This window comes from Streptomyces sp. NPDC014991 (assembly GCF_043080665.1).
Lineage (GTDB): Bacteria > Actinomycetota > Actinomycetes > Streptomycetales > Streptomycetaceae > Streptomyces.
Map to the genome: position 1 here is coordinate 56676 of NZ_JBIBVY010000023.1, position 56503 is coordinate 113178.

The following is a 56503-nucleotide window of genomic DNA, read 5'->3' on the forward strand; positions in this document are numbered from 1 at the left end:
TGCTCGTCGGTGAGGACGTCGCCCCTGACGGCGGCGAACATGCCGGCGGTGGGGTCGGTGACGACCGTGCGGTTGTCGCCCTTGTGGGCCAGGGTGATGCGGCCCAGCTCGTCCAGGGAGAAGATCTCGGGGCCGGCGATGATGCGAATGCTGTTCAGCGGGGCGCCTGCGGCAACCTGTGCCACCGCGTCGGCCACGTCCTTGGCGGCGATCGGCTGGATCGGCGTGGCGGGCAACCGGACGGTGTCGACGTCAGCGGTCCAGGACATGACGGCGTCCATGAACTCCATGAACTGTGTCGCCCGGACGATCGAGTAGGGGACCGGCCCGGCCGCGAGGATCTGCTCCTGGAGCACCTTGGCCTTGTAGTAGTCCAGCTCCGGCACCTGGTCCGCCCCGACGATCGAGAGGATGACGAAGTGACCGACGCCGCCCTTGTGGGCCGCAGCCAGGAGCTTGTCCATCGAGGTCTGGAAGAAGGCCGGGGAGGCTTCGTCGAACGTCGGGGAGTTCGTCAGGTTGACGACGACGTCGGCTCCCGCCACCGCCTCCTCCAGTCCCTGGCCGCTGATGACGTCGACCCCGGTGGACTTCGAGTGGGGTACCGCCTTGTGCCCGGCGGCGTTCAGATCAGTGACGACCTGCGATCCGATCAGCCCGGTACCGCCGATGACTGCGATCTTCATAGGGTGCCTTTCCTCGAAATTATGTGGGCAAATATGGCATACAGGCACCGTGGGAGTGCGGCAACATGCACCTCAATCGACTGAGGAGGGCGCGGCGTCAGATACCGTCGACGAAGGTGACCGTCTCGTCGAGCGGGGCCCGGCCTGTACGGCCGTCACGTGCCGTGGCGTCCTCGATCCCGATCGACATGCCCCAGAAGAGGAGTCCGCGCGAGCGATGCCGAGTGTGCCGTAGCGCTGCTCACCGAAGGCGGCTCGGCGCCACGCGCCGCAACCGGAAGCGCTGACCGGTCGAGTTGGGCCACGCCCGTCGGCCACCTGCGGGAAGGGGCGCCGGCGAGCCGGGGGTGGGGCCGCGACCGGGCCCACAGCGGCCCTGGCACGACCGCTGCGTGGTTGTGGCACATCCCCGTCAACCGGCTCACCGACGTGAACGAAGAACGCGTCCGGGGACGCGAAGGCATCCCTTCCGGCTGGCAGTTCGCCACCAAGGCCGCACGAAGACTTCCCGATCACGTCGTCGACCACTACGTCCGCATGCTCGCCCACCAGCCCGCCGCTCTGCGGGGCAGCTTCGGGTGGTACCGGGCGACGCCACAGCCAGCGTGGTCCCGGCGGCACCGGCTTCAGCGGAAGGCGGCGCAGGCGGCATGAAGCCCACCATCGTGCTGGTACACGGTGCCTTCGCCGACGGGTCCAGCTGGAACGGGGTGATCACGCGCCTGCAGCAGGCGGGGTATCCCGTCATCGCTCCGGCGAACCCGCCCCTACGGCGGCGCCGTGATCAGCGAAGCTGCCGTTGGTGACGCCCATGTCAAGGCGTTGGTCCACGACCAGTTCGCCGCCGACGTGCCCAGGTCGGTGACCGACCTGATGGCCGCCACCCAGCGTCCCGTGGCCGCCTCGGCCCTGGAGGAGAAGGCCACCAGGGCCGCCTGGAAGACCATCCCCTCCTGGACTCTGATCACGACCGAGGACCGCAACATCCCGCCGGCCTCACAGCGCTTCATGGCCCAGCGCGCCCATGCGCACACGCCGTCGCGGTGTCCCAGCCGGGCGCGGTCACCCGCCTGATCGAGCAGGCCTCCCAGGCCACCGGCACCACGACGACCGCGGCCGATCCTTGCGGCGCGACCCTCGCGAACACCGGCTCAGGGCGACAGACCACCCGCGCCGTTACCCTCGGCAGCGTAGCCGCTCTGTCGGTGGCCGCAGGTTCGGTCGTCGTCCTCCTGGGTCGCCGGTGGCGATCGGAGAACAGCGGTCGCTGAGGCTTGTCCCCGTCGAAGGACGATGACGCCGACTACTTCGGCCACGCCGCTGTTCGGGGACGGCCCGGCCCCGTCCGTCGACCGCGTCGTCCCCTTCGTGGCCACGGCCAGGCTTTTGCCGGCAGACACAGGGAGCAGCGAGCGGCTATCGGACGCCGGGCAGCGACCTCACCGAGGCCATCAGCGCCAGCCGCTGCACCGCCCCGCGCGCCGGGGAACCGAACGATAACGCGTCCGACAGTGGGCCCCGCAGCACCCCGAGAGACCCACACCTGCTCGTCCTCGACGTCCAGGTTCTACTTGTTGAGGAATTCCAACAGGTCCCGGTTGAACTTCTCCTTGTCGCCCGGCACCATCGCGATGCCGTGGGAGCTGCCCTCGTACACCTTCAGCTCGGCGTTCGGGATGATCTGGGCGGACTTGCGGCCGGTGGCGTCGATGGGCACGACTTGGTCGTCGTCGCCGTGCACCACGAGGGTGGGGATGTCGAATTTCTTCAGGTCTTCGGTGAAGTCGGTGTAACCGAAGGCGTCCACGCATCGCACGCCGCCTTCGATGGTCTGCGCCATCGCCATGTACCAGAAGGCGTCCTTGTTGCCCTGGGTGACTCTGTTGCCGGGGCGGTTGGCGGAGAAGAAGCCCTCCGCAGTGTCCTTCCAGAACTGGGAGTGCTCAGTGAGGACGCCGTTCTTGAGTGCGTCGAACACCTCCTCCGGAACACCCTCGGGATTTTTGTCAGATTTGATCATCACCGGCGGGATGGCGGACAGCAGTACCGCCGAGCGCAGCCGCCCGGTGCCGTGTCGGCCGATGTAGCGCGCGAGTTCGCCGCCACCCATGGAGTGCGCGACCAGGGTGACGTTTCGCAGGTCGAGGTGGGTGAGCAGGTCGTTGAGGTCGTCGGCGAAGGTGTCGAAGTCGTAGCCGTCCCAGACGGGCGTGGAGTGTCCGTGGCCGCGGCGGTCGTGCGCGATTCCGCGGTATCCGGCGTCGACAACGGCCTTGAGCTGGTCCTGCCAGGCGTCGCCGTTGAGCGGCCAGCCGTGGATGAATACCACGGGGCGCCCCTGGCCCCAGTCCTTGTAGAAGATCTCGACGCCGTCGCGGGTGGTGCAGATGGGCATGAGGCCTCCGTCGGTGCAGCTCCGGCCGGTATCTGGGCAGGCCGGGCGGAAGAGAGAGGGATGCTCGGGCATCCGCTTGCCAGCCGAACGCATGCCCGCACCGGGCGCAAGCGTCGACTGCCAGATGGCCTACGTGAGGGGGTGGTGCTGGCTGATCGGTCTCCGGCGCTGCCGCCGTCACCCCCCGCGCCGAAACCGCCCGCCCGTGACTGACGTGCGGCCTTCACCCAGTCAGTACGGCGGCGTATTCGTATACCGGACATCATCGACATGACGGCCCCCAGCACGGCACCCGCCGCGTCAGGGGCATCGCGAGTGAAACGGCCCATCGCCGAACACGACCGCCGGACTACCGGGCTCTGCCCGGCTTCTCCTCGATCCAGGTGATGGCGAAGTTCACGACTTCGCCGGCTTCGAACAAGTAGCTCTCAGCGGCGTCGATCATGCCCGTGCTGCCGATTCCAGCGGCCAGCATGTCCTGGGCGATGGCCTGGAAGGGGTCCTGTCCGTCAGGCACTACTGAGGAATAGTCGAACTTCCGCGTTCCGCCGCACCTGTACCTCGCGGACCTGCCTTGATCTCGGTGCGCAGCCCTTCGGTCGGCCTGCGTTCCACCACCGCACCGCATCGCGGGCGCAGTGGCGACGACGGCGGCGTAGGGGGTCGAGACCGCGTCGGGGATGATCGCGGCCTGGTCGAAGGAGAGGCTGTCGGGGAGGGGGATGAGCGTGTCCTCGCGGGCGGTCACGTACTCGGCCCAGCCGCCGTCGTAGTCGATGCCGGCGGTGAGCATCTGGGTGCAGGGGCGGTGGCGCACGCAGCCGGCGCACTGGCCGCAGGTCCTGCCGGCCTCCGGGGTGACGCGGGTGCCGACGGGCAGACCGCGTTTGAGGCCGGATCCCAGCGTGTGGATCACACCGGAGACCTCGTGGCCGACGGTGACCGTGTCGGAGGTGGCGAACAGCGGGACGAGGGAGCCGTCGATGAGGTGGACGTCCGACAGGCAGACGCCGGCGGCCTTGACCTCGATGAGGACCCCGCCAGGGCCCGGCACGGGAATGGGGACCTCTTCCACGGCGCACGGCGAACTTCTTGCTGCCCAGGTGGAAGCGGCCGGCGAGCATGGTGAGGGTCTGGAGCTGGGAGCGGGTGGCCACGTCGTGCCTCGGGTCACCCGGACGACCGGACCGAAGGAGACGCACCACTGCTTCGGCGAGGTGCCATCGCTGAACGCTGATGAGCAACTGGGAAGCCATTCCCGGGTGTTCGCCCATTTCGCTCACACCGTTCCGGCCCGGTCTCCAGCTTTCGATCACAGGGCATGCAGGCATCCGGATCGGGCCCCATGCTGGAGATGAGGGGGGTGTGACAACGGAGGAAGAAGTGGTGGAGATGCGGACCGTTGTCGATCTCACTCGCTGCCAGGGCTACGCACAGTGCGTGTTCCTCGCCCCTGAGGTGTTCGAGCTGCATGGGGAGGAGGGGCTGCTGTACGCCACGGCCGTCCCCGACGACCAGGCGGAGCGTGCACGCCAGGCCGCGGCGGCGTGCCCGGTGCAGGCGATCCTCCTCGGGGAAGAGGTGAGCATCGGTGCCCACTGACCTGAAGGACGGCCGCATCGTCATCGTCGGCGCGTCACTGGCCGGGCTGCGGGCAGCGGAGGCGCTGCGCGTAGAGGGTTTCACCGGCTCACTGACCGTGGTCGGGGACGAGCCGCATCCGCCCTACGACCGGCCGCCGCTGTCCAAGCAGGTGCTGCTGGGCCAGGCGACGGCGGACACCCTGGAGCTGCCGATGCGCTGGGACCCGGACGCCGAGTGGCGGCTGGGCGTACGCGCCACCGGCGTCGACCTGCTCGCGAGACGCGTGATGCTCGACGACGGAGAGTCCCTGCCGTACGACCGGCTGCTGATCGCCACCGGAACCCGGGCGCGGCCCTGGCCCAACCCGGAGGAAGGCGCCTTGGACGGGGTGTTCACCCTGCGCACGCGCCAGAACGGCGCGGGACTGGCCGAGCGGCTCGCCGCCCGGCCGGAGCGGGTGCTGGTGATCGGCGGCGGCTTCACCGGCTCGGAGATCGCCTCGGCCTGCCGGGAACTGGGCCTTGAGGTGACTGTCGCCGAACGCGGCCCCGCCCCCCTGGTGGGGGCACTAGGCGGCACTCTGTCCAAGCTAGCGGCCGTCATGCAGCGCAACCACGGAGTGGACCTGCGCACCGGGGTGACGGTCACCGCCCTGAACGGCAACGGAAGCTTCACCGGCGCCGAGCTGTCCGACGGCAGCCGCGTCGAGGCAGACGTGTGCGTCGTGGCGCTGGGCGCCGTCCGCAACGTCGAGTGGCTGGCGGACTCCGGGCTGGCGGCGGGCCCGCGCGGCATCGCCTGCGACGCAGGCTGCCGGGCCTTCAACATGTACGGGATCGTCACCGACGACGTCTTCGTGGCCGGCGACGTCTCCCGCTTCCCCCACCCGCTGTTCGGCTACCAGATGCTCTCCCTGGAGCACTGGGGCAACGCGGTGGAGCAGGCCGAGGTCGCGGCCCACAACATGGTCAACCCCGGTCCCCTGCAACGCCCGCATCTGGCCATCCCGGTGTTCTGGTCGACCCAGTTCGGACTCAACATCAAGTCGGTCGGTGTTCCCACCTACTCCGACCACATCGTCATCGCCCAGGGCTCCCTGGAGGCGCGCCGGCTGGCGATGGTCTACGGCTACCAAGGCCGGGTCACCGCCGCGGTCACCGTCGACATGGGCAAGTCGCTCGACTACTACCGGCACCTGATCGAGACGGCCGCTCCCTTCCCGCCCCCGCCGGGCGCGCAGGACCGTGCGATCGCGGCCGACATTCCGATCCCCTCCGCCGTACCGGATCCCTCCATGCTGTCCCACGGCCCGACCGTCGCGCTCACCGGTCACCTTCCCGACCGCCGGTTGACGGTGGTGTAGCCCACGTCCGCCCCACCCCGAGGAGCCACCATGGACTCCACGACCTTGCTGGCACGGATCACCGACTACGCCAGCCGTCCCAACCCCTACCCGCTGTACACGGAACTCCGCGAGGCCGGTTCCGTGGTAGCGCAGGCCGACGGCAGCTACCTGATCGGCGGTTACCACGAGATCGCCGCCCTGCTCCACGACCCACGGATGAGTGCCGACCCGCGCACCCGTGGCGAAGTGACCCACACCCACAAGCCGCCGTTCCTGCGGCTGGACGACCCCGAGCACCACAGGCTGCGCACCCTGGCCATGCGGCCGTTCGGGCCACCGCACAGCCCGGGCCGGGTCGACGGCATGCGCGACGAGATCGACCGGATCACCAAGGAACTGCTGGAGCCTTTCGAGGCGGGCCGCCAGGCCGACATCGTCGACGACTTCGCCTACCCGCTGCCCGTCACCGTGATCTGCCGGCTGCTCGGCGTGCCGCGCGAGGACGAGCCGCTGTTCCGGGCCTGGTCCGACGCCCTGGTCGCAGCCGCCGACGTCAGGCCCGACGACGACTCCACCGAGACGGACAAGGTCGGCGACCAGGCGCGGATGGAGATGGGCGGGTACCTGTTGAATCTGGCCGAGCAGCGCCGCGGCAAGCCGGGCGACGACATGCTCTCCGCCTTCGTGAACGAACCGGACCCGGCCCTCAGGCTCACCCAGGAGGAACTCGCGGAAACCGCCGTACTGCTCCTCATCGCCGGACACGAGACCACGGTCAACCTGATCACCAACGGGGTGCTCACGCTGCTGCGCCAGCCCGAACAGCTGGACCGGTTGCGCCGCGAGCCGGAGCTGTTGCCGCGAGCGGTGGAGGAACTATTGCGCTACGAGCCCCCGGTCCACATGCGCGAGCGCATCCCGCACGTCGACATGGACGTCGCCGGTACCCCCGTCCCCCGAAGCGCCTCCGTCATCCTGGCCCTGGCCTCCGGCAACCGCGACCCGCGGCGGTTCCGCGATCCCGACCGGTTCGACCCCGCCCGCCCGGACAACCAGCACCTCGGCTTCGGCAGCGGCATCCATAGCTGCTTCGGCGGCCCCTTGGCCCGCGTCGAGGCCTACGCCGCGCTCGGCGCGCTGCTTCCCCACCTCGGGACCGCGAGCCTGGTGCAGGACCCGCCCCCCTACCGGCAGAACGCGATGCTTCGCGGACCCCGGCACCTGCCCATCCACCTGTGAAGCCGAGGGGGCACGGCGCCCTCGGCAGGGGCAGCGCGAAGGCGGCGCCGGGCGGTGTCGCGGGCCTCGTCCGTGGAGAGGCCGCGCATGTGCAGGAGCATCTCGGCCAGCAGTCTTGTCGGCCGCAGCCGAGGTGGCTCGGCTGCCGGACCTCGACAACGCGGCGAGCGTGCCGGAAGGCCGGAGCGCGCGGCACCTGGCCCACGCGCTCCGGCAGCCACTACTCGGACGCGTCAGCCTGTCCGAGGAGTTCGTCGCACCGTTGATGGCCGCTACCGGCTATGCCCCTGACCCCAGCTTCTGCCGAGGATTCACCGAGCCCGCTCTCTACGCGTTCGGGCGCCGGCGAGTGACGGCGGCACTGCTCGAATATGCGCGGACAGGCACGGACGCGGAGCAAGCGGGCACCAAGCGGGCGCTGGTACTGTGCCCGCTTGCCGCTGCGTACCGGCCGGTCTCCGGCATACGCGCCTTGTGGTTCGACATCGAGCACACCTCCCGCATGCTCGAGCAGACCCCCGGCTGAACCCGGCCCCGGCCCCGGCCCCGCAGCTCCGAGGCCGCCGGCCGTTGGACCTGGCTGATTATCGCCGCCCACGCTCGGCTCCGCCTCGCCCGCCCGCTGGCAACCGACATCTGACGGCCGGGGGGAGAAGCCCGCCCCGCCGTACGAACTCACCCAGGCCCGTGTCCGGCGCGGGTTCCGGAACCCTCGCACGAAGACCGGCTCGCCGGCCGGTGCACCGATACCCACCCGCCCCGGCCCAGGACGCCCGCCCGGCTCGAAAGACCACCGCCCCGCACCCCGCCACGACGTCGGTCGCGTCCTCGCCACCGGCGAGGCTTGCGCCGGACCAGCGCACCCCAAGACAGGAGCAAAGCCACGCCGCACTGCGTAGCGCCGCAGCTCAGCACCCGCCAAAACCCATCGGCAAGGTGAGCACATGGTCAACGACGAGAACACGGGCATCACACTTCCGCGGCGAGCATCGCCGTTCTTCCGTCCGGAGGACGGTCCGCTCCCGAGACCGATCTTTCAACGCTGCGCTCCGTCCTGTACGCAGCCGCCCGTGCCGCCGGCGACAAGCTGGGTGGTGCGGCGCTAGGTCGCCGGCAGGCGGTCGGGCTCGCACCGCTTCGCCCAGCAGGAGCCTTGGGCGGGGCGGAACCTCAGGGGCTCGAACTCGTCGAAGGCGAGGCCCCGGTCCGGGACGCGATTGCCGCCGACGGACGCCAGCAGTATCAACGCCCGCCCGTAGCGCACGAGCCGGTGCCGCCCCGGCACGTGCCGCAAGGCGGGGGCGAGACCGGACAGGATCGGGCGCGGGACAGGCGGTCGGCGCCCGCGAGCAGGAATAAGGCTCTCCGCACCCGCGTCAACTGTAGGCCGGACTCGCTCACCGCCGACAGGAGAGCAGGACCGCGCGCCACCGCGGCCGCGCGAGCGATGACGAACATCCGACGCCTCAAGCACGGCGCCGGCGCACGGCGGCCTCCTGCACCTGACGCCGCCCGCTCCGAGATGTGACGCGGGCCGGACCCGCCGGATCCGCTCAGCGGCTACCCGTCCAGTTGTGGGCCACGTCGACCACCAGCCGACCGGGCACCTGCTGGACCCGGAATGGCAGTCGGACCCGTACGCCGAGACCCACCTGCGTCTGGCCCTCGAAGCTGCCGGCGAACCGGGTGTCCCGGAACGTGCGGTAACCGTGGACGTTCACGCCCGGCAGGGTGCGGCCCACTCGCCCCGGGTACGTGACCACGCCGGTCGCCGGGTTGTAGCTCGGCGCGCCGACATGGACGTCGAGCACGGCCCCGCCGGCGACCGGGATCGTGCGCCCGCTGGCGATCTGCCGGAGCCGGTCCACGTACTCGACGTGGTAGCCGACGGCACCGCCACCACCGGGCACGTCGAACACCATCCGGTCGTAGCAGTCGTGCCGGCCGGTCCTGATGTCCTCCAGTGGTACCGCACCGGTGGCCGTACCGCCCTTCGCTCCGCTGCCCCAGCCGGTCGGACAGGCCGTGGACCGCGCGGTGGCCGCAGTGGCGTCCGCCGCCGTCGCCGCGCCGCCCAGGCTGGCACTCGCCAGGACGAGAACAGTCGCTACGAGTCTTGCTCTCTGCATGATGTCCCCCTTGGTCGCCATGCTGTTATGGGATGAGACATGCAGGTATGGCGAATGGTTGCACGCGAGGAGGGCGAGATCACGTCCGTCCGCCCAGGCTGGCGAACTGAACGTGTGCGGGCAGAGCCGCAGCAGCACGTCGGTGTCCGATCGGACAGGCAGCGGGCGCACAGCCAGGCCATGGGAACGCGTGGCTGGCGCGGGTAGGGGCATGCGGCCGATGCGGCTGGGATGCGCCCGGTGTGCACTGCACCGGGAGTAGCGACCGGTCAACGCGGGCGGGATCACGTCGCGGTTGATCCGCTCCAGCGGGTTGGTGGACTGGATCTTCTTCCAATGTCGCTCGCTGATACGCGGCCCCGAGCATGACCTTGCGGATGGCCTCGACCAGTCCCAAGTAGGTCAAGCGCCGCACCGACGTCGTCCAGGTCTTCCCGAACGACGACGCGCTCCTGCGGCTCGTCACCGCCGTGCTCTTCGAGCTGCACGACCAGTGGAGCGCCTTTCTCCGCCGCTACCTGCCCGAGGGCAGCACGGACCAGCCCTACCCCGCTGAACTCCCCGAACAAGCCCCCGCACCACCAGCACGACGGCCGGTTGATCGGCTACGCCACAAGGGGCACGCGCCCCTCAGGACATCGATGGGTTGTGGACCTCGTTGCGCTGCGGGTCAAAGCAGGTCAAGCCGTGTTTTTGCGCAAGGGCGAAGACCGCACGAGAGAAGTCATCGGTCCGCGACCAGCCGACACAGAGGATCAACCGATGCTCGTTCGCGTCAGGGCTCACGCTCCATGCGAGGTCATCGATCTCATCGTCATCCGGGTCGTCGAGGTCGGGGAACCCGACCAGCAGATCATCCAGGAGGGCGAGATTCCGCGGGTCAGGCTGAACAACGGTGTCATCGCCGTCTGCCAAGCTCTGGCAGACAAGGAGTGCCCGGTCGACCGTGATCGGCATCGGCTCGTGCCAGACATAGAGATCGAAGCTCATTGCAATACCACCTGCATGATCGGCCTTTCTTGAGGTAATGGCCGAGACGGAGTACCGCCGCACGCACGGTCACGAAGCCCTTGAACGGCTCTTCGACGAGTATGCGATCGTCCCGACCGACCCGCGGCGGCCGTCCGTAGTCTGAACCTCGCGGGCACGGTCCCGGTACCGGCGACAGGGGGCCCCGCTGCGCGGTCGACGGCCTGGAGGGGCCGTTACCGCGCATGGCGGTCCGCCGTTCACCCACAGAGCAGCGTCGCGGCGTCGCCCGCCGGCACCTCCAAGAGGCGGAGCAGGAAGAGGACGGGATGGGGATGTCCTCGTACGGGGTAGGCGAGCGGGACGACGCAGGGCGGTCCGGCGCGCTGCTTGAGAGAGGGTCAACGTATGCAATTCGACGACGATGCTGCTCTGGACACGTCCGAGGTCGCGGACGGGCGGGGAGGTGCGCTGGGCGGGATCCCGGGCGGCGGCAAGACCATCGGCGGGGGACTGGTCGGGCTCGTGGTGCTGGTGGCGTCCGTGCTCTTGGGTGTCGACCCCGGCATGTTCGGCTCGGGCAGCAGCGACACTTCCTCGTCCGGCAAGTCCGCCGCGGACCTCGCGGCGAACTGCCGGACGGGTGCCGACGCCAACCGCAAGGAGGAGTGCCGGATCGTCGCCGTGGTCGACAGCGTGCAGGCATTCTGGAAGCAGACGGAGACAGCCGCCGGCAAGCCCTACCAGCAGGCCCCGACGTTCCTGTTCACCGGCAGTGTGAACACCGGCTGTGGCAACGCGACTTCCGACGTCGGCCCCTTCTACTGCTCAGCCGATGACAAGGTCTATCTCGACCTCGGCTTCTTCAACGATCTGAGCAGCAAGTTCGGCGCCAAGGGCGGCCCGTTCGCCGAGGCCTACGTCATCGCGCACGAATACGGCCACCACTTCCAGGACCTCAGCGGATCGATCTCCCGCGGCAGTGGAAAGGGCCAGAACAGCGGCTCGGTGAGACTCGAGTTGCAGGCGGACTGCTACGCCGGAGTGTGGGCCCACCACGCCACTACCACCCCCGACCCCAAGAGCGGTAAGCCACTGATCACCGACTTGACGAAGGACGACATCAACCGCGGGCTGGACGCGGCCGCCGCCGTCGGAGACGACCGTATCCAGCAGCGCTACCAGGGCAAGGTCACACCCGACACCTGGACCCACGGCTCCGCGAGCCAGCGCCAGCAATGGTTCTCCACCGGCTACCGCTCCGGCCGCGTCGCCAGCTGCAACACGTTCAGCTGACCACGCTGACAACCACGCGTACTGTGCCGCGCCGCGGTCGGTGGTTAGCGGCCGATACCAAGTGGGATCGCTACCTCGACAGGCTGACTGCTTCCAGGACCGTGCCGTCGCCGCGCAGCTAGGCCGTTTCCTTCTCAACAATCTCGGCATCCGGCTGCTGGAGCTCGGCCGGCACGAGGAAGGTCCGACCGGGATCAGGCAAGCGGTCGACGTCTACCGGCGGCTCGCCCGGCAGGACCCGGCCGCCCATTCACCCGTCCGGCCCGGATCCTGGGCAACCTCGTCGCCCGGCTGTGGGACGTGGAACGGCAGGGCGAAGAGCATGGCGATCCTCCGGGAACAGGTATCCGTGTACTCAGGACTCGCCCGCCACAGTCACGAGTTCATCCCCGGATACGCCGACGCCCTCGCCGACCTTGGCCATTTCCTGTCCGCGCTGGGCCGGGCGACGGGAGCCCTGTCCGCGTCGACGGCCGCCGTCGCCGTCTACCGGCAGGTGTCCGGCGACCCCGCCGTCGCGGCCGGGACCGCCGACGCCCTCTTGCTGTTCGCCCAGGTGGAGGCGAAAGCCCAGCGAGAAATTCCCGAGGCGCTGGACGCGGTCGACGCGGCCATCACCATGTATCAGCGATTGCCCCGTCCGGCGGATGCCGCGTTGCGCTCTGCGCACCATACGCGTGCGCACGTGTTGGGCCTGTTGCGCAAGTGAGACAGCGGTCGTGCGCGGACCCGCCGCCCGCATCCACCGCATCCGCGTGCTCGGCCCGCTCCCGCCTCAGCCCCGCCCGGCGCCGAGGAGCGCTATTTCCTGGCGGCCTTCAGCAACTGGTCGATACTCTCCTCGGCCCACCGGCTCTTTGCGACCATGCCGTAGGGCTCTTGCTCATCGTCGGTGGCATTCTCCGCCTGTTCCGGGTCCGGTGGTAGAAATCGTCCCCGGGTTGCGCGACCCAACCCGGCAGCTCGAGCCCCGGACTCGGGTCCCAGCTGACTTCCTCCGAACCCCCGTAGCTGTTGCCCAGCTTCGCCCGGTCGGCCCGGATGAACGAGGCGGTGGCATCGATCCCGACGCGGCCGATTCCGGTATACAAGGGAAGTCGACGACGAAGTCCCTGGAGAGACTGTCACCGGGGTCGAGCCGGTCGCATGGGTCGGCGAATGTACAGGACGCTGCCTGCTGCCAGGGCAAAGCCGATTCCCGCGCCCCCCCACAGCACCGAAGGCGCCTCCCGAAGCGAAGCCGAACACACTCCCGGTCAGCAACCCCGCAGCAGCACGAGGCGCAGTGGCAAGAGTCAGGTCGGACGCCGCGGCCAAGCCGCTCAAGCGCTCACCCTGACTCTGCACGGGTATCCGTCGGCTGTTCGGGCACACGAGACGTCATGCACGGACTACATGCGCGTCCCACCGGCAGCAGTCTCATCGGCCAGGCCTCCACAGCCGAGACATCGCCGCCCGGTCACGACGGCGCCAAGCACTCACGCCGAGGCCGGCGCACCGGCCGCCTGCGCCGCCGCGTCCTCGCCTACCGGGCAATCGATTTCCTGTCCACGCACATCCCGGACGACCCCGGCCCGGGCGACGAATGCCTGCTCCTCGTGCACACCCGCCAGGTCGTCGGCCAGATCCGGTACCGGATCTGCACTGACTGCGCCCAGGGCGTCATCACCGCCGTCGTCATCGACGAGCGCTTCCACAGCACCGGCCTGGGCACCCGTGCGTTGTCACACCTACGATCCCGCCACCCGGGACTGACCTGGCGCAGCACGCTGCACAAGCGCACCACCCGTGATCTCCTGCGCCGGATGCGCATTCCCACAACCACTTCTGCCACGCCTTGCCCGCACGCTCACCAGACACTCTCTGCCCCGGCCGGCCCGAAACGCGTCAGCGGCTGACCCCAACGCTCAGCGGTCACAGCGCACCTGCCGGCGCAGAAATTCATGGGTGGTCTGCCGTCGTCGCGCCACTTGGTGAACTGGTACATCACCGCGCCGCGCGGCGGAGCCGGCATGGGTGAGGGGTGGCAGGGCATCCGAGGTGAAGGGGTGGCTGACCGCGCTTAGGGTGCCGCCCGTCGACGTCAAGAGCCTCCTAGGGGTGAGAAGGTGAAGGGCTTCCGCAGCTTCATCCTGCGTGGCAACGTGGTCGACCTGGCCGTCGGCATCGTCATCGGGGCAGCGTTCACCGCCGTGGTGAACGGCTTCGTCAGCGCCTTCCTGACCCCACTCGTCGGGCTGGCCACCGGCGCCACCGGCGACATGAACCGCAAGACCTTCACCGTAGGCGCCACCAAGTTCCCCTACGGCGCCTTCGTCAACGCGGCGATCAGCTTCCTCCTCCTCGCCAGCGCCCTGTACTTCCTGGTCGTGCTCCCGATCAACAAGCTCCACGAACGCCTCGCCCCGCACCAAGACGTCCAGGCCCCCAAACGGGACTGCCCCGAATGCCTCAGCCCCGTACCCGCCCAGGCCCGACGCTGCGCCTCCTGCACCGTCTCCCTGCCCGCCGTACCCGCTCAGGCCGGGGAGACAACCCAGCGCGCCGGGTGACCCCGACCTCCATGGCCCGGCCCGGGTTGCCGGAACCGGCTGCTTGGCTTCATGTCCGGCACCGAGCCCGACGCCCACTGCCTGGGCTGGTCCCGGGGAGGCTTCACCACCAAGATCCACCTGGCCTGCGAACAAGGCCAACGGCCGCTGTCGGTGGTTGGCTTGAGCAACACGACTACCACCTGGCGGGGCGCGATCGGGGGCCCGCGTGGACCCGGACGCGGTCACGGTGTCGGGCCCGTGCCGGGGATGTCCGGGCCCGCGGGGCCCAGGGTGCCGTGACTGGTGCGGCGGGGTTCCAGCGGCGGCGCCAGGATCGAGCCGTGGGTACGGCACTCGGGGCGCCGGCAGTCCGGGGCGGGGCGGCGCACCGTCGTGAAGGCGAGCACCGCGCCGACCACCAGCACGCCTGCGCAGAGCGGCATCGCCCGCCGGAACGCGGCGTCGAAGGTGTCCGCCGAGCGGTACGCCTCCGAGCCCATCCCGGTGAGCACGGGCAGCGCGGCCACGGCGACGAGACCGGCGGCGCGGGCCGCCGCGTTGTTGATGCCGCTCGCCAGCCCGGCCCGCCCGGTGTCCACCGAGGCCAGCACGGTCGCGGTCAGCGGCGCGACCAGGGTGACCATGCCGAGGCCCATCACCACCAGCGCGGGCAGCACGTCCGCGACGTACGAGGCGTCCTTGCCGACCCGCAGCATCAGCAGCATGGCGGTCGCGCACAGCAGGGGGCCGACCGTGAGCGGGATGCGCGGTCCGATCCGCTGGGCGAGTTCGCCGGAGCGGGCGGAGAACAGCAGCATCAGGGCCGTGGCCGGCAGCAGGGCCGTACCGGCTTCGAGCGCAGAGTAACCCGCCACCACCTGGAGCTGGAGCGCGGTCAGGAAGAAGAAGCCGCCGAAAGCGGCGTAGACGCACAGCGTCACCAGGTTCACGGCCGTGAACTGGCGCGACGCGAAGATGTCCGGCGGCATCATCGGATCGGGCCGCCGCCGCTCGACCCGCACGAAGACCACGCCCGCCGCCACACCCGCGACCGCCGTCACCGGCACGACCGCGGAGCCGCTCCGGGCCCCGATCAGGGCGTACGTCACCAGCGCGAGGGCCGCAGCGCCGAGGACGGCCCCGAGGACGTCGAAGCGGCGGTGCGGCGCGGCTCCCCCGCTGTCGGCGTTGCCCGCGCCGAAGGGGCCGGAGGACTCCGGGACGTGCCGCAGGGCGACGGGCACGCAGACCAGCGCGGCGGGGATGTTCAGCAGGAAGACCCAGCGCCAGCCCGGCCCGTCCACCAGCCAGCCGCCGAGGAACGGTCCGACGGCGGCCCCGACGCCCCCGAAGCCCGACCACAGGCCGACGGCCCGGGCCCGGTCGGCGGGGTGGAAGGAGGCCTGGATGATGGCCAGCGAACCGGGGGTGAGTAGCGCCCCGCCGACGCCCTGGAGCACCCGGGCCGCGATGAGGATGCCGACGTTCGGCGCAAGTCCGCACATCAGCGACGCGGCGGCGAACCAGACCACACCGACGACGAAGATCCTCCGGCGTCCGAAGCGGTCGCCGAGCGAGCCGCCGAGCAGGATCAGCCCGGCCAGCGAGAGCATGTAGCCGTTGACGGTCCACTGGAGCGCGGCGAGGCTCGCGTCCAGGTCACGGCCGATGGCCGGCAGGGCGACGTTGACGACCGTCGAGTCCAGCAGGGCCATGCTGGACCCGAGGACGGTCGTCAGCAGGACCCACTTCCCCGCTGGGGAGGCGATCCGTAGGGCAGGTCCGACGGCGGTGTCGGGTCCGTCGTCCGATGCGTCCCGCTCGGGCACAGCCATGCCTCGGAGCATACGGATGGGCCCGGCACCGCGTCGAGTGGGAGGTGACCTGGGACGTCGGTCGCCGAAGCGATCTCGATCCGAAGATCGACGAACTGGCTCGGTGGCCTGACTGGGCCCGCAGTGACGTCGTCGGTTACAACCAGCGGATCGGGCAGTTGGTGCCATGGCTCGTCCGATGTTGCGGCTCCTTCGGAGGTGAGCAGTCCTTGCCGCCCGCCGGCCAGGGACTTGGGCTTCACACGCGCTTGCTCGTCGGACTCAACACACTCGCCGCCGTCTCCCTGGCGACCGTGCAGCGCCTGCTGGGCAAGAAAGCGGGCCACCTCGCCGCCGATCGCGGCACGCGGCACCGATCCCCGCACCGTCGTCCCCCGCGCGCTGCCGGCCTTCGCCGGCCTACGCCACCGCTTCACCCACCGCACCCTCGACGGCGCCACCGTCCGGCCACCCTGCTCGACCTCGTCGTCCAGCTCGGACCCCAACTGCGCCCCCGCGACCAATCGGCCCGCGTCCTGGCCCTGACGTTCGCGGCCTGTACCACCCACCAATGGCGACGACACTGCCAACCCGGCATGGCGCAGCGACCCCCTGCCCCCCGCCGACACCCCATCTCGAGGACGCGGGTTCTGCGTCCGCGCGGCCACACCGACGGGCCTGGCCCTACGTCGCGGCCATCGCCGCCCTGGGCATCGTCGTAGAACCTCGATGACGCCTGCACCACGGTCGCGAGCGAGATCGTCAGGCCCTTGTGATCGGTGAGGTGTGGCTGGAGCCGGCCGTGTAGGTGCGGGGACCTTCCGCCGGAGGCCGTCAGGGCCGTCGGCTCACGATGGGGCCCACGGACGCGTGGCCCAGGTGACGGACCCGGACGGCATGCGTTCACGCTGCTCTGGCGCCCTCGCTCACGTCCGGGTCTCCGGCTGGTGACCAGCCGTCGAAGTGGCCGGCCGGGACGCGTGCGACCGTGGGTGCGGGACGCACGGACGTACGCCGTGGCCTCAGGAGCCGGTCCGCTTCTCGATCCGCTCCAGGGCCTGCCTCAGGTATTGGGCGAAGCGCGGGTAGTTCTCGCTCATCGGGAAGTGGCCGATCTCCTTCATTTCGATGAACTCCGCTCCGCTGATGGCCTCTGCGGTCCGGCGCCCGTCCTTCGGGGTGGTGAGGTAGTCGTACTCGCCGGTCAGCATGATCACGGGGCACCGGTCGCCGTCGATGTCGTCCAGCCGGTCCCTCAGATCGTGGTCGACGGAGTAGAAATACAGGTCGCCCTTGAACGCTTCCGATCCCTGGGTGTAATAGAACCAGGTGGCCCAGCGGTCCTGCTCCGGGGACTGCGGTGCCATGAGGTCCCACACGCCGCTGGCGCACACCTGGGCGGCATTGGCGTGGGGATGCTGCCACCAGTCGAGGTAGAAGCCGGGTGAGTAGTCCGCGCCCTCGACGGGGATTACCGCTTTGAACCGGTCCGGGTGCCGCAGGGCGAGTTGCAGGGCCACGTTCCCCCCGAACGACGACCCCATGAAGATCGGGTCCTGCAGTTCGAGGGCGTCGCAGAAGGCGACGATGAAGGACGTGAAGTGGTCCGCGGTGAGCCGGTACTCCTCCTTCCACCACTCCTGGTTCTCCGGCGGGTCCGACTTGCCGTGCCGGGCGAGGTCGTAGGCGATCACCCGGTAGCGGCCGGTGATCTCCTCGTCCTCGAGGAGGCCCCGCCACTGGTGGTTGTGGCAGCCCGCGGTGTGCTGGCACACCAGAGGCGTGCCCTGCCCGTTCTCCAGGTAGAACACTCTGTACTGTGCGTCCTCCACGTCGATGGTGACGTAGTGGCCGGTGACCGGAGAGATCCTGCCGCTGACCATGGGGATCTCCTATGTCTCACGAGAGGATGGGGCGGGCCCGGGCTCGTCCGCCGGCCCGAGGGGGCCCGTGACGCGCAGCAGCTCCAGCTGCCGGGTCACGCAGCGCAGGTTTTGCATGAGCACGAGCAGGTCGCCCTCCAGGCGCATGCCCCGCCGGAACGTGGCCGCCCAGATGCCGTGGCACATCGGCGGAGGCGTCTCCTGGCAGAAGCCCTGCCATGTCTCCGCGTCCGCGCGGATCGCGAAGTCGTAGGCCACCAACGGCGCGGGGTCGGTGATCAGTTCGTCCACCTTTCCTTTGTGCATCCGCACGAGGAACCGGTGGGGGTCCATGTCCAGCAGGAAGCTGCACGAGTAGTACGTGCCGTGGGCCTGCAGTTCCGGATCATCGTCGCTCAGCCGGCGGAACTCCTCTGCCGCGTCGGTCGTCGTCGCTGATGTCATGTGCCACCTCGAGATGTGTCGTCGCTGCCGTACGCCGGACGCCGCACCGGCACGGTCGCCGGCCGGCGCGGCCGGCGACCACTTCCCGGTCTCGCTCCTTCCAGCCTGGGCATCCTGTCGGCCGCCTGCAATTTGGGTACGGGCCCCCGGGCAGACCGAAGCCTTTCCAGAGGTCCTCTTCCTGCTCTGGGCCGAAGACCGCTGGTACAGGGACACGGCCGACACTCACCTGCAGGCCCTTCATCTCCGCGAGGTCGTGCGCGAACTGCACAACCGTAAATTACGGAAGGAACTCCTGATGCTGAACGAGGACCGGGCGATCGTGATCGCTGCCTCCAGCGACATCACCGATCGCCTCGGCCAGGCAGCGGACATTCAGGCTGCCGGCCGGCAGCGCCAGCAGCTCGCCCTGACCGGCCTGGAACAGCAGGTCTCCCGGATCCGGCAGGCTTCCCCGACTGCCCGGTATGCGGCTACCGCATCACCGGCACCGCCTGCCTGTGGCTCGGACTGCGCCGGCCGCACCCTCCAGCCCGTCGCCGAGCCCCACTGCCCGGTCTGCTCCCAAGCCCTCGCACCCGGGCAGGCAGTTGCGGCAACCGGGTGCGCGCTGCCGGAAGCCGAGCGGGAATTCTCCGGCGTCGACGCGGTGGCCGTGTACTCCGAAGCCCTGCGCGACACAATCCACAAGCCGAAGTACGAGGGGCCGGCTGGGCAAATGATCTTCGGTCGGCTCCTCGTCGGCCGGATGGAAGCCGCCCCGAGGTGATGCACGGCGTCGACTACGTCGTCGGGAACCCCACCCACACGGGCCGCCAGCCTCTCCAGCACATCGAGGCGATCATGGACGCCGCCTCCACGGAGGACGTGACCCGAGCCTTCCCTCTCAGCACGCCAGGCGGCCACCGGCTGGTGAAGCATGCCGAGACGCCCCGGTCCGCGAACCGGACCCTGGAGGAGAAGCGCGCGGCCGCGGCCGCGCATGCCGCCGCGCTGACCTCACCGGAGACACTGGCGACATCAAGGGGGCAACCGTCCTCCTCATCGAGGATGTCTTCACCAGCGGATCGCAGCTTCAGCACGTCGCGCGCCGGCGCCGCGCGACCCGTGCTGCCGACGTTCGGGGACTTGTTCTCGCAAGAGTCCCCTGGAGCGGATGACCTCACCGTCGCGAGCGGGCCTGTCGGCTCGGTGCGCTGCCGCGGTGCAGGGGAGCGGGACCGGGTTTCTGCCGGGACGGTCGCGTCCGCCGGCTACGGCGACCACCAGGACACTGGGTACATGCTGCAACGCCACGCCGGGCAGGCCTCGGTGGCAACGGCGATCATCACCCATGCTGTCATGACGCAGCTGCGCGGACCGGCGGCCGGGATCGCCGTCGGCGTCGCGGCGGCGGCCGGCGGACTGTGGGCGGCGCAGGGCCGTGCCCGGCAGAAGTCGGCGGTCGCCACCGGGGGGGGCACAGGTGCTGACCTGGCAGCCCCACGCGGGCCGTAGGCCCCGCCCGTCCGACAGCGACGTGTACCGCCACCTCGCGGCCAGGTTGCGGCAGACCACCGAGCACGTACGCACCACCGCCGAGCGCCGACTGGAAAGGTCATATTGGCCACCTCCGACGAGACCGGCAGCCAGGCCGACACCCGCTCCACCGGCCACGGCCGCAGGTGGGCGGTGTGACGGAGGTGGAGCCATGCGTCGGCGTGTGGGGCCACTGTCCAGAGACACAAGATCGCAAGGGGGGCACATGACCATCACCCACGCTGGACCGGACCGGCCTCCGGGCATCCGCCGGGGCTCCGACGAGCTCACAGACAGGCAGCGGGCCATTCGATCTCGATGTATTCCACGTCGGTGAACTCCACGCCCGGATCGTGCAGGTCGCTTAGTCGGCGCGGAGGTCATCCGGGCGGTACCCTCGGCCGCGGTCTGCTAGAGCTGTTGCTCGGTGGCTTCCATTCCCGAGCGGACGGCGTAGAACTGGTGGCAGCACCTCGGTGACGGGGTACTCATGACCAGCTCGGTGACGTCCCGTTAGGGTCACCGTGCGGCACCGGTGGGCCGGTGAGGGCGTCCAGGAGAAGGCGGCCACCGAGGGGCTTCCGCAGCTCCACCTTCACGCTCTGCTCGATCATGTCGGCGGCCAGGGGCCGCTTCGGGCTCCGGCGATGGAGGCGTACAGCACTATGTTCTCGTCCGTTCCAGGGCCTTGACGACGGGGCCGTCGTCGCACACGCTCCAGACGGCTCCGGTAGCCCTCCCACCATGCCCGATCACCTGATGACATGTTGTCCTTGCCTTGCGAATACCCGACGGATCCGTCGATGAGTTCTCGCACGATGTCGGCGTGGCCGGCGTGCCGCTGAGTTTCGGATATCACGCGTACCAGGATGTGGCGCAGTGTCATCTCTTGGCGTTCCACCACGAGACGTGACCGATCGCGTTGTTTCGACGGCCTCCGAATACGCCTGGGGCTTCCCGTGGCCGGCCGGTGCCCGGTAGATGCCGGACAGGTCGGGGCCCCACCCCTCGCGACGGGTTGATCAGTCCTGCGCCACGTTCGCCGCGGTCACATGCTCGATCACGCGGCCGAGTTTGGTCTTGGCCCGGGTCAGGTCCTGGATGCGTGCGGTGATGCGGTCGCGTTCGATGATGAGTTGGTCGAGCATGGCGGGGGTTGCGACGCCGGTGCTCACGCACGGCAGGAGTTCGATGACGGTCCGGCTGGAGAGGCCGGCCGCGAAGAGGTCCTGGATGAGCTGGACCCGCTCCAGGGCTTCGTCGGGATAGTCACGCTGCCCACCGGGCGTCCGCGCCGAATCCAGGAGCCGCTGTTCCTCGTAGTAGCGCAGGGCCCGCACGCTGACCCCTGACCGCCTGGCGAGCTGTCCGATGCGCATGACGCAGGCCACTCCCTTCCCGCTCGTACCTCACGTTCATGTCAGGTTCAGGCTAGCAATACCGGCTCCGGGGGCAGCCCTGGGAGCCGATCGAACCGTTGCCGGCGCCGAGATTGATCACGACCTGGTGGCGGACCCTAGGGTGTTCACGCGGTTCACGTACGCACGGCGGCCCTCGCGTCATGCCGGGATCGCCGCGCCCGCCCGAGGGCACATGGGTGCCGACCGCGACGGGCAGCGTGATCCCTCGTAGTGGCGCAGGCCCCCACGCTCACCCCGCCCGCTCGGCAACCTCACCTATCCGCGCCTGCCCGCCTCCGGCCGGGCGGTAGTTGCGGCTTGCACCTCACGTCAACGTCAGGTTCTAGAGTGACGAGCGTCGGATGAACACGTCATTCCGGCCCGTCGAAGTAAGGCAGACCATCATGCGCGCAGCCCGGTTCCACGAATACGGCGGAGCGGAGAGCCTGGTGATCGAGCAGGCCCCCGACCCCCACCCCGGACCCGGTGAGATCCGTGTCCGCGTCGCGGCGGCCAGCGTCAATCCCATCGACTGGAAGCTGCGCGCCGGTGTCCTGCACCAGATGATTCCTCTGGAGCTGCCCGCCATTCCCGGGCGCGACGGCGCCGGTGTGGTCGACGAGATCGGCGACGGGGTGCAGGGGGTGAGCATCGGCGACCGTGTCTTCGGACTGGGCGGTGTCACCGGGGCGACCGCAGAGCTGCTCATCCTGTCGGCCTGGGCGCACACCCCCGCCACGTGGAACGACGAGCAGGCCGCTGGTGCCGGTCTCGTGTCCGTGACCGCGATGGGTGGACTGAACGCGCTCGGCCCCCTCGCGGGGCGCACCCTTCTCGTCGAGGGCGCCGCGGGAGGTGTGGGCAGCGCGGCGGTCGAGATCGCGGTAGCGCAAGGTGCCACTGTGGTCGGGACAGCCAGTGAACGCAACCACGAGTTCCTCACCTCTCTCGGCGCCGTTCCCACCACCTACGGCCCCGGCCTCGCACAGCGCCTCACCACCGTCGCTCCGCAAGGCGTCGACATCGTGCTCGACACCGCGGCCTCCGGCTCCCTGGACGACCTCGTCGCGATCACAGGTGATTCGAAGCGCGTCGCGACGGTCGCCGACCATGCGGGCGGGCAGCGCCTGGGCACGCGTGTGGTCAACGCGGAGAACGATTCCACTCTTCTGTCCGCGGCGGCGGAACTGGGCGGGCAAGGCCGCTACACACCCCGTATCGAACAGGCCTACCCCCTGGAGCGGATCGCCGACGCCCACGCGCACGCCGAGCGTGGGCGCACCCGAGGAAAGATCGTGGTCTGCATCTGAACAGGCCGCTCTGTACCTGAACAGGCCCACGAGGTAGGTAACTCGCAACGTGCGGGCCTGCGTGGCGAGCGTGCCCTGCGGCCGCCTGACAGCCAGTTCGCCGCCCAGCCGGGGCAGCCAGCGGTACAGGACCCTCCCTGCACAGCGTGGGAGACGGCCATCTCCCGCGCCCAGCCGGCCCGGTACGGGATCTCCCGCTGCCCGTCCTTCGGGCCGCCGCCCGTCCGCACACGCGGCAGAGCGAAGGAGATGGATGTGCGGACGACTTGGCGCCCGGCACCCTGCCCCCGGGCTCGGCGCGGCAGTAGCCGCGGTGACACTCACGACGAGCACAACGAACGCGAACTGCGCCCCTGCCTCATCCGGCCACCGCCGCCGAACGGTACCGCTGGGGCGCCCACCTGCCCGAGCCGCTGAACAAGTTCGACTGTGGCTCCGCGGCAGGCACCGCCGTGTCCGACCGCGGGAAGTAGCGCCTGGCGGGCGGCGGTCCCGACGAGCGGTGGTCCGGCCACAGCGGCAACAGCCGCCGCTGCGACACCGCCCCCGGACCACCGACGGCCCGCTGCGCATGATCGGCGAGCCAGCGGCGGTGGATCGCTCAGCACCCCCGCTGCTGGAGGAGGACGTCGAGGACCTGCCCGTGTGCTCAACACCGACCACGGGACCGCACTGCTCTAACTTCCGTACGACCTGGTCTGGGCGACGACGTGGGAGGACGACGCCAACCGCTACATCGGCCCGGCGATCGGGCTTCCTGACCTCCGGGTTGTCACGTGGTCATACGGGCGCGGCCCGGCACCGTGCGCGTGGGCACTGTGTCGGGCCGCGGGTCCGTTCTCCGGTCTGCGCCTTGCCGAAGGCGACCAGTGCCGTCGGCGGCAGGGACGAAGAGGCGGGACCTGGACGTCGCGATGCCGGGGACGACGGAGCCGCGCCAGTCCTCCTCGGCGGGGTTGGGCGACATGGGCGGCGGCTCCGGGTAATGCCGGTACCTCCACAGCACGGAGCCGGTCCGCTCGTCGAGCACGACGAGGCGTCCGTCGCCGTACACGTAGCCGCCCGCGACCAGCCGCACGGTGGCCGCGTGCACGCTGCTGGTGTAGGTCCAAGCCGTTTGGTACTGCTCGTGTTGAGGGCCCGCACCTCACCGTGGTGGGCGATGTATGACCCGTCTTGAGGGCGAGGTGGTGCCAGGCGATGCCGTCGAAGCCGATCCACACCCCGGTGGCATCCGCGACGGTCGGCGCCCAGGCGTACTCGGCGAGCGGCGCCGTGCACACCCGGGCCCCGTGTCGGCGCGCAGCGCGAGGGCGGTGCCGCGGTCGTCCTGGAGGTAGAGCAGACCGTCGTACCAGACGGGCGGGTACTGCTGGACGCCGAGTCCAGGGGCAGCGACCGCTTCCGCCGTCCGGTGGCCGGGGCCCACGCGGCGATCGTGCCGCGTGCCGTCCGGGTGTAGAGCAGGCCCCGTAGGAGGCCCCGGCCTGCGGCTCGTTCTGTTCGACGGAGACGTGACGGTCTCCGTCCAGGCGCTGGAAGCCCGGCTCCGATCAGCGAGGCGAGCACGGCCGCTCAGCTGCCGCCGGTGTGTTCCAGAAGTTGTGCTTCCAGTTGGGCGATGCGGCGGTCCTGGAACCTGTTGTTCGTCCGGGCCGCCTGCAGTCGCTCCTCCATCTGCCGCTGGTCCTGGGACAGTTGTTGAACTCGCTGCTTGAGTTGCGCGTTCTGCTCGACCAGGTGCGTCACCGACTCGTCCGACCAGCGGGCCTCCAGGTCGCGGATCTGACCGAGCAACTGACCCATGCGGGAGCGCTGTCTTCTGATCTCCGCGTGTGCGGTCTTGAGCCCGTCTTCGGCGTTGAGCGCGCGTTCACGCCAGGCCGTCTCGGCCTCGCTGCCGTGATGCCGCTCTGGTCGGCCGGCTCCTTCGCCCCGCTCCCGTGCGGTCTCGATCAGGTTCCTGGCCTCGGGGTTTTCGTAGAGGAAGGTACGGGAGACGCCCGCCTTGCGGGCGACGGCCTGGAAGGTGACGGCGGTGTGTCGGCGCCGCAACTCGGCGACGGTGGCTTCGATCCGCTGGAGCATGTCCTTGACGCGGCGTTCGCGGGCGGCCGTGCGCGGCGGGGAGGCCGGTGCCTCATGCCGACCGCCTCTCCTCGGCGTCGCCCTCGTCATCGTGCTCGGCCGTGTCGTCAGCGGCGGCAGCGAGATCACTGGCCTTGAAGCCGATGTTCCACAGGCGCTCGAAGTAGTCCTGGGGCCGTCGCAGGTCGAGCGCCAAGGCGTCCTCCAGTAACCCAAAGCCGGGCGAAGGCGGTCTGCAACGGCTGCCCGGTACGCACCGAGTGCCTTGCTCATGCCCTGGACCACGGTATCGAGCACGGCATCTGGGGCGGGATGACAGAACGCGACGGACGCAGCCTTCTGCGGCAGGCCTGAGGCCAGCTGAATCGTCGGGGCAACGGTCAGAGCCCCCTTCCAGCGCCGACGGCTTGCCTTCACGCTCCTGCTTCTGGCGCACCACTGTCTCCTGACGTGCTTTCCGCGCCCCGGCGCAGTTGATGACGGAGACTCAAGCCACAGAGGAGACCCCAGATGGCGAGGAAGAAGCGGCAGCGGCCGCAGCGCCGACGGAGCGCGGTGAAGGCGGGGTGCTTCCTGGTCGGTGGTGCGGGTAGGCGGGGTGCCGGTGCGGCACGGTGTCAGGGTCGTGCCGCGCTGGCGGTCAGTGGCTGCTGGACGCCGGCTCGGGGTCCGGCTCGGGCGTGGCGCCGGAGCCGGTGCGCAGGATGCCGGCGGCTATGGCGGTGATGGCGCAGAGCAGGGTGAGCAGCAGGAACGTGTGGTTCAGCGCGGTGAGGTGGGTCAGCCAGCCGATGACGGCGGGTCCGGCGAGCATGCCGAGGTAGCCGAGCCCGGCGACCCGGGAGACGTTCGCGCCGGCCGCGGCGGGGTCGGCGTGGCCGGCGGCGCTGAACAGCTGGGGGATGCAGCCCGACAGGCCCAGGCCGAACAGGGCCCAGCCCACGAACGCGGCCCATGTCGACGGGGCGAGGGCGGCGATCGTGATCCCGACGGCGGCCGTGGCCGATCCGTAGCGCAGGACCGCCATCGACCCGAACCGCGCGGCGACGCGGTCCGCGAGGAGACGACCGGTGGTCATCGCCGCAGCGAACGTGCCGTATCCGAAGGCGGCGGTGCTTGCCGGGGCGCCGAGGACGTCCTTGAGGTGCAGGGTGCTCCAGTCGTTGGCGGCTCCCTCGCACAGCATCGTCGTCAACGCCAGCGCGGCCAGGATCCAGATCCGCCCGGTGATGCCGGGCCGCCTGACGGCTGGAGCCTGGTCGGCAGGGGCGGGGGCGACGGTGGCGGGTGTGCCGGGCAGCAGGCCGCGGGCCAAGGCCAGTGCGATCATGATGCCGAGCGCGGTGGAGGCGCCTAGCGTGGCGACCGGGCTCATGCCGGCGCCGGCGGCGCCAGCCGCGGCGAGTGCGGCGATGACGCCGCCGACGGAGAAGGTGGCGTGGAAGGCCGACATGACGGGCCGGCCGTAGGCCTTCTCCACGTGGACGGCGTGGGCGTTCATGCTCACGTCCAGGCATCCGTTGCAGAAGCCGAAAGCCAGCAGGGCCCCTCCCAGCGTCCACGGGTCGCGGGCCAGGCCGGGCAGGACCAGGGTGGCGCTGGCCAGGACACCGGTGGTGGGGACCACGAGGCGTGGTCCTAGGCGGTCGGTCAGGGGGCCGGCCACCTGCATGCCGGTGAAGGCTCCGAGCCCGAGCAGCACCAGCAGGGTCCCGAGGGTGGCGTGGCTGATGCCGGCCCGCGTCTCGATGGCGGGGATGTGCACCACCCAGGTGCCCATCAGGGTGCCGGCCAGGACGAAGTAGACAAAGGTCGCCGCGCGGGCGGCTCGAATCGAAGGGTTCACACCGTCCACCGTAACGAACATTCATGATGTTCGAAAGACCGGTATTCAACCATCTTGAATGTTCGTTATGGGGGGTGTTCAATCGTGGGTATGAGCAACGCAGACCGTCACTTCGTGATCGCGCAGGCCGTGAGGGAGTCGGGCCAGGTCACCGTCCACGACCTCGTCGCGCTGACCGGCGCATCCGAGATGACCATCCGGCGTGACCTCGACGTACTCGCCGGCCAGGGCGTGCTCGAACGCGTCCGCGGCGGCGCGCGGACCCTGCTGCTGCGGGGCGAGGAGCCGCCCTTCGCGCTGCGCGCCCGCGAGGCCGTCGACGCCAAGCGCCGGATCGCCGCCGAGGTGTCCTCGCTCATCGCCGACGGCGAGAGCGTCCTGCTGGACAGCGGCACCACCTGCCTGGAGGTCGCCCGTCTCCTGCGCGAGCGGCCGGTCACCGTGATGCCCCTGTCCCTCCAGGCTATCCACGTCCTCAGCGCCCCCCCGGGCCAGGCCACGCTGATGGTGCCCGGCGGACTGCCCCGCGCCGCCGAAGGAGCCCTGACCGGCCCCCTCACCCTCGCCTCCCTGGCCGCGCTGCGCTTCGACACCGCGGTCATCGGCTGCTGCGGCCTGAGCGCTACCGAGGGTCTGACCGCCTACGACCTCGACGACGCCGCGGTGAAGAAGGCGGGCATCGCCTCAGCCCGCCGCATCGTCGCCGCCACGGACGGCGGCAAACTCGGCCGCACCGCCTACGCCCACGTCGGCCCCGCCACGCTCCTGCACACCCTCGTCACCGACACCACCGCGCCCGCCGATGAGGTCACCGCACTCGAAGGATCCGGAACCGTCGTCAAAGCTGTCTGACGAAACCGCCGAGCCGCAATCCTGCGTCGATGACGAGCCACTCACCTGGGAAGCGAAGCGCAGCCCAGGCCGGACCAGCCGCATCAACCAGCGCAATCGAACAGCCCGACAAGGCCAGTGCTGCCGAAACTCGTGAACATCTGCTGTCGGAACTCGTGAACACAACCATCGTGGTGTCGCGGTAGCGGGCCGCAGGGTCCAGCGCCCGCAGCCGGAGGGCTGGGTCGTGGCGGCCCGAAGCGGCGTGAGCGGCGTAGGGCGATCACGGCGCACTCCTTGCCGTCGGGTGCCATGAACTGCACGGCACTCAGATCATCGTCACCAAGAGGACGTAGCCGGTACTGCTCACCGAGCTGCACCAGGTGACGCACCCGCTCGCGTGCTGGATCTCTATGCGGTCCCGGGCAAGGTTGAGGACCAGTCGGTTGCCTTTCCTCAGGTGCGGATGGCCTGCCTGATCGAGGTGGGCACCTATCTCGTGCTGGATGCCGAGCTGGCCGGCTGCCGCACCGGGCGGGGAGTCACCTTGGTGGGTCTCTGCCCCGCTCCTCCAGGCCCGGCGAACTGGTCCTGGCGGACCGGGCCCGCCACAATGCAGAATTCGCGGTTGGCCACCCCGCGAGGCGGTCGTACGCCGGGGGCGACGTCCGTGAGCCTGCCACCGCACGCATTGTTCGCTGCATGAGCAAGGGCCGTTCCTCTGTGCGGAACGGCCCAGTTGGAACTCAACCCTCTGAAGTCGTAATTCGTCTGGCCACGGGTTCGGCCGCTCACACCACCAGTTCCGCTGCTGTGGGTGGGTCCGCTCCCTCGCGGGCGCACGTGAAAGCGGCCGTTCGGGCGGCGACCGCCAGCGCGTCGGAGAGAACCGGGGGTAGTCGGGCGGTGTCCGTAGCCGCGCGCAGTGCCGCGCGGGCCGTCGCCGCCTCTGCTCCAAGGCCGCCCCCCAGCAGCCCGGCGTGCAGCAGTCGGCTGGTCAGGCCCGCCATGAAGGCATCGCCCGCCCCGACAGTGTCGATGACCTGGACGGGCACAGGCGCTATGTCCTGGCAGCCGTGCCGCCACCAAGCCCGAGCGCCGTTCGCTCCCAGGGTGAGGATGACCAGCGCCGGGCCGCCTTGTGCCCAGCGGGCCGCCGTCTTGTCGGGGTTCTCGTCCGGATGCAGCCAGGCGAGGTCCTCTTCGCTCGCCTTCACCACGTCACTCATGACGACGAGTTGTTCCACCCGTTCACGCTCTTGCTCCGCAGGCCGGAGCAGTGCGGGCCTCAGGTTGGGGTCGTAGGAGACGGTGGCTGAGGTCCGCAAGGCGTGCAGGATGCTGAAGACCTGGTCGGCTCCCGGACTCAGGGCGGTGGCGATGGATCCGGTGTGGACGTGCGCAGGTGGCCCATCCCGCAATGCTTCCTCGACCGTCTCCGACAGCGCCCAGGTGATGTCGAAAGTGTAGTTCGCGGAGCCTGCGGCATCGAGTACGGCGAGCGCTGTGGAGGTGGTGGCGTCGACCGCTGATCCCGGTGCCAGGCCGACACCACTGCCTTCCAGGTGCTTTCGCACGAGGCTGCCGAAGTCGTCGTTTCCCACGCGGGTGGCGAGTCGGACCGGGTGGCCGAGCCTGCCCAGTCCAAGTGCCACATTGGCAGGGCTGCCACCGGGGCGGTACCGAGGCAGGGCGTTGGCGCCGACGATGATGTCCACCAGGGCTTCGCCGATGACGAGCGCCGGGAGCCCGGGGGCTGCTGTGGTCCCTATGTCGTCCAGGATCCCAGGCGCCGGCTCCGTGCGGGGCCGATCTGGTCCTCGTTCGGTGCTCCTGGTCACGGCAGCACCTGGATCTTGCGGCCCTTGCCGGCCTGGAACTGCCGTACGGCCTCGGCGTAGTCCGCCAGCGGCAGCCGGTCGCTGATGAAGATCTCCGGGTCGAGGACTCCGGCGGCGAACAGTTCGGCGGCGCGCTCGTAGCTGTGCAGGACCGCCATCGAGCCGGTGATGGTGATCTCCTGGTTGTAGATGCGGTACGGGTCGATGGTGGCCCTCGTCGCGTAGTCGGCGACGCCGAACTGGAGGTAGGTGCCTCCCTTGCCGACCCGGCCCAGGGCGTCCTGGATGGCGTGGGCGTTGCCGGTGGCGTCGATGACCACGTCCCAGCCGCGTGGGCGCGCGATCTCGTCGGCGGTGGTCACGGCGTTGCTGCAGCCGAGTGTGCGGGCGGTGGCGAGCCGGTCCTCGTTGATGTCCACCATGTCGACGGTGACCGCGCCGGTGCGCTTGGCGAGTTCCAGCATCATCAGGCCCATGGTGCCGGAGCCGTAGATCAGTACGTTGCTGGCGAGCGTGGAACGCAGGATGTCGTAGCCGCGGACCGCGCAGGACAGGGGTTCGATGAGGGCGGCGTCCTCGGTGCGGACGTGGTCGGGGAGTCTGACGCAGTTGGCGGCCGGGGCGACCGTGTACTGTGCGGCGCCACCGGGGACGGAGACGCCGATGGCGTTGAAGCGTTCGCACAGGTTGCCGCGTCCTATGCGGCAGTAGTGGCACTCGTGGCAGTGCAGCGAGGGGTCCACGGCGACCCGGTCGCCGACCTTGATGTCGCGTACTCCGGCGCCCAAGGCGACGATCTCGCCGGCGAACTCGTGCCCGGGAATGATGGGCAGGGTGGGCGCGAACTCGCCCTGCAGGATGTGGAGATCGGTGCCGCACAGGCCGCAGGCGGAGACCTCGATCACCACCTGCCCGGCGCCGGGTGTGGGGTCGTCGACGGTCTCGACGCCGACCTGGCCGGGCGAGCTGATGACGGCAGCTTTCACTTGACTGCTCCAAGGGACAGGCCCTGGACCAGCTTGTCCTGGGCGGCGAATCCGGCGATGAGAACCGGCAGGGAGATGCAGACGGCGGCGGCGCACACCTTGGCCAGGAAGAGGCCCTGGCTGGTGACGAAGCCGGTGAGGAACACAGGTGCGGTGCCGGCCACGACGCCGGTGAGCACGCGGGCGAAGAGCAGTTCGTTCCAACTGAAGATGAAGCAGATCAGCGAGGTGGCGGCGATGCCGGGGGCGACGACCGGGGCGACGATCCGGGCGAGGACGGTGGGCAGTCCGGCGCCGTCGATGGAGGCGGCCTCGAGGATCTCGACGGGGACCTCGGCGAGGAAGGAACGCATCATCCACACCGCGATCGGCAGGTTCATCGAGGTGTAGAGGATGACCAGCAGAGCGACGTTGTCGAGCAGGCCGGTGTTCTGGGCGATCAGGTAGATGGGCAGCAGTCCGGCCACTGCGGGGAGCATCTTGGTTGACAGGAAGAAGAACATCGCGTCCGACCACTTGCGCACGGGCTTGATGGACAGCGCGTAGGCGGCCGGGATGGACAGCACCAGTACCAGGAGCGTCGACATGAGGCTCGCGGAGAAGGAGTTGATCAGCGGGGGCCAGGGGGAGACGCCCGTGCTCGCGCCGAAGAACTCCCGGTAGCCCTGGAGGGTCAGCGGCGCCCCGATGCTCGGCGGGTTGGTCGCGGCGTCGGGCTCGCTGTGCAGGGAGGTGAGGACCATCCAGGCGACCGGGAGGAAGAACACGATGCCGCAGAGCCAGGCCAGCAGGCCGAGTGCGCCGCGTCGGCGACGCGCCGTGATGCCCCCGGGAGTGTCGATGGTGGTGGCCATCAGCGGGTCTCCTCTCGGAGCAGGGACGAGACGGTCCTGAGGGCGAAGCTCCCGACGAGGAGGGAGCACAGGACGACGATGACGCCCTCCGCGGAGGCCTGTCCGTAGTCGTGCGCCTGGTAGAAGGTCTCGTAGACGGTGTAGGGCAGGTTGGCGGTGTCCAGGCCGCCGCCGGTGAGGGTGAAGACGGCGTCGAAGTTCTGCACCACGTAGATGCTGCCGAGCAGGGAGGCCAGCTCCAGATAGCGGCGCAGGTGGGGGAAGGTGAGGTAGCGGAAGACCTGCCAGGTGGTCGCGCCGTCCACCCGGGCCGCCTCGACGGCGTCCATGGGGCGGCTCTGGAGGCCGGCCAGCAGGATCAGCATCATGAAGGGCGTCCACTGCCAGATCAGCGACGCCTCCACGGACATCAGCGGAATCGACGAGAGCCAGTCGGGCTGCGGCGCGTTGTCGCTGCCGAACAGGCTCCACAGCCAGGTCAGTGAACCGTTGATCAGCCCGTATGTGGCGTTGTACAGGGCGTGCTTCCACAGCAGCGCGGAGGCCACCGGCACGACGAGGAACGGGGTGATCAGCATGGTGCGGACCAGGCCGCGGCCGCGGAACCGACGGTCCAGCAGCAGGGCCAGCCCCAGGCCCAGTACCAGGCTGACCAGAACGACGGTGGCCGTCAGGGTGACGGTCGTCAGCAGGGAGGAGCGCAGCTGCGGGTCGGTCACCGCGGCCGTGTAGTTCTGCAGTCCCGCGAAGGCCTTGTTGCTCGGGTCGAGGGCGTTCCAGCGCATGAAAGAGATCACCACGGTGCCGACGAACGGCAGCTGGGTGACCACGATCATGAAGACCAGGGCCGGGAGCAGCGGGGCCCGCCGGGCCCACGCCCCGCGTGATCGTCGCCGGGGTGCCGTGGGGTGGGCGGTCTGCGCCCGGGCACGCTTGGTGAGCGAGTGAGTGAGGGTCATCGATACGTCTCCGCTGGGCTCCGGTGCCCCGGTCCCGCGGGGGCGGGACCGGGAGGCCGTGAGCGTCGGGTGGATCAGACAGTGATCAGGACGGGGGTCACTTGTCCGCGTACTTGGCGGCGACCTTCTCGGCGAGTGCCTGGCTGGTCTTCAGTGCCTTCTCGACGCTGGTCTTGCCGGCGATGGCGGAGCTGATCTGCTGGGAGACCTGCGTGCCCAGGTCGGTGAACTCGGGGATGCCGACGAACTGGATGCCGGGGGCGGGCCGCGGCTGCACGCCCGGGTTGCTGGGATCGGCGGCCTTCAGCGCGCTCGCGGTGGCGTCCGCGAAGGCCGAGGCCGCGGCGACGTACTTCGGGTTGGTGTAGGTGGAGGCCCGCTTGCCTGCCGGGACGCGGGACCAGCCGAGCTTCTGGCCCACCAGCTCCTCGTACTGCTTGCTGGACGCCCAGGAGATGAACTTCCAGGCGTCGGACTTGTGGCTACTCGCCTTCTGCAGGCCCCAGGCCCAGGTGTAGAGCCAGCCCGAGCTCTTGGTCTGGTCGACCGGCGCGGGCGCATAGCCCATCTTTCCGGCCACCGGCGACCCGCCGGCTTCGAGCGACCCGGCAGCGGAGGTCGCGTCGTACCACATGGCGACCTTGCCCTGCTCCACGTTGTTGAGGCACTCGGCGAACCCGGACTGCGGGGCGCCCGCCTCACCGTGCGCGCGCGCCAGATCGACGTAGAACTTGGTCGCCTTGGTGAAGGCGGGGCTGTCGACCTGGGCCTTCCAGTCCTTGTCGAACCAGGTGCCGCCCATGGTGTTGACCACCGTGGTCAGCGGAGCCATCACCTCGCCCCACCCGGGCAGGCCGCGCAGGCAGATGCCCTTCATCCCGGACCGGGCGCCCTCGGCCTTGGCGGCCAGCCCGGCCACCTGCTGCCAGGTGGGGTTGGCCGGCATGGTCAGCCCCTTCTCCTTGAAGACGTCCTTGCGGTACATCAGGAAGGACGACTCGCCGTAGAACGGCTCGGCGTATATCTGGCCGGACGCCGTCAGGGACTGCTGCATGGCGGGCAGGATGTCGCTCTGATCGAAGGCGGTGTCCTTCTTCGCGTAAGAGGTCAGCGGGGCGAGCCAGCCGTTCTTGGCGTAGATCGGCGTCTCGTAGTTGCTGATCGTCGCCACGTCGTACTGGCCGGCCTGACTGGAGAAGTCCTGGGTGATCTTGTCGCGGACGTCGTTCTCGGGCAGCACCGTGAAGTTGACCTTGATGCCGGTCTCCTTCGTGAAGTTGGCCGCCGTCAGCTTCTGCAGGTCCGCCATCTGCGGGTTGTTCACCATCAGCACGTTGATGGAGTGCGAGCCGGAGCCGCCCCCGGAGCCACCCGCGCCCGCACAGGCTGTGAGCAGTGCGCCGCACATGGCCAGCGCGCCGAGCGGTGCAGCGCGCCGCAGAACACTGGTTCTTGAAGTCATGATCGTCCCTTTCATGAAATATCGGGTGCAGGTAGCGAAGGGGAGGGAGAAATGTGGGATCGGGCAGACGGTTGTGTTCGGCTGTGTAGGCAGGGAGGTGCCGTCAGCGCGGCTCCGGCGGATCCGTCCCTGGCGACAGGAAGTGGGTTGAGCTCGTCAGACCCGGTGGACTCTGGGTCCCATCAGTGAGTAGCGGTGTGCTTCGGCGCTGGAGAGCCCGGTGTCGGTGACGATCGCCTCGAAGTCGTCCACCTCGGCGAAGCGGCAGAAGCTGCTCGCGCCGAACTTGCTGTGGTGACCCATGAAGATACGTCGGCGCGACACGGCCAGCGCCTTGGCCTTGACGTCGGCCACCACCGGATCGGGGGTGGTCAGGCCGAGCTCCCGGGAGATGCCGTTCGACCCGAGGAAGGCCAGGTCGATCACGAATCGCTCGAGCATGGCGCAGGCCCACGAGCCCACTGTTGCCAGCGTCCGGGCCCGGACGCGGCCTCCGAGGAGCAACACGTTGAGCTGCGGGGAGTCCACGATCGCGGCTGCGGTGGACAGTGACGCGGTGACCACGGTCAGGGGCCGGTTGCAGGGAAGGAGGGCGGCGAGGAGCTGGGGGGTGTAGCCCTCGTCCACGAATACCGTCTCCGCGTCGCCGAGGAGCTTGACGGCCTCAGCGGCAATACGGCGCTTGTCCGGGACGTGCAGGGTCTCCCGTTCGGGGAGGCCCGTTTCGAAGCCCGCGCCCTCGACGGGATAGGCGCCGCCGTAGGTGCGGCGGAGCAGGCCCCTGCGTTCCAGCACGCCGAGATCGCGGCGGACGGTCTCCGGCGCGACAGCCAGCTCGACGGCCGTGGTGGTGACCTCGACCCGTCCCTGGTGACGGGCGAGCGCGAGAATCCGGCTCTGACGCTCTTCGGCGTTCATCGCGCTCACCTCGCCTTCCGTTCCGGTCCGGGCACGGTGTGCCCGGTCTTGCCGGACATTTATACCAACCAACTTTTGACGCAAGGTGGCCCACAATGGGCCTGAAAACGCCCGATGATGCCTGATGGGACTATGTGAATCTGCAGGTCACGGCGATGTCGTGCGGTTTGCCCCATTCATCGTTGCCCGTGTGGGCTGCCTGCAGTGCCCGGTTCGGGCGGACAGGGGACTGTGACCGACCCCATGGCTGCTCGTGTCCGGCCGGAAAGGCCGGGGCGGCATGATCGGCAGGTCTGAACGGTTCGCTGCATGACGTCGGACGCATCGACGTCGCGGCCCGATGGGCCGGTCCATGGATCATGCGTGCTGTGCAGTGGAAGTGCCTCGATCGCCTGCACGGCGCGGGACGGGCGGCCGCGTGGTGGGGCGAGACGGGCGCACGGCCCTGCTCCCACGCCTTCCGAAGAGGGTGGGCGGTCGGGGCAGCGGCACCTGTCGAGAGAGCACCGATCCTGGGCTCCGGGACCGGACGATGCCGAGCTTGACGAGCAGCTACGTCGCAGGCTCGTGTCCGATGCCTATCGTTCGCATCAGGAGGACCGGTCCGAACACCGACGTCAGCCAGGGCCCGCGGATCGGACTGCGCCATAACTCGGGCCGGAACGGCCCGGGGGCGGGGGCATCTGGCTGACGCGCTGCGCCCCCGTACGGGTACGGGCGGCCGCCGACGCCACCGCGCCATCGCAGCGGCCCCACGGGCCCGCACACACCTCAGCGCTCCGGTGCGCGCCTCTCGTCCGGCCCCCGGCGCGCCGGCCCACTGCGTGGAGCCGAACCCGACCGCCGACCACCACTTGCCATCGGCATCTCGCTACCGGTGCTCGGGGTTTTCGTAGTCGCGGCGGCAGCCGGCGTCCCAGGCGGTGCGCTGGTTGCCGTAGGCGGGGATGCCGCCCAGGTCCTTCAGCGCCCGGGCCAGGTGCAGCAGGTTCCAGGTCATGAAGGTGGTGTTGCGGTTGGTGAAGTCGTTCTCCGGACCGCCTGAGCCGGGATCGAGGTAGGAGGGGCCGGGACCGGCCTCGCCGATCCATCCGGCGTCCGCCTGGGGCGGGATGGTGTAACCCAGATGCTGGAGGCTGTAGAGGACGTTCATGGCGCAGTGTTTGACGCCGTCCTCGTTGCCGGTGATCAGACAGCCGCCGACGCGGCCGTAGTAGGCGTACTGGCCGGCTTCGTTGAGCAGGCTGGAGCACGCGTAGAGGCGTTCGATCACCTGCTTCGTCACGGAGCTGTTGTCGCCCAGCCAAATGGGGCCGGCCAGCACGAGGATGTCGGCCGCCAGGACCTGCCGGTACAGGTCGGGCCAGGCGTCCCGCTCCCAGCCGTGCTCCCTCATGTCTGGCCACACACCGGTGGCGATGTCGTGGTCCACCGCCCGTACGACGTCGACCTGCACGCCCTGCGCGTCCATGATGGCGGTGCTCCGGTCGATCAGCCCCTCGGTGTTGCTCGTCTCCGGCGAGCGCTTCAAGGTGCAGTTGAACACCAGAGCACGGAGGTCGTCGTACCGGGCCGGCGGTGCGTCGGTAGCGGGCGACGAAGTAGTCACACGGTCCTCCCGGAGCCCTGCCGCCGCGCTGTGCGCGGCGACTCGTCCACTGTGCCCAGCCTGGATGTCGACGGTGTCGGTCGCCACCGCAACGCCTCCAAATGTGGAACGTACGTCGAGCCCCACTGGCCCCGCCTCATGCCGACTTGCTCGCCCAGGGCAACCGTGGCCGAACCGTCATCAAAGCAAGGCGTTCTCCGAGACCGACTTCAGCGAGGACCTCAAGAAGACCGACGTTCCGGTGCTCGTCGCACACGGCATCGACGACCAGATCGTGCCGTATCCGGATTCGGCTCCGTTGACGGCCGAGCTGGTGAGGAAAGACACCCTGAAGAGCTACGACGGGTTTCCGCACGGCATGTTGTCGATCCGACCGGACATCCTCAACCCGGACATCCTGGCGTTCCTGCGGGCATAGGGCGGACAACTCACCTCCGCCCGTGGGGCAGACCCGTCAGGAAGCACCCGCCCGCCACCGCTGGTCCGCCCGTCCCACCTCCGGCATCAGAGACACCGAGCCGTCCCCGCTCGCCGTCACGGTGTAGCCGGGGGCGATGGCCGGGCGGATGACGCCGCGGGCGTCGACGGCGAACATCAGGTTCTGGCCGTTGTCGCCGTCCACCGAGTCGCACTCCCAGATGCCCACGCCACGGTCCACCGCGCCCCGGCTGTCCAGGCAGTAGTCGGGGTCGGCGTACGACTGCAGCACGCCCCGCTCGGAGTCGACCCGCCACAGCTGGGTCGGAGAGGAAGTGCAGCCGGCCGTGACGACGTCCGTGCGCTTCTCCAGGTTGCCGCCGATGTCCAGACACAGGCCCGAGGCGACGTTCACCACCTGGGCGTATGTGCTGCCCGGCGGTACGTGGGCCGGCGTGGTGCGGCTTTGCGAGGGCGTCGGGCGCGGCCTGTGCGCCGGGGGCGAAGTCCGGGGCGGCGACGGGGATGTGCCGGTCGCCGGCGAAGACGGTGACGGGGAGGCCGGCGGGGTGGGGGCCGGGACGGTCGCCGTGACCGTCACCGGCGGCGGGCCGACCGGGGTCGCCGTCGAGGCCGCCCTGTCGGGGGCGGGCGGCCCGCCCTGGGACAGCAGGAAGACCAGCAGTGGTGCCACAGCGACGCCGAGTGCCGCCGACGTCCACACGACGCGCCGTGAGGGCGGCCAAGTGCCGTTCACCGCACGGACGTTGGTAACGAGTTCGTCGTCCGTGCCACCGTGCGACACGTACGCCGTGCCCGCCCAGGGCAGCAAACCCTCGGCCAGTGCCGTGCGCGGGGTGTCCCGCAAGCTGCACAGCTCCTCGTACGCGGCCGTGCAGTGGGCGCAACGCGCCATGTGGCTCTGCAGGTGGACGCTGGTGCGGGGGCCGTCAGGCCGTACCGACTCCTCGATGAGCCTGCGGAAGTCGACGCACCGGGGCTCGTCGGAGGCGGCCAGACGGGACCGCAGACAGGCCTGGGCCAGCGTCTGGAGCGCGGAGTCGGTGCCGTAGGAGACGTCCTGGGGGGTGAGCCCGAGCAGCGTGGCCGTGCTGTCCTCGGGCTCCTGCTCCACGAGGCCGTACCAGACGAGGCCCTGCGCCCGGTACGGCAAGGTGCGGAACGCCGCCAGCATGGGCGGCACGGGGCCGCGGGAACCGGCCGTGTTCAGGACAAGCAGCAGCCCGGCGTCGAGTCCGCCGGCCCGTTCGTCCGCGGCCCACGTCTGGGCCACCTGGGCAGCCAGCAGCAGCAGGTTGTGGCGCAGCGGGCCGCCCGGGTCGGTACCGCGCGCGGTCTCGCGGGCCGCTAACGCGAAAGCCTGCGCCGCGAGTTGCCGGGCCGACGATTCGCCGGCAGCGCACTGGCGGGCGTATGCGAGCACCGACGCGCCGTGCCGGGCGCGCAGTTCCTGCAGAGCGGGATACACCCGTGACGTGTCGGCACGCAGCAGCTCCGTCAACCGCTGGTCGGTGGCACCGCTGTACTCGCCGCCGCTGCCACCGGCCTCGTCGCCGGTTCCGTCGGCCCGCACTATCGATCCGCCTCCTCGTCACCTGTGCCGACCCGCTTGACCGGTCCTGACGGACCAGCCAGTTTGGGGCTGCCCATAGTGCTGGAAGGAGGAGTGTGAGGAAAGAGGTTCGGGCGAGTAACACGATGTGTCCGGTCGGCACCCGGTGCTCAGGCACGGCGGCGCGGTCGCGATGTGCTGCGGGACAGCCAACCGGTGACCGCCGCGCTCAGCCCGCACGCGGTCATGAGGACGGCGGTCAACCGGGTGGCGTCCCACGGGCCGGAGCGGTCCCATGGGCGCCTTTTCGCCGGTCACCTCCACACTTAGATCGTGCGGGCGCGTCACGAGCCTGTTGTCAACGGTCGCCTCGGCAAGTCCGCCAGATCCGGCGCATCATCGTGCCCGGCGGCCAGCCGCCGGGCATCCACGGCCGGCGGCCGACTCCGGAGCGGAGTCGGGGTCGCGGCGCTGCAGCTCCTCGCGGAGCCGGGCGAGCGCACGGTGCAGAATGCTCTTGACCGTTCCAGGCGCCATGCCGAGGGCGGCGACCGCCTCGTCGGTGGACATCTGCTCCCACGCTGCTCAGATCCGGTGGCCGGCCGGTCCAGCACGGTTGGTGGGGTCGCGAGGAGATTGCGCGGGACAAGTTCCGGCGCTGGGTCGGCGAGTACGGCGGCATGCCCGGGGCCTGGATCGTCCTCACCGCCGTCGAGAGCGGCGACGTCCTGGCCGCCTGGCCGGACCTGCGGTAGCGGGGGCGCCCGGCTATTCGGCGCCCGGATCCTGCGGGGTGCGACGGGCGGCCTTCTTCACGGCCTGGTCCACCTCGTACCGGGCGGCGAGAGGACGCACCACCAGACTCAAAATTTGCGGCGGTTCAGTTGACGACGGGGCCGGGGTTGGGGTTGGTCCAGGTGCCGTAGTCGCTATCCTGGCGGGGCCCGGGGTCGCTGTTGGCAGCGTTGCTGTCATTGGTCTGGCCGGTGGGGGGCTGGGTGTCGCCGCCGCTGGCCTCGTCGGGGTTGCCGGTGCCGCTGGTCTGGGTGTCGCCGCCGCTGGCCTCGTCGGGGTTGCCGGTGCCGCTGGTCTGGGTGTCGCCGCCGCTGGCCTCGTCGGAGTTGCCGGTGCCACCGCTGACGGTCTTGTCGGTGATGATGGGGCCGGGGCGCGCGTCTCCGGTTCGACTCTCGGCGACCGCGAGGGGGCCCATACTCACCTCATCGGAGTTCGGGTCAGTATCCATCCCCGGCGCAACGACGCCGCCGTTGGCAACAGGGTCGTCTGCTGGGATCTTTGAGATCTTCTGGTGATCCCCGTACTTGCTGTAGGCATTGAGGAGGCCGGAGCCAGGGTCGTCCGTGTCGGTGGTGACGCCGGTGGCGGTGGCGGTAGTGGCGGCGAAGGCGGAGGTGGCGGTGAGGGAGATGCCTCCAGTTGCGAGTGTGGTGGCGATCAGGAGGGGGGCGAGGCGTCGGGTGTTGATGATGGCCATGAGTAGGGCTCCTTCGGGGCGGTAGGGGTTCGGATGAGGCAGTCGGAGGGTCCGCGTTCGTGCCGTCGTCCGTGTCTCCATTACGCCCCGCGCCCGGGGCGGGGGTCATGGCCCGGGAAGTCGGGACTTGACACTGCGGCCCTGCGGCCGTCCCTTGCGACCGGCTTCTCCCAGCCCCTCCAGAGGTACCGGCGTCCCGGCCCCGCACCTCATCTGACCCCTGGGCCCGCTCCGCGCAGACGCCTACCTACGGCACGAGGAGTCTCACTGGATACCGGGGTGCAGCACGAACAAGATCCCGCACAACGCCTGCCGGTCCGGAACCCGCGGGCTGCCCTCGACTGGTTTCGGACCCGGGTCAGGCAGCTAACGGCCGAGGCGTCGGGCACCGCATCGCCCGCAAGGGCATTGAGACCTCGCAACGACTCGGCCGCCACCGAGGCAGCGAACGCGCCATGGCCTGGCTCGCCGGATGCCGACGTCTGCTCCGCCGCTACGAACGCAAGGCCGACCACTTCCACCTTGATCTGCTACCGCAGACTCGCCAAATGAGATGACGTCTGAGCCGCCAGCAGTATGTGCCGACGATCCTAGAGCCGCTGCCGGTTTCCGGGCGGGTCGCCTACGAGAGCCGCTACGAAGATCACGGCGTTTCCGTGCTCTTCGAGAGGACTCCCGCTCGTGCGCTTCGCCTGCCCCGCCGCCGCGGCCGCCGCGCCCGCCGACTCCGTCACCCTGCCCGTACAAGACCCCTTCGCCCAGTTGTCGGTGCGCACCGAGGAGCGCACCGGCTACGAGCGCACTGCGTTCCGGCACTGGGTCGACGCCGACGGGGACGGCTGCAACACCCGCGCCGAGATACTCAAGGTCGAAGCCGTCATCGCCTCAGCTCAGGGCCCGCGCTGTGCCCTGAGCGGGGGCGATGGGTACTCGCCCTACGACGACCGCTACATCCAGGGGCGCAGCGGTGTGCCCATCGACCACATGGTTCCGCTTGCCGTGGCCTGGGGCTCCGGTGCTTGCCGTTTGGATGGCGAAGGAGCGGGAGGCCTACGCCAAACGACCTCGGTGACGATCGCGCGCTGATCGCGGTCTCGGCTGCCTCGAACCGGTCCAAGGCCGACCAGGACCCCAGTACGTGGCTGCCGTCGACCAGCCGGCTACCGCTGCCAGTACGTCACCGACCGGGTGGCCGACAAGACCCGCTGGGGACTGAGTATCGGAGGCGATCGAGCACGCCGCCCTCACGGACGTGCTCAGCCGCTGCCCGAACGTTCCCGTCACCGTCACGCTGGCCCGCTGGCCCGGCGGCCGGAGCTCGGCCCCACGATCCGGTTGCGCTCGAACATCGGCCTGATCGGCACGGTGGCACGTGAAGCGCTCGACGCGGGCGTTCTTGTTGGCCGGCTTCCTGCATCAGGGTGGGGGCGGCACGGCGCGTCCGGGAGTACACGCAGAGTGGGTGGTGGATTCACCAGCAGCGGGGAGCTGCAGTTCGACCTGTAGCGGTCCGGCTGCCGGGCGGCCCCGGCCGTGTGCGGTTCACGCCGAAGCACGATAGGCGTCACACAGGCAGACTGGCTGTCCAAGACCGACACCATGGCATTCGGTCCAGATCGTCGACGGGAGACCGCCGACCGGGCCGGATTTTCAGGCCGGTCCGGCATGGCTACGGGCTGACGGGGCTGTGCGCCTGGATGCTGGTGGCCGGCCCAGGCAGGAGAGACCGTGGACGATCCCAGCTCTCAAGCAGCCCGGAGCTCGGCATCCACCGGCGCCGGCCGTGATGCTCCTGGTCAGGCGGGGGTTATTGGTATTGGCCTCGCTGCCGTACTGACGTTCGCACTCACGCAAGGTTCGTGGCAGTGGTTCGCCACATACATCGGAGTGACGCTTCTTGTGGTGATCTTCTCCTTTTACCGACTGCCGACGTGGACGCCTGGCCTCCGGTCTGCGCGGCGTATTCGCTGGTCGTCGGGCTGTGTGCAGCGATCGCACTGGCCCCTATGCTGCAGCGCTGGGCGTGGCTGTTCCCGATGCCGGGCACCCGTGACAGGTGTCCCGCGCTGGGCACCTACGAGAGCATCCGGACGGAGGCAGCGCTGGCGAACCTGGCTGGTCGTGACAGTGCCGCCTTGGCTCACGCACGAGACGTCCAGAGCCACGACGCCGTTGCCGACTGCCTGTCCGCCACCACGACCCTGTGGTTGCCCCTCTACGCGGCCGGAGCGGCCGTATTGGTGGGTCTGGGTGCGTGGTCCATTGATCGGGTTCGGGTGAGGAACGCGGCGGCCATGGCTGGCCGAAGACCTTCCCGTCAAGCCTGAGCAGGCCTGCGAACGCGACACGACGTCAGCGAGTGTTTCCAAGGCGGCCACCGCTCCCGGACCGGTTGTGCCAAGCGGCGTGCTTCGTTGGTGACAACCAGCCTGCTTCAGGTAACCCGAAGATCCAGCCAAGGGCTTGAGGAAGCCGTCCCGGTACGGGCGATACAGCGCCCGTACCGGGACGGCGTTTTCAGCTGCTCGCGGCCGTCTGCGGTGAGCAGGCCGTGCACGGGCAGCAGCTCGTGCCTGTGCACTACCACCAGTTCAGGATCAGCGATGAGGAGGGGTGGTCGTCGACCATCACAGGCCCGGCTCCCAGCGATGCCCTGGGAGCATCGGGAACGCTGACATCGGCGGCACGTCCTCGAGCGCCACGGTCATGGCGGTATCCGCCCACCGCTGCTGGACCGCCTGCCCGACCCGGTCTGGGGAACACCGTCTGGAAGTCGCTTCCTGGTCTAGGGCCGCTCGTTCTGCCCGGCTCTGGTGCCGGGCCGCTTCTGTGCTGGTCATCCGCGTCAGCCAAGCCGCTCCCGCCAGCGCATATCGCTGTTTTCAGTGTGTCTGCCACGAACGAGTGCCGTATCAGTTAACAGCCGACCCGCCCCTCAGCGCATCGTTCTCAGCCGTCGTCTTCCTGCCCGCCTGCCGTCAGCATCTTCCTGAGCACTTCGACGGGCATGTCCACCCACCGGGGCACCTCCGCAAGGGGCACCTCGCCGTTCACCGCCGCCACCGGGGCATGTTTCCTGGCTGCCGCGGTGGGGGCGGTACTGTGACAGAGACCGTGCACGGAGACTGTGCAGGGATTCGTCGGGTGATGTCGGTGGTCGGCTCGTTCTGCACGCGGCGTAGTTGTAGCGACTGTTCCTCGGTGCTGTCGGCAGCGTTGGGGGTGGGCGTGCGCTGCTCGGTGGGTACCGCGGCCCGTCACATCGTCGTCGAGCCGGGTGCTTTCTTCTCTTTGCCCCATGCCCGCAGTTGGCCGGTCATGGTTGCGTGCCGGTGTTCCTGCCGCGGATGCCACGGGTCGTTGTCGTAACCGGGTGGCCTGCCGGCGCCGCGGTGAAGGCGGGTGACGCTGCTCATTCACGCGATGAGCGGCTTTCCGTGGTCCGTCGCGGCCGGTGGCCCCAGCGACGTGCGGCCCAGCCGCTGACCGAGCCTGCGGCGGAACATCGCGTCGGCGGGGGCGCCCGCGGCCGCCGAGCACCACTGTCGGCCCGCACCAGCTCGGCCATGGCCGGGTGCAGCGGCGCCCCCCCGCGACGGCCGCCGCTTCGGGGAAGACAACCGCGTCGCGCCCCACGATCCGTCGCCGTTCGAGATCACGGCCGGCGTCCCCGCCCGCGGCCTGTTGCGGGCGCCGCGGCCAGATCGTCTCCCGCTCGCTCCCACTGCAAGGCCCGCTCCCACTGCAGGGCCTGCTTCCACTGCGTGGCTTGCTTCCACCGTCGGGTCACTACCGCCCCGCGCTTGTGCGAACACCCGCTCCGGCTCCGGCTCCGGCTCCGTACCGGCCCGTACGGGGTCGCTGCGCTGTTGGGTACCTACCGCGAGGACAGCGAGGTGTCGCGGCCGGCCCGCGGCGAGCTGAGCATGGACCGGTGTGCTCCGGAGGTGGCCGAGGTGCTTCGGCCGGCGGCGGAGGCGGAGCGGGTCAGCGACGGGTGGTTCAGCATCCGGTATCGGGGGTTTCTGGACGCGGCCGGGATCGTCAGGGGTTGGTCGGTCGGGCGTGCGGTCGGGCTGGTGGCGGCGGTGGGCGGCGTGAGCGGGGTCAGCGTGGACGGCCGCGCGGGCGTCCAGATGCCCGGTGCGCCGCAACCGCACCGGCCGTGGCGGGTGCGTGTCCGCCCCCCAGGCGCCATGGCGGGCCGGTGGCGGTGATCTCGGCGGCCGGGGTGGACGGACTGTCGGTGGCTGGGGTGGACGAAACTGTCGGTGGTCACGTCCGGTACGGCGGAGCGGGGCGCGCATGTCGTGGATCCGCGTTCGGGCAGGTCGGTGGTGACCGGCCTGGGTCCGTTGACGGTGATGAGCCCCCGGCTGACCGGGGTGGACTGCTGGGCGGCTGCGGCGTTCGCGGGCGGCCGCGGCGTTCGTGAGGGGGTCGCGGGCCTGGCCGGCGTGGCGGGAGTCACTGCCCGGCGTACAGGCGCTGGGTGATCACGGTGGGCGACGAGGTGCGGTGCACCGGGGGCCGGTGGCGCGGCTCGGCTGGGACGACAGCCCCGACTTCGCACAATTTTTTCACTTTCATCCCGAAAAGCCATCTAACTTCCGTTCTGAGACGTATCTCAAGTGCTGCAAGTTTCAGGAGGAAAGACATGGCAATCTTCAGCAATCTCATGCCCGCCAGGCACCACAACCACGGGAACGACACGTCCCACAGCGACGACCGCAGCGGCAACGGCGGGCGTCACGGACATGGTGACCGTAAGGGGCACGGCGACCACGGCGGCCGTCACGGGCACCGCGACCACAACGACAACAACCGGTACTGACCCCACACGAAGGCTGAGCGGACCGGAGAACCAAGAACCCGGCCCGCTTCGCCGTCGATCCATGCCGATCCACGAGGAACACATGCCATGGCGTACGGCCTTCGGCGTCTTTTGACGGTGGGTGAGGCGTCGGACGCGTCGGACGCCGTGGTCGCGGCCCCGCCGCCGGTGGCGCCGCGCGAGGTGTTCCGGCGGTTCTGGCCGTACACCCGCGGGGGCCGCCGCTGGTTCGTTCCCGTGGTCCTCTTCAGCCTGATCGGCCCCGCCATCGACGCCGGGGAGATATGGCTTTTCAAGATCGTGGTGGACGATGTGCTCGTCCCCCGTGACCTCGGGCCACTGCTGTGGATCGCTCCGACCTACCTGGGCCTCGTCGTCGGCTCCGGCGTTCTCGGCTTCGCCGACGACGTGACGTCCACCTGGGTCAGCGAGCGCTTCCTGCTGACCCTCCGCTCCGCCGTCTTCGGACACGTCCAGGGGCTGTCGCTCGGATTCTTCGAACGCCGGCGGCTGGGGGACGTGCTCTCCCGGGTGACGGGCGACGTCGACTCGGTGGAGACGTTCCTGCTCTCGGGCGTGGCGGACGCCCTCTACTACGTGATCCAGCTGGGCGTCTTCCTCGGCCTGCTGTTCTACCTGCAGTGGGACCTGACCCTGCTGGCCCTCGCCATCGTGCCGATGTTCTGGGGTGCGGCCCGGCACTTCTCGCGGCTGATCAAGAAGGCGTCCCGGGAACGCAGGCGGCGCAGCGGTTCGATCAGCGCGATCGCCGAGGAGACGCTGGGCAATGTGGCCCTGGTGCAGGCGTACAACCGGCAGGAATGGGAGCAGCGCCGGTTCGGTGCGGAGAACCTCGGCCGGTTCCACGCGGTGATGGCCTCGGCGCGGATCCACGCCGTCTACCGACCCGTCGTGGAGATGATCGAGGTGTCGGGCGGCCTGGCGGTCATGGGCTTGGGCACCTGGAAGCTCGCCCAGGGGCAGCTCACACTGGGCGGGCTGCTGGTCTTCCTCGCGCTGATCGGCAAGCTCTACAGCCCGGTGAGGGGCCTCTCGCGCCTCGGCACCACCTTCTACGCCGCCTCCGCCTCCGCCGAACGGATCATCGAACTGCTGGACCAGCGGCCGCAGGTCGTCCAGGCCGCGGGCGCCCGGCCGATCGGCCGCGCGCGGGGCGACGTGGAGTTCGACGGCGTCGGCTTCCGCTATCCCGGCACCTCGTCCTGGGCCCTGTCCGACGTGTCCCTGCAGGTCGCGGCCGGGCAGACGCTCGCGCTGGTCGGGGCGAGCGGCGCGGGCAAGTCGACGGTGGCCAAGCTGCAGTTGCGCTTCTACGACCCCGACCAGGGAGCGGTCCGCCTCGACGGGACCGACCTGCGCGACCTGCGTCTGTCCGACGTGCGGGAGAACGTCGCGGTGGTCCTGCAGGAGACGCTCGTCTTCCAAGGCACCGTCCGGGACAACATCGCCTACGGCCGGCCGAAGGCGACGCAGGCGCAGATCGTCGCGGCGGCGCGCGCGGCGGACGCGCACGACTTCATCGAGCATCTGCCCCAGGGCTACGACACGATGGTCGGCCAGCGGGGCCGGACGCTCTCCGGCGGACAGTGCCAGCGCCTGGCGATCGCCCGCGCGATGATCAGGGACGCGCCGGTGCTCCTCCTGGACGAACCGACCAGCGGGCTGGACGTCCGGTCGGGGCGGCGGATCATGGACCCGCTGCGGCGGCTCATGGCCGGGCGGACCACCATCGTGATCTCCCACAACCTGCTGACCGTCCGCGACGCCACGCACATCGCGGTGCTCGACCGCGGCCGGGTCGTCGAGTACGGCACCCACGACGACCTGCTGCGGCGGGGCGGCTCGTACGCCCGGCTCCACCGGCTGAACGCCGCGAGCGGGTCCGTGGCCATGCGGGCGGTGCCGTCGTGAACGCCTGCGCCCCGCGGCGGCCCGCCGCCCTCGCACCGGGCGCGGAACCGGCTCCGGGCTACGAGGTGCTGGCGCATCTGACGCGCACGGGCTGGCTGGACGTCTACGACGCCTGGAGCGAGGAACGGGCCTGCCGGTGCGTGATCAAGACCGTGCGGCCCGACCGCCGGGACGAGAAGCGGCTGCGCGAGCGCCTGCTGCGGGAGGGTGGGTGGTTGCGGGAGTTCACCCATCCGCATCTGACCCGGGCCTACGAGACCTTCGAGTCGCCCGAACCGCTCGTCGTGCTGGAGACGCTGACCGGTGAGACCCTCTCCCACCTCGTGCACCGGTTGCGGCGCCGGCCGGGCGCCGCCGACGTGGCGCTGCTCGGGGTGCAGCTGTGCTCCGCGATCCACTACCTGCACGGCCGGGGCCTGCTGCACCTGGACGTCAAGCCGTCCAACGTGGTGGTGGACTGCGGTCACGCGAAGGTGCTGGACCTGAGTGTCGCGCGGCCCCCCGGGCCCGCGCCCGCCGGGGTGGGCACGCGGGGCTACCTCGCTCCGGAGCAGGCCCGGGGAGGGCCGCTGACGGCCGCGGCCGACGTGTGGGGCATCGGCATCACCTTGTTCGAGGTGGCGTGCGGTGACGTGCCGTTCGCCCGCGACGACGACCACGCGAGGACCGCGAGCGCCCAGAACGGCGAGAGCGGCGACGGGCCGGGTACCGGGCACGAGCGGCGTGAGCGGCGTGAGGGGGCCGGCGAGAGCACCGGCAGCACCGGCGAGTGGTATCCGCAGCTGGAGCGGAGCGCGCCGCCGATCGGCTCCCGGCGGCGCCTGCCGTCCGCTGTCGCCGACGCCGTCGACGCCTGCCTGCGGGCCGATCCCTCGTCCCGGCCCGCCGTCGACGAACTGGCCGCCGCTCTGCGGTCGGCACTGCCCGCTCCGCCCTGCTGAGGCTTGCTGAGGCCGTGGCGGACGGCGCCGGGGCCTTTAGTCCACCGGCGTCTCGACGTGGCCGACCTGCAGCCGGGACGTGGCGATGACGGTGCCGTCCAAGGAGGTCAGGCGGGCACCGGAGACCGCCGCGGTGTCGACGGCGGCCGACGCACCCCAGTCGCCGCGGCCGTCCCGCACGGCGAAGTCACCGACCCGGACGGTCGTGCCGTCCGCGTGCTCCAGCAGACAGACGACCCTGCCGCTGTACCGGGCGCCCCGGCCGTCGAGATCGACGGACACGAAGAGCCAGCCAGAGGTACCGGGATGGGCGTACACCTCGCCGACGGGCTGCCCGCGGTCCGCGGCCGAGGTCAGGTCTCCGACCAGCATCGGCTCGCTCACGGAGGCGGCGGGGGGCGATGCGGTGACCTCCTGCACGGCGGTGCCGATCCCCCAGCCGGCGAGCCCGCAGGCGACCGCCGCGGCGGCCCCGATCGACGCGAGCCGCAGCCGGGCCCGGTGGCCGCGGCCGCGCCGGCCGGTGGGCAGGCGGCCGGACACGTGCCCGGGCGGGCGCGGCTCCTGTGCCGCGGCGTCCCGGATCAGCGCGCGCCCCACCCGGGTCTCGAAGCCCAGGGGCGGCTCACGGTCCGGCAGCAGCCCGATCAGCCCGTCGCCGACCAATGTCAGGTGCTCGACGTACTCCCGGCACTCCGCGCACCGGTCCAGATGGGCGAACGCCTCGGCCCGCTCGCGGCCGGAGAGCACGCCCAGGGCCAGCTCTGCGCCGTGTTCCCGCAGCTTCTCGCAATGCGCGTCACTGGACATGGTCGCCTCGGTTCGGAGACCCGAGTGTGGTCCGCAGCTTTGCCATCGCCGCCCGGATCCGTGTCTTGGCGGTGCCCAGCGGGATCTGCTCCAGATCGGCGATCTGCTGGGCCGTCATTCCGTAGATGCCCGCCATCACCAGGGCACGGGCCTGCCCCCGTGGCAGCCGTGCCACGGCGGCCCGCAGCTGGGACGAGGCCTCGTCGGCAAGCGCCCACTGCTCGGGGGTCTCGGTGACGGCGCCGATCAGCGCGTCGAGATCTTCGGGTGCCACCAGCTCCGTCCGCCGCGCGCGGACGGCGTCGATGGCGAGGTTGTGCGCGATGGTCGTCAGCCAGGTCGTGACCGAGCCGCGGCGCGAGTCGTAGATCTGCGCATGACGCCATGCGCGTTCGAATGTCTGCTGTGCGATGTCCTCGGCGATCTGCTGGTCGCCGATGACCGTCATGGCGACGCCGAAAACCCTGTGCTGGAACCTCCGTACGAAGGCGACGGCGAGTTCCGGGTCGCCGGTGGCCAGCCCGGACAGCAGAGCCTCGTCCGGGAGGCGGCCCACGGGGAACCGGAAACCCGACACACCTCTGTATACGGCCGGCCGCCGCCCGGAGATTGCTCGCCGGCGGAGGAAGATCACATGCCCATTGTCCGCCGCATGCTCCGGGCCCGCACGCACGCGGGTCAGTGCCCGTTCTGCGCCAGCCGCGGCAGATGGTCCGCCAGCGCCTGCCCGCCGTCCGGGTCCCCGGCTGATCAGCATCAGGGTGTCGTCACCCGCGAGGGTGCTCAGGATGTCGTGCAGCTCGGCCTGTGTCGCCTTACCGAAGTCATGCAACCACACCCACGCGAGCACGCCGCACCGGATCCGGCAGCGTCGGCGCGCACGACGGCGCGCACGTCCGATGGTCCGCAGCTCGCCCCTCGAAGGGCGCTGGACGCCGACCTCGGTGCGATTCCGCGGGCGGACTGCCTCTTCCCGCGATGGCCACTCGTGCAAGAGGCACCCCGGGCTCCTACGCCCAGTCCACGCCCAACTCCCGCAGCGCGTTCAGCCGCTGCGCCGTGTGGGGGATCCACACACCGAGCCTCACGATCACCGGCTCGACCTGGCCGTCGACCGCGATCTCTTCGCTATGGCCGCGCGGGACCGGCCGCTGGTCCTCCCTCTCGACCCATTGCCTGAGGGCCGCCAGACCCCGCTGGAACGCCTGCCCAGCCTTGCTCAAGCCCCTGCGCCCCGGACCGGGCGGCCGGGGCCGGAGACGGGGGCTGGACGGGCTGCACGCCCAGCCGGGACAGCCGCTCCCGCTGCTCGGTGGACAGCTGTGCCCAGGTACTCGCCCGGCGTTGCCGTGCGAGCCGTCGTCCGATGTGTCGACCGCGGCCGGCTGCGCCGCCCGTACGGCGGCCCGCTCCGAGTCCTTGCCCAGGGCCGTTCTTCGCGCCCTTGCGGCGGAGGTTGGCGATGTGCTGCCCGATGGGCACCATCGCCTCGCCTTCACCCCACACGGCGTCCTGCCGCGGTGCGAGATGCCCCGTGGCCCGGTGGTAGGACCGGAGCGCGGCGAGCTTGGCCTCCCACGCCTCCTCGCCCGGCTCCCAGACCATCCCGGCCTCCGGCGCGTCCAGCAACGGCTTGCGCCGTTCCTCCAGCACCCCGGCCCGCAACGCCTTCCGCTGCTGGTGGACCCATCGCCCGAGCGGAAACGCCTCGGCCGCCGCGGCCTCGACCTCGACGTCGTACGGGATGGCGTAGAGACCCGTGATGCCGTTCTCCTTCCGCCGGCGCAGCGGCGCCTGGTAGCCCTCCGGCCAGACCAGGGACTCCGGCCGGTAGACCCGCGTACGGAGGAGGCCGCGATCGTCGCCGCGTCGCGCGGGCTGGAGAAGTGCAGCAGGGCCGTCTCGGCCGCGGTGTCGGTGCCGTCGTCGTGCTCCTGGTCCTCGCGGGCGCCCTCGCCGCAGGCCTCGACGATCCGCCCGTCTTCGTCGCGCCGGACGTGGACCTTGCCGCTTGCCGCTGGTGAGCGCGCGGGAGGCGAGCTGCTCGACGAGTCGTTCATCATGACTGCGCAGGCATGGAGGACCGCTACAAGGGGGCGGAAGCCGGCGGAGGCGACCATGTCGGTCGGGTCCTCGCCGGGCTCCAGGAACACCGGCACGATGCTCCGCGCGATCTTCGTGGTGCCGTCGCGGTTGAGGCGGAGCGCGCGGCCGATGTTCTGGACGATCTCGACCTGGGAGCCGCGGGTGTCGGCGAAGCAGACGGCCTCGACTTCCCGCTCGCCGGTGATGCCGACGCCTTCCCGAGCACGCGGCAGCTGGCGAGGAAGGCGCGGTGCACTCGGCGCCCGGCCGCGTCGATGCCGCCTGTGAACTGCCGCAGCACCTCGACAACCGTCGTCGCAGGTGGGAGTCGCGCCCCCGCCACCTTGAGGCCGCGATGGCGCCTCCGGACAACCCTCTCCTGCTGGTCCGTGTGACGGAGCATTGATCGTCGGGGGGCTTGGGCGTTCGGGCTGCTGTTTCGTCTTTTCGTTGGGATTTTGGCCTGGGGGAGCGGTCAGGTTCGGGCGTCGTTGGCGTGGCCTGCTGGTGTGTTCGGTTTGGTCGTTCGGGTAGTTGGCCTGCCGTCGGGGGCGGCTTGTTGATACCGCGGGCACACCAGTCGGTGTGGCGGGGATGAACCCAGGCGGTATCGGTGGCGTCGTGACTGCGGTGACGGGTGCACAGGGTGCAGGCGTGGACGGGCTGCTGCCCGGCCTCGAGCCGCTGCCCAGCACGCGGCCGCCCCGGTGTCGTGGGCGTCGTCCAGCAGGGCGAGGTGGGGCAGGGCGCGCCGGCGGTGGGGGAGTGGGATTCGGACCAGGGCAGCGAGGTGCTGGGCCGCGCGCGGAGTGAGGATGAGTTCGGCGGCCGGTGGCGTGCCGTGCCGGTGGTGGCTGATGTCGGCGCCGTCGAGGAGCTGGGACAGCGTCAGCTGGTAGGCGTCGGCCGCACTCGACGCCATCCGCCTCGATCACCTCGCGAACAGCACTACCGACCCCGCACCCGGCCCCGGAGCCGGGATACCAGCACCCCGGTCCTTGCCCTGGTCAGGGACCGACCGGCGCACTTCGATCGCCTTCCGCGCAGGGGGCAAAGCACTCTCCAGCGCCTGACGCACCTCCCGGCGGTGCACCCTCAAACGCCTGGCCAGGCTCCGAACCGAAGCGTTCTCCAGACTCCCGTCACACCGAATCTGCTAGAACAACTCAGCGCGCTACAAAACCCGGCCTCCTGACACGGCAGGCCGACAACCCGCCCAGCGTGATCCCGGTCACGAACCCGGTTCAATCCAGCATTACTCCGAAAGACTGCATCCCACCTCAACGACTTACAACGGCTGACGCGATGAGCCAAGTTGTCGATGGGTGAGTACACAGCAGGCGAGTCTGAGGAACGCTTCGTTGACGTCGGCCCGTCGTTCCCATCGGATCCGCGGGCGTCGAAAGCCGTGCAGCCACGCAACCTGCGCTCGATCACCCAACGGTAGGTGGCCCAGCCCCGTGCCATGCCGCGTTCCACGGCGGGCGATGGCCGGCACGATGCCGCGCTGGCGAACCTGATCGCGGTAGGCGTCGTGGTCGTAGTCGCGGTCGGCAAACAGTGCGTCCGGCTTCCGCCGGGGACGGCTGACCCGGCCCCGGACTGGCGGGATCGCGTCGAGCAGGGGCAGCAGCTCAGTGACGTCGTTACGGTTGCCTCCCGTGAGCAGGATCGCGAGCGGGGTGGCGTGCCCATCGGTGATCAAGTGGTGCTTCGAGCCGGCCCGGCCTCGATCCACCGGCGAGGGACCCGTGTGGTTTCCCCCTTTCAGCGCCCTGACGTGGAAGGAGCCGACCACGCAGTGGGACCGGTCCAGACGTGAGGCAAGCATTGAGTTCCGCCAGCAGGACCTCGTGCAGCCGCTGCCACGCGCCGGTCTCGTTCCAGTCCCTCAGCCGCCGCCGGCACGTCATGCCCGAGCCGAAGCCTAGCTCCTTCGGCAGGTACTCCCACTGAACGCCGGTGTGCAGCACGTACGGGAACCCGCACAGTACGTCCCGGTCCGGGAGTGGTTCGCGGCCCGGATGTCGGAAGCGCCGCTCCCTCCTCGGTAGCAGCGGCTCGATCCGCTCCCACGGTTCGTCCGACACGACCCACGGAGTCGCCCTCATGACCTGACAAACCGATGAAGGTCGGGCTGGGCTGGCCCGCGCCGACTGATCGCTGTCGGCGAGTTCGCTGGCGAGCCACGCGACGCGCCTGCGGTGACCATCCCGTCCGGGCATGCGCGCTCAGCGGGTGGGGGAGCGAGGCGTTCCGTAGATTGAACGCAGAGGTCCCCGGAGGGGCCAGGTATGGCGTGTGACGGCATCCAAGATGGACTACACGGCGGTGTTCGCCGCCCTTCCGAGCCCGTGCCTGATGCTCGGCACGGACCTGGTGATCGCCGACGCCAACAGGGCCTTCGGCGAGGTGACCGGACGAAACCGTGCCGAGCTGGTCGGGCAGTACCTCTTCGACGCCTTCCCGGACAATTCCGCCGACCCGGAGGCCGACGGGGTGGCCACGCTGAAGGCGTCACTGCACCGGGTCCTGTCGTCCGGCCAGACCGATCACATGGCGTTGCAGAAGTACGACATCCCTGTCGCTGGCAACCCGGAGGTGTTCAAGGAGCGCTGGTGGACCGCGATCAACGTGCCCGTACTCGGCCCGGACGGGAAGGTCGCCTGGATCATCCACCGGTCCGAGGACATGACCGACGTCGTCCGCGCCCGCCGCACGGCGCTCGAGCCGTCGGCCAGACCCGGCCGGGAAGCGGCCATGGAGGCCGAGCTGCACGTCCGGGCACGGCAGCTGCAGCAGCTGAACGAGGAACTGCGGCAGGCTCGTGCGCGTGAACGGCGCATTGCCGTCGCCCTGCAAGAAACCATGCTCCACACGCCGGACCTGGCCCGGCACCCGAATATCGCCGTGCGTTACCTGCCCGCGGCTGGAGCGCTGAACGTGTGCGGCGACTGGTACGACACGGTAGACCTGCCCGCGGACCGCTTCACCGTCGCGGTCGGCGACGTGGTCGGCCACGGCCTGATAGCCGCCACCATCATGGGCAGGCTCCGCAGCGCACTGAGCGCCGCCACCCACACCGCCCACGGCCCCGCACAAGCACTGGAAGTCCTGGGGCTGTACGCCCGCTCGATCGAGGGAGCACTGGCCGCCACCGCCGTCCAGGTTCTCATCGACTGCCACAGCCACCTGCTCATCTACAGCAGCGCCGGCCACCCCCCGCCCGTCCTGCTGCACCCGAACGGCACCTGCGACCTGCTGGACCAGGCCACCGACCCACCGCTGGGCGCCCGCCCCGAACATGTCCCCCGCCCCCAGGCCACCACCACCTACACCCCCGGCGACACCCTCATCCTCTACACCGACGGCCTGATCGAACGACGCGACGAAGACATCGACGCCGGCCTGACCCGTTTCACCTCCACGCTCGCCACCTGCACCGAGTTCGGCGCGGAACGCCTCGCCGACGCCCTCCTCGCCCGCCTCGACCTCACCAGCGGCGCCAACGACGACATCGCCATGGTCGTCGTCCGCCTGTAAGACCACCATGATCTTGGGTGGGCACCGGGACACTGCTGGGGCGATGTTCCCCAAGGCCGGACTCTCCCCGGGCCTGGACCGCATACCCGGCCCCGTTCGGCCAACAGCGTGACCAGCGCCTCGCTCGTCGTGCGGGTGTGAAGGACGAACGGACGCTTGCAGGCCATGCTGGCCCGGCGGCGCCTTCGCCCTCGCATGCAGTCGGCCGGCCGGCCGGCCGTACGGGACGGGGCGGCCGCGCCGCGCGCTGAGGTTCCGCGTTGCCGCCTGGGCGTGATCCCTACAGCGTCGGCGTGGGCCGCCCCGGAGAGCTCTGGCCAGACCAGGCGATGCGACGGCTGGTGCCGACTCATAGGCTGCCGCCATGACTGGACACCGGTGACCTTTTTACCGCGCAGGCGAAACCGCTCTGGGCGATCCGGCCTGTCCACGGTGCGGGGGTGCCTCTCCTCTTCGGCCTCTGTCTGCCACTTCACGCAGCGCCTACAGGGCGAACACCCGACGGGTGTTGCCGGACAGGAACAGCTCGCGGGCTTCCTCGTCGAGATCCAGCTGATCCAGGTGTTCCAGGGCCTGGGCTGGCGTAACCATCGAGGACTTTGCGGCGGCCGCGGCCGCGCAGGTACTGCACCAGCTCGGACGGGTAGCGGCGGACGTTGTAGGCGCTGGTGTCGATGAACACGTTCTCGTATTTGTCCGCGACCGCGATCATCTCTGTCGTCCACGGATATCCGATGTGGCCGCAGACGATGGTCAGTTCCGGCAAGTCGAGCGCCACCTGGTCGATGTACGGGATCGGCCGTCGGGTCTCTGAGGAGTTGAGGGGGCCGGTGTGCCCGGCCTGGGTGCAGAAGGGGACGCCCGACGACTCCCAGCTCCTCGACCACCCGCCGAAGCTCCCGCACCGCCCGCACCGGCCGGGTGAGAGGTCGACGCCGGCCACGCCGCGCAGCCGTCCGCCTCGGCGACGAACCCGGCCACCTGACGAGGTGTGGTTGTCCCTCGGACGCGTAAGCGCTGGCCACAGCACCCCCGCGTCCGCGGGGGTGTTCCGCGCTGGAGGAAGGTGACCGTTCCGGTGACCGCCCCCGAGCATGGTAACGACTGTTACCATGCCGGTATGGCGAAGACACAGTTGGGCGCGCGCGTGGATGAGGACGTGGCGGAACTCGCGAAGAAACGCGCCGCCGACCTAGGACTGAGCATCGGGGACTACCTGGCCCGGCTGGTACAGGACGATGCCAGCGGCCTGCGCGCCCGAGCGGTGGACGCGGCCGCCCGCTTCCTGGCCGAACACCAAACGGTCTTCGACGACGCCGAACAAGCCCAGCAAACGCCCAGGGGAGCACGCGCGGCCTGATGGATCTGCACATCGACGTCCCCTGGATCCTGCAAGTCGCCGAGGCCGCCGGGGCGGACGATCCGGCCCCCGACGACTACGGCGTTCCCTTCTCGGCGGTCGCCCGCCACCGTGCCGAGCTGTTCGAGCAGTGCGTCTACGGCGGCCCCTACGCCAAGGCTGCCGCCCTTGTGCACACCCTGGGCCGGTGCCGCTGGCTGGAGCGCTCCAACTTGGCCGTGGCCGCTGCCACCGGCGTCATGTACCTCGAGGCCGCCGGAATCACGGTCAAGCCCGCCCGCGAGGATGCGATCGCTCTCAAGGACCTGCTCCTGGACCCGGGCTGCACGGCCGGGAGGATCGCCGCTCTGCTGCGGGCCTGGCCCACCACCACCTGAAGCCCACTCGGTGGCCCGCCCCGCACACCGGGGTGGACCACGCTGCGGCAGGACACCAACCACCAGGAGCGGAGATGGATGTGGGCTCGGTACTCGGCAGCATAGGCCGAGTGGCGGCCGGGGCGGGCCGGCTGGTATGGGGAGTGATGACCGCGCCGACCACGGGCACCGAGTATGACGCCCAGTCCAAGATCGACAGGCTTGCGCAGAAGATCGAAGACGAGGTACCGGAGGAGCTGCGGGACCGGGCGTGGGGTCTGGTCCTGGACGCGTTGTACTGGGTGCCCCAAGAGATCGAGCAGTTGGTGGAGAAACATCAAAAGCCCGACGACGAGCAGACCGAGGAACCGTCGGCCAAGCACTGACGCTGGAAACCGAAGTGCCCCTCCTCCCACAGGCGGATCTCAGCTTGCTGACGCGCATGGCACGCGCACTTGGCGAACGCAGCCACGGGCGCCGACCGCATACACCGCCAGCTGGCACTGCTGCTGCGCCGGCAGCCCATGGAGCTGGCCGGCCCCGCACCGCGGGCTGCTCCCGGCGCGTAGGACCCGCCGGCCGGGCTGTAACGCCCCCGGGAACAGAGCTGCCGGCAGCCGCAGCGGATACCCGGTCACGACGCTGAGGCGTCGCAAGCCCTCTGCCCGCGGGCCGGCCTTGTCCTCACCGCGCCCGCCTGAGCGCGCACAGGCCTTCGCAGCCGAGCGGCCGCGGCTGCGCGTCGGCATCGCCCGGGTCCGGTCCGTCCCGGCGTGCCTGTTCCGTTCGTGCGCTCTCGAAAAGGCCGCTGCGGCGCGGCGGCACCAGCTCGTCCGCCGGCCGCGGACGGATGGTCCGGCACGGGCGCGGCGTTCCGCGCCCGGGGCGAGTTGTGTCCCCTCAGGGGGGACACAACGCTGAGAGATGTCGTGCTGGGTTGACAGAAATGTCACGTACGGGCGACATCCACGTGGGAAGGCCCATGCCGGGCCGGGGCGGCCCTTGAGAGACGGCGACCGGGTCTGGTCACCGTTCTAGCGGGCCAGGACCACCGTGACCTGCTCGTCGCCGCAGCCGGCCAGCTGGTTCTGCAGCGCCTCGCGCTCGGCCTGGTCGACGGACAGTCCCCAGTGCATCTTCACGGCGATCCACTCGGTGTTGTAGGCGCACCGGTTGCCCGCGGCCGGCGGCCGCCACTGGGTGGGGTCCTTCTCGCC

General features: G+C 70.2%; 46 protein-coding genes and 11 pseudogenes (1 of these 57 running past the window's edge). 25 read left to right on the forward strand and 32 right to left on the reverse strand.

The features are described 5' to 3' along the window. Window positions 1–686, reverse strand: partial view of an SDR family oxidoreductase gene (locus tag ACF1BE_RS28975; RefSeq protein ID WP_392201957.1) — the 5' portion only. The gene continues 43 nt to the left of window position 1, outside the view; only the first 686 of its 729 coding nucleotides appear in the window; its start codon is at window positions 684–686; its stop codon lies beyond the left edge, outside the window. Between the two features lie 396 nt (window positions 687–1082). Between ACF1BE_RS28975 and ACF1BE_RS28980 the strand changes: the two genes are divergently transcribed. Together ACF1BE_RS28980 and ACF1BE_RS28985 are read left to right on the forward strand one after the other, a co-directional pair. Then, window positions 1083–1340 (forward strand): hypothetical protein, encoded by a 258-nt coding sequence (locus ACF1BE_RS28980; protein WP_392201958.1) that lies wholly within the window; start codon window positions 1083–1085, stop codon window positions 1338–1340. Beyond that, a pseudogene (locus tag ACF1BE_RS28985) lies at window positions 1337–1783 on the forward strand (alpha/beta fold hydrolase); the annotation flags it as partial. The gene ACF1BE_RS28980 and the pseudogene ACF1BE_RS28985, both read left to right, overlap by 4 nt. A gap of 470 nt (window positions 1784–2253) precedes the next feature. On the opposite strand, the gene ACF1BE_RS28990 reads toward ACF1BE_RS28985, so the two are convergent. Next, entirely contained in the window at window positions 2254–3081 is an 828-nt protein-coding gene (locus tag ACF1BE_RS28990) for an alpha/beta fold hydrolase (protein ID WP_392201959.1), read from the reverse strand. A 616-nt stretch (window positions 3082–3697) separates the two neighbouring features. Beyond that, window positions 3698–4205, reverse strand: a pseudogene (locus ACF1BE_RS28995) (alcohol dehydrogenase catalytic domain-containing protein); the annotation flags it as partial. A gap of 268 nt (window positions 4206–4473) precedes the next feature. Here ACF1BE_RS28995 and ACF1BE_RS29000 point away from each other — a divergent pair. The 4 genes from ACF1BE_RS29000 (at window position 4474) to ACF1BE_RS29015 (ending at window position 7775) form a co-directional block, all read left to right on the forward strand. Further along, window positions 4474–4683, forward strand: coding sequence for a ferredoxin (locus tag ACF1BE_RS29000; protein ID WP_392202004.1), 210 nt, complete (start codon window positions 4474–4476; stop codon window positions 4681–4683). After that, complete coding sequence (locus ACF1BE_RS29005) at window positions 4673–6028, forward strand: NAD(P)/FAD-dependent oxidoreductase (protein ID WP_392201960.1); 1356 nt, start codon at window positions 4673–4675, stop codon at window positions 6026–6028. The genes ACF1BE_RS29000 and ACF1BE_RS29005 overlap by 11 nt, the downstream gene beginning before the upstream one ends. A 30-nt stretch (window positions 6029–6058) precedes the next feature. Continuing rightward, the gene (locus tag ACF1BE_RS29010; protein ID WP_392201961.1) at window positions 6059–7249 is read left to right on the forward strand and encodes a cytochrome P450; all 1191 of its coding nucleotides are present in this window, start codon (window positions 6059–6061) and stop codon (window positions 7247–7249) included. 115 nt (window positions 7250–7364) lie between these two features. After that, window positions 7365–7775 carry a hypothetical protein gene (locus ACF1BE_RS29015; protein WP_392201962.1) on the forward strand — a complete coding sequence of 137 codons (411 nt, stop codon included), beginning with the start codon at window positions 7365–7367 and terminating at the stop codon, window positions 7773–7775. Between the two features lie 1027 nt (window positions 7776–8802). Here ACF1BE_RS29015 and ACF1BE_RS29020 read toward each other — a convergent pair. Next, window positions 8803–9378 carry a hypothetical protein gene (locus ACF1BE_RS29020; protein WP_392202005.1) on the reverse strand — a complete coding sequence of 192 codons (576 nt, stop codon included), beginning with the start codon at window positions 9376–9378 and terminating at the stop codon, window positions 8803–8805. Window positions 9379–9779: 401 nt separating this feature from the next. Between ACF1BE_RS29020 and ACF1BE_RS29025 the strand changes: the two are divergent. Next, a pseudogene (locus ACF1BE_RS29025) lies at window positions 9780–9911 on the forward strand (transposase); the annotation flags it as partial. A gap of 97 nt (window positions 9912–10008) precedes the next feature. Here ACF1BE_RS29025 and ACF1BE_RS29030 read toward each other — a convergent pair. Next, a complete protein-coding gene (locus ACF1BE_RS29030) occupies window positions 10009–10368 on the reverse strand; it encodes a hypothetical protein (protein WP_392201963.1) in 360 nt (119 codons plus the stop codon). Between the two features lie 387 nt (window positions 10369–10755). On the opposite strand from ACF1BE_RS29030, the gene ACF1BE_RS29035 reads away from it, so the two are divergent. Continuing rightward, on the forward strand, window positions 10756–11643 hold the full coding sequence (locus ACF1BE_RS29035) for a neutral zinc metallopeptidase (RefSeq protein WP_392201964.1): 888 nt from the start codon (window positions 10756–10758) through the stop codon (window positions 11641–11643). Between the two features lie 61 nt (window positions 11644–11704). Continuing rightward, on the forward strand, window positions 11705–12352 hold the full coding sequence (locus tag ACF1BE_RS29040; protein ID WP_392201965.1) for a tetratricopeptide repeat protein: 648 nt from the start codon (window positions 11705–11707) through the stop codon (window positions 12350–12352). Between the two features lie 769 nt (window positions 12353–13121). On the opposite strand, the gene ACF1BE_RS29045 is transcribed toward ACF1BE_RS29040, so the two are convergent. After that, the gene (locus ACF1BE_RS29045; protein WP_392201966.1) at window positions 13122–13340 is read right to left on the reverse strand and encodes a hypothetical protein; all 219 of its coding nucleotides are present in this window, start codon (window positions 13338–13340) and stop codon (window positions 13122–13124) included. A 411-nt stretch (window positions 13341–13751) separates the two neighbouring features. Between ACF1BE_RS29045 and mscL the strand changes: the two genes are divergently transcribed. Then, window positions 13752–14195, forward strand: coding sequence for a large conductance mechanosensitive channel protein MscL (gene mscL, locus ACF1BE_RS29050; protein ID WP_392201967.1), 444 nt, complete (start codon window positions 13752–13754; stop codon window positions 14193–14195). A gap of 224 nt (window positions 14196–14419) precedes the next feature. Here mscL and ACF1BE_RS29055 read toward each other — a convergent pair whose 3' ends face one another. From ACF1BE_RS29055 to ACF1BE_RS29065, 3 genes are all read right to left on the reverse strand, one after another. Then, on the reverse strand, window positions 14420–16012 hold the full coding sequence (locus tag ACF1BE_RS29055; RefSeq protein WP_392201968.1) for an MFS transporter: 1593 nt from the start codon (window positions 16010–16012) through the stop codon (window positions 14420–14422). Window positions 16013–17013: 1001 nt separating this feature from the next. After that, the gene (locus ACF1BE_RS29060; protein ID WP_392201969.1) at window positions 17014–17874 is read right to left on the reverse strand and encodes an alpha/beta fold hydrolase; all 861 of its coding nucleotides are present in this window, start codon (window positions 17872–17874) and stop codon (window positions 17014–17016) included. A 9-nt stretch (window positions 17875–17883) separates the two neighbouring features. After that, window positions 17884–18318, reverse strand: coding sequence for a hypothetical protein (locus ACF1BE_RS29065; protein ID WP_392201970.1), 435 nt, complete (start codon window positions 18316–18318; stop codon window positions 17884–17886). 298 nt (window positions 18319–18616) lie between these two features. On the opposite strand from ACF1BE_RS29065, the gene ACF1BE_RS29070 reads away from it, so the two are divergent. Next, a complete protein-coding gene (locus ACF1BE_RS29070; RefSeq protein ID WP_392201971.1) occupies window positions 18617–19087 on the forward strand; it encodes a hypothetical protein in 471 nt (156 codons plus the stop codon). After that, on the forward strand, window positions 19087–19815 hold the full coding sequence (locus ACF1BE_RS29075) for a hypothetical protein (protein ID WP_392201972.1): 729 nt from the start codon (window positions 19087–19089) through the stop codon (window positions 19813–19815). Before ACF1BE_RS29070 ends, ACF1BE_RS29075 begins: the two co-directional genes overlap by 1 nt. 631 nt (window positions 19816–20446) lie before the next feature. On the opposite strand, the gene ACF1BE_RS29080 is transcribed toward ACF1BE_RS29075, so the two are convergent. Both ACF1BE_RS29080 and ACF1BE_RS29085 read right to left on the reverse strand, forming a co-directional pair. Continuing rightward, on the reverse strand, window positions 20447–20722 hold the full coding sequence (locus ACF1BE_RS29080) for a DUF664 domain-containing protein (protein WP_392201973.1): 276 nt from the start codon (window positions 20720–20722) through the stop codon (window positions 20447–20449). Window positions 20723–20858: 136 nt separating this feature from the next. Next, a complete protein-coding gene (locus ACF1BE_RS29085; protein WP_392201974.1) occupies window positions 20859–21215 on the reverse strand; it encodes a MerR family transcriptional regulator in 357 nt (118 codons plus the stop codon). 425 nt (window positions 21216–21640) lie between these two features. Between ACF1BE_RS29085 and ACF1BE_RS29090 the strand changes: the two genes are divergently transcribed. Further along, window positions 21641–22546 (forward strand): NADP-dependent oxidoreductase, encoded by a 906-nt coding sequence (locus ACF1BE_RS29090; RefSeq protein ID WP_392202006.1) that lies wholly within the window; start codon window positions 21641–21643, stop codon window positions 22544–22546. A 772-nt stretch (window positions 22547–23318) separates the two neighbouring features. Here the strand turns inward: ACF1BE_RS29090 and ACF1BE_RS29095 are convergent. The 3 genes from ACF1BE_RS29095 to ACF1BE_RS29105 all read right to left on the reverse strand — a co-directional run bounded on the left by ACF1BE_RS29095 (window position 23319) and on the right by ACF1BE_RS29105 (window position 24830). Further along, window positions 23319–23639: a hypothetical protein gene (locus tag ACF1BE_RS29095; protein ID WP_392201975.1), complete on the reverse strand. Its 321-nt coding sequence runs from the start codon at window positions 23637–23639 to the stop codon at window positions 23319–23321. Between the two features lie 482 nt (window positions 23640–24121). Next, entirely contained in the window at window positions 24122–24724 is a 603-nt protein-coding gene (locus tag ACF1BE_RS29100) for a DUF6262 family protein (RefSeq protein ID WP_392201976.1), read from the reverse strand. Then, entirely contained in the window at window positions 24687–24830 is a 144-nt protein-coding gene (locus ACF1BE_RS29105; protein WP_392201977.1) for a hypothetical protein, read from the reverse strand. Before ACF1BE_RS29105 ends, ACF1BE_RS29100 begins: the two co-directional genes overlap by 38 nt. A 17-nt stretch (window positions 24831–24847) precedes the next feature. Here ACF1BE_RS29105 and ACF1BE_RS29110 point away from each other — a divergent pair. Continuing rightward, a pseudogene (locus ACF1BE_RS29110) lies at window positions 24848–24982 on the forward strand (WhiB family transcriptional regulator); the annotation flags it as partial. Window positions 24983–25274: 292 nt separating this feature from the next. On the opposite strand, the gene ACF1BE_RS29115 reads toward ACF1BE_RS29110, so the two are convergent. After that, a complete protein-coding gene (locus ACF1BE_RS29115) occupies window positions 25275–26501 on the reverse strand; it encodes an MFS transporter (RefSeq protein WP_392201978.1) in 1227 nt (408 codons plus the stop codon). A 69-nt stretch (window positions 26502–26570) separates the two neighbouring features. Between ACF1BE_RS29115 and ACF1BE_RS29120 the strand changes: the two genes are divergently transcribed. Further along, on the forward strand, window positions 26571–27332 hold the full coding sequence (locus ACF1BE_RS29120) for a DeoR/GlpR family DNA-binding transcription regulator (RefSeq protein ID WP_392201979.1): 762 nt from the start codon (window positions 26571–26573) through the stop codon (window positions 27330–27332). 770 nt (window positions 27333–28102) lie between these two features. On the opposite strand, the gene ACF1BE_RS29125 is transcribed toward ACF1BE_RS29120, so the two are convergent. The 7 genes from ACF1BE_RS29125 to ACF1BE_RS29155 form a co-directional block, all read right to left on the reverse strand. Next, complete coding sequence (locus ACF1BE_RS29125; RefSeq protein WP_392201980.1) at window positions 28103–29029, reverse strand: carbohydrate kinase; 927 nt, start codon at window positions 29027–29029, stop codon at window positions 28103–28105. A 119-nt stretch (window positions 29030–29148) separates the two neighbouring features. After that, entirely contained in the window at window positions 29149–30138 is a 990-nt protein-coding gene (locus ACF1BE_RS29130; RefSeq protein ID WP_392201981.1) for a zinc-dependent alcohol dehydrogenase family protein, read from the reverse strand. Next, window positions 30135–30992: a carbohydrate ABC transporter permease gene (locus ACF1BE_RS29135; RefSeq protein WP_392201982.1), complete on the reverse strand. Its 858-nt coding sequence runs from the start codon at window positions 30990–30992 to the stop codon at window positions 30135–30137. The genes ACF1BE_RS29130 and ACF1BE_RS29135 overlap by 4 nt, the downstream gene beginning before the upstream one ends. Continuing rightward, entirely contained in the window at window positions 30992–31951 is a 960-nt protein-coding gene (locus tag ACF1BE_RS29140; RefSeq protein ID WP_392201983.1) for a carbohydrate ABC transporter permease, read from the reverse strand. Before ACF1BE_RS29140 ends, ACF1BE_RS29135 begins: the two co-directional genes overlap by 1 nt. A 97-nt stretch (window positions 31952–32048) precedes the next feature. Beyond that, a complete protein-coding gene (locus ACF1BE_RS29145) occupies window positions 32049–33413 on the reverse strand; it encodes an ABC transporter substrate-binding protein (protein WP_392201984.1) in 1365 nt (454 codons plus the stop codon). Between the two features lie 156 nt (window positions 33414–33569). After that, the gene (locus ACF1BE_RS29150) at window positions 33570–34331 is read right to left on the reverse strand and encodes a DeoR/GlpR family DNA-binding transcription regulator (RefSeq protein ID WP_392201985.1); all 762 of its coding nucleotides are present in this window, start codon (window positions 34329–34331) and stop codon (window positions 33570–33572) included. Window positions 34332–35202: 871 nt separating this feature from the next. Further along, window positions 35203–35940, reverse strand: coding sequence for a flavodoxin family protein (locus tag ACF1BE_RS29155; RefSeq protein WP_392201986.1), 738 nt, complete (start codon window positions 35938–35940; stop codon window positions 35203–35205). Between the two features lie 190 nt (window positions 35941–36130). On the opposite strand from ACF1BE_RS29155, the pseudogene ACF1BE_RS29160 reads away from it, so the two are divergent. Then, window positions 36131–36358, forward strand: a pseudogene (locus ACF1BE_RS29160) (alpha/beta fold hydrolase); the annotation flags it as partial. Window positions 36359–36394: 36 nt separating this feature from the next. On the opposite strand, the gene ACF1BE_RS29165 reads toward ACF1BE_RS29160, so the two are convergent. The 3 genes and pseudogenes from ACF1BE_RS29165 to ACF1BE_RS29175 form a co-directional block, all read right to left on the reverse strand. Further along, window positions 36395–37954 carry a ricin-type beta-trefoil lectin domain protein gene (locus tag ACF1BE_RS29165; RefSeq protein WP_392202007.1) on the reverse strand — a complete coding sequence of 520 codons (1560 nt, stop codon included), beginning with the start codon at window positions 37952–37954 and terminating at the stop codon, window positions 36395–36397. A 372-nt stretch (window positions 37955–38326) separates the two neighbouring features. Beyond that, window positions 38327–38509: pseudogene (locus tag ACF1BE_RS29170) on the reverse strand (RNA polymerase sigma factor); the annotation flags it as partial. A gap of 301 nt (window positions 38510–38810) precedes the next feature. Continuing rightward, window positions 38811–39425, reverse strand: a complete 615-nt coding sequence (locus ACF1BE_RS29175; protein WP_392201987.1) for a hypothetical protein — start codon at window positions 39423–39425, stop codon at window positions 38811–38813. A 374-nt stretch (window positions 39426–39799) separates the two neighbouring features. Here ACF1BE_RS29175 and ACF1BE_RS29180 point away from each other — a divergent pair. Together ACF1BE_RS29180 and ACF1BE_RS29185 are read left to right on the forward strand one after the other, a co-directional pair. Then, a pseudogene (locus ACF1BE_RS29180) lies at window positions 39800–39982 on the forward strand (hypothetical protein); the annotation flags it as partial. Between the two features lie 124 nt (window positions 39983–40106). After that, complete coding sequence (locus ACF1BE_RS29185) at window positions 40107–40511, forward strand: hypothetical protein (protein ID WP_392201988.1); 405 nt, start codon at window positions 40107–40109, stop codon at window positions 40509–40511. Between the two features lie 2171 nt (window positions 40512–42682). Here ACF1BE_RS29185 and ACF1BE_RS29190 read toward each other — a convergent pair. Beyond that, the gene (locus tag ACF1BE_RS29190) at window positions 42683–42841 is read right to left on the reverse strand and encodes a hypothetical protein (protein ID WP_392201989.1); all 159 of its coding nucleotides are present in this window, start codon (window positions 42839–42841) and stop codon (window positions 42683–42685) included. Between the two features lie 1241 nt (window positions 42842–44082). Here ACF1BE_RS29190 and ACF1BE_RS29195 point away from each other — a divergent pair. From ACF1BE_RS29195 to ACF1BE_RS29205, 3 genes are all read left to right on the forward strand, one after another. Then, complete coding sequence (locus tag ACF1BE_RS29195; protein ID WP_392201990.1) at window positions 44083–44259, forward strand: hypothetical protein; 177 nt, start codon at window positions 44083–44085, stop codon at window positions 44257–44259. 87 nt (window positions 44260–44346) lie between these two features. Beyond that, a complete protein-coding gene (locus tag ACF1BE_RS29200) occupies window positions 44347–46191 on the forward strand; it encodes an ABC transporter ATP-binding protein (protein ID WP_392201991.1) in 1845 nt (614 codons plus the stop codon). Further along, the gene (locus ACF1BE_RS29205; RefSeq protein WP_392201992.1) at window positions 46188–47132 is read left to right on the forward strand and encodes a serine/threonine-protein kinase; all 945 of its coding nucleotides are present in this window, start codon (window positions 46188–46190) and stop codon (window positions 47130–47132) included. Before ACF1BE_RS29200 ends, ACF1BE_RS29205 begins: the two co-directional genes overlap by 4 nt. Window positions 47133–47168: 36 nt before the next feature. On the opposite strand, the gene ACF1BE_RS29210 is transcribed toward ACF1BE_RS29205, so the two are convergent. From ACF1BE_RS29210 to ACF1BE_RS29230, 5 genes and pseudogenes are all read right to left on the reverse strand, one after another. Then, window positions 47169–47942, reverse strand: a complete 774-nt coding sequence (locus ACF1BE_RS29210) for a hypothetical protein (protein ID WP_392201993.1) — start codon at window positions 47940–47942, stop codon at window positions 47169–47171. Then, complete coding sequence (locus tag ACF1BE_RS29215) at window positions 47932–48519, reverse strand: RNA polymerase sigma factor (protein WP_392201994.1); 588 nt, start codon at window positions 48517–48519, stop codon at window positions 47932–47934. The genes ACF1BE_RS29210 and ACF1BE_RS29215 overlap by 11 nt, the downstream gene beginning before the upstream one ends. A gap of 101 nt (window positions 48520–48620) precedes the next feature. Next, a pseudogene (locus ACF1BE_RS29220) lies at window positions 48621–48750 on the reverse strand (arginine repressor); the annotation flags it as partial. A 202-nt stretch (window positions 48751–48952) separates the two neighbouring features. Continuing rightward, window positions 48953–50331 (reverse strand): annotated as a pseudogene (locus tag ACF1BE_RS29225) (Helicase associated domain protein); the annotation flags it as partial. 984 nt (window positions 50332–51315) lie between these two features. Continuing rightward, window positions 51316–52138: pseudogene (locus ACF1BE_RS29230) on the reverse strand (IS5 family transposase). A 205-nt stretch (window positions 52139–52343) separates the two neighbouring features. On the opposite strand from ACF1BE_RS29230, the gene ACF1BE_RS29235 reads away from it, so the two are divergent. Further along, window positions 52344–53570, forward strand: a complete 1227-nt coding sequence (locus ACF1BE_RS29235) for a PP2C family protein-serine/threonine phosphatase (protein ID WP_392202008.1) — start codon at window positions 52344–52346, stop codon at window positions 53568–53570. Window positions 53571–54288: 718 nt separating this feature from the next. Here the strand turns inward: ACF1BE_RS29235 and ACF1BE_RS29240 are convergent. Beyond that, window positions 54289–54684, reverse strand: a pseudogene (locus ACF1BE_RS29240) (hypothetical protein); the annotation flags it as partial. Window positions 54685–54690: 6 nt separating this feature from the next. Between ACF1BE_RS29240 and ACF1BE_RS29245 the strand changes: the two are divergent. From ACF1BE_RS29245 to ACF1BE_RS29255, 3 genes are all read left to right on the forward strand, one after another. Continuing rightward, the gene (locus ACF1BE_RS29245) at window positions 54691–54930 is read left to right on the forward strand and encodes a hypothetical protein (RefSeq protein WP_392201995.1); all 240 of its coding nucleotides are present in this window, start codon (window positions 54691–54693) and stop codon (window positions 54928–54930) included. Further along, a complete protein-coding gene (locus ACF1BE_RS29250; RefSeq protein WP_392201996.1) occupies window positions 54930–55307 on the forward strand; it encodes a fic family toxin-antitoxin system, toxin component in 378 nt (125 codons plus the stop codon). Before ACF1BE_RS29245 ends, ACF1BE_RS29250 begins: the two co-directional genes overlap by 1 nt. Before the next feature lie 74 nt (window positions 55308–55381). After that, window positions 55382–55672, forward strand: coding sequence for a hypothetical protein (locus ACF1BE_RS29255; protein WP_392201997.1), 291 nt, complete (start codon window positions 55382–55384; stop codon window positions 55670–55672). Window positions 55673–56503: the final 831 nt, after the last annotated feature.

Excerpts from the sequence above, each read along its gene's own strand:
- ACF1BE_RS29250 (WP_392201996.1), top strand. The coding sequence starts at position 54,930 with ATGGATCTGCACATCGACGTCCCCTGGATCCTGCAAGTCGCCGAGGCC.
- ACF1BE_RS29100 (WP_392201976.1), bottom strand. The coding sequence starts at position 24,724 with ATGACGAGGGCGACGCCGAGGAGAGGCGGTCGGCATGAGGCACCGGCC.
- ACF1BE_RS29135 (WP_392201982.1), bottom strand. The coding sequence starts at position 30,992 with ATGGCCACCACCATCGACACTCCCGGGGGCATCACGGCGCGTCGCCGA.
- ACF1BE_RS29175 (WP_392201987.1), bottom strand. The coding sequence starts at position 39,425 with ATGGCCATCATCAACACCCGACGCCTCGCCCCCCTCCTGATCGCCACC.
- ACF1BE_RS29085 (WP_392201974.1), bottom strand. The coding sequence starts at position 21,215 with ATGCGCATCGGACAGCTCGCCAGGCGGTCAGGGGTCAGCGTGCGGGCC.
- ACF1BE_RS29030 (WP_392201963.1), bottom strand. The coding sequence starts at position 10,368 with ATGAGCTTCGATCTCTATGTCTGGCACGAGCCGATGCCGATCACGGTC.
- ACF1BE_RS29000 (WP_392202004.1), top strand. The coding sequence starts at position 4,474 with ATGCGGACCGTTGTCGATCTCACTCGCTGCCAGGGCTACGCACAGTGC.
- ACF1BE_RS29035 (WP_392201964.1), top strand. The coding sequence starts at position 10,756 with ATGCAATTCGACGACGATGCTGCTCTGGACACGTCCGAGGTCGCGGAC.
- ACF1BE_RS28990 (WP_392201959.1), bottom strand. The coding sequence starts at position 3,081 with ATGCCCATCTGCACCACCCGCGACGGCGTCGAGATCTTCTACAAGGAC.
- ACF1BE_RS29255 (WP_392201997.1), top strand. The coding sequence starts at position 55,382 with ATGGATGTGGGCTCGGTACTCGGCAGCATAGGCCGAGTGGCGGCCGGG.
- ACF1BE_RS29080 (WP_392201973.1), bottom strand. The coding sequence starts at position 20,722 with ATGACACTGCGCCACATCCTGGTACGCGTGATATCCGAAACTCAGCGG.
- ACF1BE_RS29145 (WP_392201984.1), bottom strand. The coding sequence starts at position 33,413 with ATGACTTCAAGAACCAGTGTTCTGCGGCGCGCTGCACCGCTCGGCGCG.
- ACF1BE_RS29065 (WP_392201970.1), bottom strand. The coding sequence starts at position 18,318 with ATGACATCAGCGACGACGACCGACGCGGCAGAGGAGTTCCGCCGGCTG.
- ACF1BE_RS29060 (WP_392201969.1), bottom strand. The coding sequence starts at position 17,874 with ATGGTCAGCGGCAGGATCTCTCCGGTCACCGGCCACTACGTCACCATC.
- ACF1BE_RS29235 (WP_392202008.1), top strand. The coding sequence starts at position 52,344 with ATGGACTACACGGCGGTGTTCGCCGCCCTTCCGAGCCCGTGCCTGATG.
- ACF1BE_RS29075 (WP_392201972.1), top strand. The coding sequence starts at position 19,087 with ATGCACGGCGTCGACTACGTCGTCGGGAACCCCACCCACACGGGCCGC.
- ACF1BE_RS29140 (WP_392201983.1), bottom strand. The coding sequence starts at position 31,951 with ATGACCCTCACTCACTCGCTCACCAAGCGTGCCCGGGCGCAGACCGCC.
- ACF1BE_RS29190 (WP_392201989.1), bottom strand. The coding sequence starts at position 42,841 with ATGAGCAGCGTCACCCGCCTTCACCGCGGCGCCGGCAGGCCACCCGGT.
- ACF1BE_RS29200 (WP_392201991.1), top strand. The coding sequence starts at position 44,347 with ATGGCGTACGGCCTTCGGCGTCTTTTGACGGTGGGTGAGGCGTCGGAC.
- ACF1BE_RS29010 (WP_392201961.1), top strand. The coding sequence starts at position 6,059 with ATGGACTCCACGACCTTGCTGGCACGGATCACCGACTACGCCAGCCGT.
- ACF1BE_RS29115 (WP_392201978.1), bottom strand. The coding sequence starts at position 26,501 with ATGTTCGTTACGGTGGACGGTGTGAACCCTTCGATTCGAGCCGCCCGC.
- ACF1BE_RS29090 (WP_392202006.1), top strand. The coding sequence starts at position 21,641 with ATGCGCGCAGCCCGGTTCCACGAATACGGCGGAGCGGAGAGCCTGGTG.
- ACF1BE_RS29120 (WP_392201979.1), top strand. The coding sequence starts at position 26,571 with ATGAGCAACGCAGACCGTCACTTCGTGATCGCGCAGGCCGTGAGGGAG.
- ACF1BE_RS29195 (WP_392201990.1), top strand. The coding sequence starts at position 44,083 with ATGGCAATCTTCAGCAATCTCATGCCCGCCAGGCACCACAACCACGGG.
- ACF1BE_RS29210 (WP_392201993.1), bottom strand. The coding sequence starts at position 47,942 with ATGTCCAGTGACGCGCATTGCGAGAAGCTGCGGGAACACGGCGCAGAG.
- ACF1BE_RS29055 (WP_392201968.1), bottom strand. The coding sequence starts at position 16,012 with ATGGCTGTGCCCGAGCGGGACGCATCGGACGACGGACCCGACACCGCC.
- ACF1BE_RS29020 (WP_392202005.1), bottom strand. The coding sequence starts at position 9,378 with ATGCAGAGAGCAAGACTCGTAGCGACTGTTCTCGTCCTGGCGAGTGCC.
- ACF1BE_RS29150 (WP_392201985.1), bottom strand. The coding sequence starts at position 34,331 with ATGAACGCCGAAGAGCGTCAGAGCCGGATTCTCGCGCTCGCCCGTCAC.
- ACF1BE_RS29070 (WP_392201971.1), top strand. The coding sequence starts at position 18,617 with ATGCTGAACGAGGACCGGGCGATCGTGATCGCTGCCTCCAGCGACATC.
- ACF1BE_RS29245 (WP_392201995.1), top strand. The coding sequence starts at position 54,691 with ATGGCGAAGACACAGTTGGGCGCGCGCGTGGATGAGGACGTGGCGGAA.